Source organism: Streptomyces sp. WAC03905, from assembly GCF_057371075.1.
Genome location: NZ_JBXYDZ010000003.1, coordinates 1364695 through 1421471, shown reverse-complemented (window position 1 = coordinate 1421471; position 56777 = coordinate 1364695). Strand labels below are relative to the sequence as shown.

At 73.1% G+C, this 56777-nt stretch carries 49 protein-coding genes, 1 tRNA gene, 3 pseudogenes and 1 riboswitch (2 of these 54 only partly in view); of the genes and pseudogenes, 37 read left to right on the top strand and 16 right to left on the bottom strand.

Going from position 1 to position 56777, the window contains the following annotated elements:
- On the top strand, positions 1-514 hold the 3' portion of the coding sequence (locus AC2RP6_RS09110; protein WP_486445744.1) for an oxygenase MpaB family protein. Its footprint begins 383 nt before the window's first position; 514 of the gene's 897 nt are visible here — the last part of the coding sequence; its start codon lies beyond the left edge, outside the window; it ends in the stop codon at positions 512-514.
- A gap of 93 nt (positions 515-607) precedes the next feature.
- Here AC2RP6_RS09110 and AC2RP6_RS09105 read toward each other — a convergent pair whose 3' ends face one another.
- A complete protein-coding gene (locus AC2RP6_RS09105; RefSeq protein ID WP_486445743.1) occupies positions 608-2125 on the bottom strand; it encodes a M1 family metallopeptidase in 1518 nt (505 codons plus the stop codon).
- Between the two features lie 318 nt (positions 2126-2443).
- Here AC2RP6_RS09105 and AC2RP6_RS09100 point away from each other — a divergent pair, with 318 nt between their 5' ends.
- The 5 genes from AC2RP6_RS09100 (at position 2444) to AC2RP6_RS09080 (ending at position 8603) form a co-directional block, all read left to right on the top strand.
- Positions 2444-3307: an SCO6745 family protein gene (locus AC2RP6_RS09100; RefSeq protein WP_486445742.1), complete on the top strand. Its 864-nt coding sequence runs from the start codon at positions 2444-2446 to the stop codon at positions 3305-3307.
- 84 nt (positions 3308-3391) lie between these two features.
- Entirely contained in the window at positions 3392-5848 is a 2457-nt protein-coding gene (locus AC2RP6_RS09095; protein ID WP_486445741.1) for a Tex family protein, read from the top strand.
- A 301-nt stretch (positions 5849-6149) separates the two neighbouring features.
- The gene (locus tag AC2RP6_RS09090; protein WP_486445740.1) at positions 6150-6650 is read left to right on the top strand and encodes a hypothetical protein; all 501 of its coding nucleotides are present in this window, start codon (positions 6150-6152) and stop codon (positions 6648-6650) included.
- Positions 6640-7827, top strand: a complete 1188-nt coding sequence (locus AC2RP6_RS09085; RefSeq protein ID WP_486445739.1) for an MAB_1171c family putative transporter — start codon at positions 6640-6642, stop codon at positions 7825-7827. The genes AC2RP6_RS09090 and AC2RP6_RS09085 overlap by 11 nt, the downstream gene beginning before the upstream one ends.
- Positions 7824-8603, top strand: coding sequence for an SDR family NAD(P)-dependent oxidoreductase (locus tag AC2RP6_RS09080; RefSeq protein WP_486445738.1), 780 nt, complete (start codon positions 7824-7826; stop codon positions 8601-8603). Before AC2RP6_RS09085 ends, AC2RP6_RS09080 begins: the two co-directional genes overlap by 4 nt.
- Before the next feature lie 140 nt (positions 8604-8743).
- Here AC2RP6_RS09080 and AC2RP6_RS09075 read toward each other — a convergent pair whose 3' ends face one another.
- Positions 8744-10381, bottom strand: a complete 1638-nt coding sequence (locus AC2RP6_RS09075; RefSeq protein ID WP_486445737.1) for an ABC-F family ATP-binding cassette domain-containing protein — start codon at positions 10379-10381, stop codon at positions 8744-8746.
- Between the two features lie 155 nt (positions 10382-10536).
- Here AC2RP6_RS09075 and AC2RP6_RS09070 point away from each other — a divergent pair, with 155 nt between their 5' ends.
- Positions 10537-11166 carry a DJ-1/PfpI family protein gene (locus AC2RP6_RS09070; RefSeq protein WP_486445736.1) on the top strand — a complete coding sequence of 210 codons (630 nt, stop codon included), beginning with the start codon at positions 10537-10539 and terminating at the stop codon, positions 11164-11166.
- A 19-nt stretch (positions 11167-11185) separates the two neighbouring features.
- Positions 11186-11560 (top strand): annotated as a pseudogene (locus AC2RP6_RS09065) (IS5 family transposase); the annotation flags it as partial.
- 245 nt (positions 11561-11805) lie between these two features.
- Here AC2RP6_RS09065 and AC2RP6_RS09060 read toward each other — a convergent pair.
- Together AC2RP6_RS09060 and AC2RP6_RS09055 are read right to left on the bottom strand one after the other, a co-directional pair.
- Entirely contained in the window at positions 11806-12444 is a 639-nt protein-coding gene (locus tag AC2RP6_RS09060) for an SMI1/KNR4 family protein (RefSeq protein ID WP_486445735.1), read from the bottom strand.
- A gap of 170 nt (positions 12445-12614) precedes the next feature.
- Positions 12615-13379, bottom strand: a complete 765-nt coding sequence (locus AC2RP6_RS09055; protein WP_486445734.1) for an enoyl-CoA hydratase/isomerase family protein — start codon at positions 13377-13379, stop codon at positions 12615-12617.
- Between the two features lie 80 nt (positions 13380-13459).
- Between AC2RP6_RS09055 and AC2RP6_RS09050 the strand changes: the two are divergent.
- Positions 13460-13681: pseudogene (locus AC2RP6_RS09050) on the top strand (HdeD family acid-resistance protein); the annotation flags it as partial.
- Between the two features lie 130 nt (positions 13682-13811).
- Complete coding sequence (locus tag AC2RP6_RS09045; protein ID WP_486450267.1) at positions 13812-14306, top strand: ATP-binding protein; 495 nt, start codon at positions 13812-13814, stop codon at positions 14304-14306.
- A gap of 50 nt (positions 14307-14356) precedes the next feature.
- Here AC2RP6_RS09045 and idi read toward each other — a convergent pair whose 3' ends face one another.
- The 3 genes and pseudogenes from idi to AC2RP6_RS09030 all read right to left on the bottom strand — a co-directional run bounded on the left by idi (position 14357) and on the right by AC2RP6_RS09030 (position 16628).
- Positions 14357-14956, bottom strand: a complete 600-nt coding sequence (idi, locus tag AC2RP6_RS09040) for an isopentenyl-diphosphate Delta-isomerase (protein WP_486445733.1) — start codon at positions 14954-14956, stop codon at positions 14357-14359.
- Positions 14957-15214: 258 nt separating this feature from the next.
- Positions 15215-16051, bottom strand: a pseudogene (locus tag AC2RP6_RS09035) (SAM-dependent methyltransferase); the annotation flags it as partial.
- A gap of 439 nt (positions 16052-16490) precedes the next feature.
- A complete protein-coding gene (locus tag AC2RP6_RS09030; RefSeq protein WP_486445732.1) occupies positions 16491-16628 on the bottom strand; it encodes a hypothetical protein in 138 nt (45 codons plus the stop codon).
- Between AC2RP6_RS09030 and AC2RP6_RS09025 the strand changes: the two genes are divergently transcribed.
- The 15 genes from AC2RP6_RS09025 (at position 16605) to AC2RP6_RS08955 (ending at position 34202) form a co-directional block, all read left to right on the top strand.
- Positions 16605-18239 carry a DUF5941 domain-containing protein gene (locus tag AC2RP6_RS09025; protein ID WP_486445731.1) on the top strand — a complete coding sequence of 545 codons (1635 nt, stop codon included), beginning with the start codon at positions 16605-16607 and terminating at the stop codon, positions 18237-18239. The two genes, AC2RP6_RS09030 and AC2RP6_RS09025, sit on opposite strands and share 24 nt — an antisense overlap.
- Positions 18236-18988, top strand: a complete 753-nt coding sequence (locus AC2RP6_RS09020) for a phosphocholine cytidylyltransferase family protein (RefSeq protein ID WP_486445730.1) — start codon at positions 18236-18238, stop codon at positions 18986-18988. Before AC2RP6_RS09025 ends, AC2RP6_RS09020 begins: the two co-directional genes overlap by 4 nt.
- On the top strand, positions 18976-20037 hold the full coding sequence (locus tag AC2RP6_RS09015; RefSeq protein WP_486445729.1) for an iron-containing alcohol dehydrogenase family protein: 1062 nt from the start codon (positions 18976-18978) through the stop codon (positions 20035-20037). The genes AC2RP6_RS09020 and AC2RP6_RS09015 overlap by 13 nt, the downstream gene beginning before the upstream one ends.
- Positions 20015-20794 carry a CDP-alcohol phosphatidyltransferase family protein gene (locus AC2RP6_RS09010; RefSeq protein ID WP_486445728.1) on the top strand — a complete coding sequence of 260 codons (780 nt, stop codon included), beginning with the start codon at positions 20015-20017 and terminating at the stop codon, positions 20792-20794. Before AC2RP6_RS09015 ends, AC2RP6_RS09010 begins: the two co-directional genes overlap by 23 nt.
- A gap of 8 nt (positions 20795-20802) precedes the next feature.
- Positions 20803-21684 carry a glycosyltransferase family 2 protein gene (locus AC2RP6_RS09005; protein WP_486450266.1) on the top strand — a complete coding sequence of 294 codons (882 nt, stop codon included), beginning with the start codon at positions 20803-20805 and terminating at the stop codon, positions 21682-21684.
- A 94-nt stretch (positions 21685-21778) separates the two neighbouring features.
- On the top strand, positions 21779-22708 hold the full coding sequence (locus AC2RP6_RS09000) for an ABC transporter permease (protein WP_486445727.1): 930 nt from the start codon (positions 21779-21781) through the stop codon (positions 22706-22708).
- Positions 22701-23483: an ABC transporter ATP-binding protein gene (locus tag AC2RP6_RS08995; protein ID WP_486445726.1), complete on the top strand. Its 783-nt coding sequence runs from the start codon at positions 22701-22703 to the stop codon at positions 23481-23483. Before AC2RP6_RS09000 ends, AC2RP6_RS08995 begins: the two co-directional genes overlap by 8 nt.
- A gap of 444 nt (positions 23484-23927) precedes the next feature.
- Positions 23928-24812: a squalene synthase HpnC gene (hpnC, locus tag AC2RP6_RS08990; RefSeq protein ID WP_486445725.1), complete on the top strand. Its 885-nt coding sequence runs from the start codon at positions 23928-23930 to the stop codon at positions 24810-24812.
- Entirely contained in the window at positions 24809-25789 is a 981-nt protein-coding gene (gene hpnD, locus AC2RP6_RS08985) for a presqualene diphosphate synthase HpnD (RefSeq protein ID WP_486445724.1), read from the top strand. Before hpnC ends, hpnD begins: the two co-directional genes overlap by 4 nt.
- A 400-nt stretch (positions 25790-26189) precedes the next feature.
- Entirely contained in the window at positions 26190-27569 is a 1380-nt protein-coding gene (gene hpnE / locus AC2RP6_RS08980) for a hydroxysqualene dehydroxylase HpnE (protein WP_486445723.1), read from the top strand.
- Between the two features lie 71 nt (positions 27570-27640).
- A complete protein-coding gene (locus AC2RP6_RS08975) occupies positions 27641-28741 on the top strand; it encodes a polyprenyl synthetase family protein (RefSeq protein WP_470181256.1) in 1101 nt (366 codons plus the stop codon).
- Between the two features lie 118 nt (positions 28742-28859).
- Positions 28860-31085 (top strand): squalene--hopene cyclase, encoded by a 2226-nt coding sequence (shc, locus tag AC2RP6_RS08970; RefSeq protein WP_486445722.1) that lies wholly within the window; start codon positions 28860-28862, stop codon positions 31083-31085.
- Positions 31085-31762, top strand: coding sequence for a phosphorylase family protein (locus AC2RP6_RS08965; RefSeq protein ID WP_486445721.1), 678 nt, complete (start codon positions 31085-31087; stop codon positions 31760-31762). Before shc ends, AC2RP6_RS08965 begins: the two co-directional genes overlap by 1 nt.
- A gap of 5 nt (positions 31763-31767) precedes the next feature.
- On the top strand, positions 31768-32799 hold the full coding sequence (hpnH, locus tag AC2RP6_RS08960) for an adenosyl-hopene transferase HpnH (protein WP_486445720.1): 1032 nt from the start codon (positions 31768-31770) through the stop codon (positions 32797-32799).
- Positions 32796-34202 carry an aspartate aminotransferase family protein gene (locus AC2RP6_RS08955; RefSeq protein ID WP_486445719.1) on the top strand — a complete coding sequence of 469 codons (1407 nt, stop codon included), beginning with the start codon at positions 32796-32798 and terminating at the stop codon, positions 34200-34202. Before hpnH ends, AC2RP6_RS08955 begins: the two co-directional genes overlap by 4 nt.
- Before the next feature lie 28 nt (positions 34203-34230).
- On the opposite strand, the gene AC2RP6_RS08950 is transcribed toward AC2RP6_RS08955, so the two are convergent.
- Complete coding sequence (locus AC2RP6_RS08950; protein WP_486445718.1) at positions 34231-35022, bottom strand: tyrosine-protein phosphatase; 792 nt, start codon at positions 35020-35022, stop codon at positions 34231-34233.
- A 311-nt stretch (positions 35023-35333) separates the two neighbouring features.
- Positions 35334-35511, top strand: a riboswitch (cyclic di-AMP (ydaO/yuaA leader).
- A 4-nt stretch (positions 35512-35515) separates the two neighbouring features.
- Here AC2RP6_RS08950 and AC2RP6_RS08945 point away from each other — a divergent pair.
- The 9 genes from AC2RP6_RS08945 to AC2RP6_RS08905 all read left to right on the top strand — a co-directional run bounded on the left by AC2RP6_RS08945 (position 35516) and on the right by AC2RP6_RS08905 (position 43295).
- Entirely contained in the window at positions 35516-36496 is a 981-nt protein-coding gene (locus AC2RP6_RS08945; protein WP_486445717.1) for a M23 family metallopeptidase, read from the top strand.
- A gap of 163 nt (positions 36497-36659) precedes the next feature.
- Positions 36660-37445, top strand: coding sequence for an SGNH/GDSL hydrolase family protein (locus AC2RP6_RS08940; RefSeq protein WP_486445716.1), 786 nt, complete (start codon positions 36660-36662; stop codon positions 37443-37445).
- Positions 37446-37558: 113 nt separating this feature from the next.
- On the top strand, positions 37559-38800 hold the full coding sequence (locus AC2RP6_RS08935) for an MBL fold metallo-hydrolase (protein WP_486445715.1): 1242 nt from the start codon (positions 37559-37561) through the stop codon (positions 38798-38800).
- A 261-nt stretch (positions 38801-39061) separates the two neighbouring features.
- Positions 39062-40996 carry a sensor histidine kinase gene (locus tag AC2RP6_RS08930; protein ID WP_486445714.1) on the top strand — a complete coding sequence of 645 codons (1935 nt, stop codon included), beginning with the start codon at positions 39062-39064 and terminating at the stop codon, positions 40994-40996.
- 17 nt (positions 40997-41013) lie between these two features.
- Positions 41014-41448: a roadblock/LC7 domain-containing protein gene (locus tag AC2RP6_RS08925; RefSeq protein WP_486450265.1), complete on the top strand. Its 435-nt coding sequence runs from the start codon at positions 41014-41016 to the stop codon at positions 41446-41448.
- Positions 41445-41903, top strand: coding sequence for a DUF742 domain-containing protein (locus AC2RP6_RS08920; RefSeq protein ID WP_486445713.1), 459 nt, complete (start codon positions 41445-41447; stop codon positions 41901-41903). The genes AC2RP6_RS08925 and AC2RP6_RS08920 overlap by 4 nt, the downstream gene beginning before the upstream one ends.
- A complete protein-coding gene (locus AC2RP6_RS08915; protein ID WP_486445712.1) occupies positions 41881-42480 on the top strand; it encodes a GTP-binding protein in 600 nt (199 codons plus the stop codon). The genes AC2RP6_RS08920 and AC2RP6_RS08915 overlap by 23 nt, the downstream gene beginning before the upstream one ends.
- Positions 42480-43025, top strand: a complete 546-nt coding sequence (locus AC2RP6_RS08910) for a GAF domain-containing protein (protein ID WP_486445711.1) — start codon at positions 42480-42482, stop codon at positions 43023-43025. Before AC2RP6_RS08915 ends, AC2RP6_RS08910 begins: the two co-directional genes overlap by 1 nt.
- A 196-nt stretch (positions 43026-43221) precedes the next feature.
- Positions 43222-43295, top strand: a tRNA-Pro gene (locus AC2RP6_RS08905).
- 137 nt (positions 43296-43432) lie between these two features.
- Here AC2RP6_RS08905 and AC2RP6_RS08900 read toward each other — a convergent pair.
- From AC2RP6_RS08900 to AC2RP6_RS08885, 4 genes are all read right to left on the bottom strand, one after another.
- A complete protein-coding gene (locus tag AC2RP6_RS08900) occupies positions 43433-44782 on the bottom strand; it encodes a carotenoid oxygenase family protein (RefSeq protein ID WP_486445710.1) in 1350 nt (449 codons plus the stop codon).
- 179 nt (positions 44783-44961) lie between these two features.
- Positions 44962-46977 carry an ATP-binding protein gene (locus AC2RP6_RS08895; protein ID WP_486445709.1) on the bottom strand — a complete coding sequence of 672 codons (2016 nt, stop codon included), beginning with the start codon at positions 46975-46977 and terminating at the stop codon, positions 44962-44964.
- 118 nt (positions 46978-47095) lie between these two features.
- The gene (locus tag AC2RP6_RS08890; RefSeq protein WP_486445708.1) at positions 47096-47488 is read right to left on the bottom strand and encodes a nuclear transport factor 2 family protein; all 393 of its coding nucleotides are present in this window, start codon (positions 47486-47488) and stop codon (positions 47096-47098) included.
- 107 nt (positions 47489-47595) lie between these two features.
- Positions 47596-48810 carry a cytochrome P450, cyclodipeptide synthase-associated gene (locus AC2RP6_RS08885; RefSeq protein ID WP_486445707.1) on the bottom strand — a complete coding sequence of 405 codons (1215 nt, stop codon included), beginning with the start codon at positions 48808-48810 and terminating at the stop codon, positions 47596-47598.
- Between the two features lie 225 nt (positions 48811-49035).
- Here AC2RP6_RS08885 and AC2RP6_RS08880 point away from each other — a divergent pair, with 225 nt between their 5' ends.
- Positions 49036-49608, top strand: a complete 573-nt coding sequence (locus AC2RP6_RS08880) for a GNAT family N-acetyltransferase (RefSeq protein ID WP_486445706.1) — start codon at positions 49036-49038, stop codon at positions 49606-49608.
- A 54-nt stretch (positions 49609-49662) separates the two neighbouring features.
- Here the strand turns inward: AC2RP6_RS08880 and AC2RP6_RS08875 are convergent, their stop codons facing one another.
- Positions 49663-50523 carry an IclR family transcriptional regulator gene (locus AC2RP6_RS08875; RefSeq protein ID WP_486445705.1) on the bottom strand — a complete coding sequence of 287 codons (861 nt, stop codon included), beginning with the start codon at positions 50521-50523 and terminating at the stop codon, positions 49663-49665.
- A gap of 368 nt (positions 50524-50891) precedes the next feature.
- Between AC2RP6_RS08875 and AC2RP6_RS08870 the strand changes: the two genes are divergently transcribed.
- Positions 50892-52304 (top strand): phenylacetate--CoA ligase family protein, encoded by a 1413-nt coding sequence (locus tag AC2RP6_RS08870; RefSeq protein ID WP_486445704.1) that lies wholly within the window; start codon positions 50892-50894, stop codon positions 52302-52304.
- Entirely contained in the window at positions 52301-53212 is a 912-nt protein-coding gene (locus tag AC2RP6_RS08865) for a hypothetical protein (protein ID WP_486445703.1), read from the top strand. Before AC2RP6_RS08870 ends, AC2RP6_RS08865 begins: the two co-directional genes overlap by 4 nt.
- A 36-nt stretch (positions 53213-53248) precedes the next feature.
- Here the strand turns inward: AC2RP6_RS08865 and AC2RP6_RS08860 are convergent, their stop codons facing one another.
- The 3 genes in view from AC2RP6_RS08860 to AC2RP6_RS08850 are tightly spaced (at most 35 nt apart) and all read right to left on the bottom strand, a layout consistent with a single transcriptional unit that may run on beyond the window.
- A complete protein-coding gene (locus AC2RP6_RS08860) occupies positions 53249-54376 on the bottom strand; it encodes a substrate-binding domain-containing protein (RefSeq protein WP_486445702.1) in 1128 nt (375 codons plus the stop codon).
- Between the two features lie 35 nt (positions 54377-54411).
- On the bottom strand, positions 54412-55434 hold the full coding sequence (locus AC2RP6_RS08855; protein WP_486445701.1) for an ABC transporter permease: 1023 nt from the start codon (positions 55432-55434) through the stop codon (positions 54412-54414).
- A protein-coding gene (locus AC2RP6_RS08850; RefSeq protein ID WP_486445700.1) for a sugar ABC transporter ATP-binding protein crosses the window boundary here: on the bottom strand, positions 55431-56777 show its 3' portion. The gene runs 219 nt beyond the window's last position; 1347 of the gene's 1566 nt are visible here — the last part of the coding sequence; its start codon lies off the right edge, out of view; it ends in the stop codon at positions 55431-55433. The genes AC2RP6_RS08855 and AC2RP6_RS08850 overlap by 4 nt, the downstream gene beginning before the upstream one ends.

Sequence of the window (56777 nt, the reverse complement as noted above, 5' to 3'; positions counted from 1 at the left end):
CGGCTTCCCCGTCTACCTCTACGCCGGGCGCTACCTGCTGCGCCGCTTCACCCCCGCCCAGGAGCAGCAGCTCTACCGGGAGTGGCTCCAGGTCGGCCGGATCCTCGGCCTGCGCGACCGCGACATGCCGCAGACCATCGAGGAGTACTGGACCTACTGGGGCCGGATGCTGGCCGAGGAGATCGGGCCCACCGAGGTCGCCCGCGAGCTGGTCGCCACCGACGTGCCGCTGCCCCGGCCCGAGGGCGGCCCGCTCCTCGTGCGGCTGCTGCTGCGGGCGGCCTGGCCCGCCCTGCGGGCGGCCTTCCTGCGCCTGCGGGCCTTCGTCACCGCCGGGTACATGCCGCCCGAGGCGCGGGCCGCGATCGGACTGGAGTGGAGCCCGGCGCAGGAACGCCGGCTGCGGCGCTTCAGCACGGTCGTCCGCCTGGTCGTCCCCCTGCTGCCGGAGCGGCTGCGCTACCTGCCGATCGCCTACCGGGCGCGCGCCGCATGGCACGCGGGGCGCCGCTGACGACCCCCACGACGACCCCCACGACGGCCCCCGGCCCCCACGACGGCCCCCGACGAGGCCGGGGGCCGGGCACCGCTCCCGCGGCCGCGACCGTCAGTGGTCGTGCACGGTGTTCGTCTCCGCGATCTTCTTCCACGACTTCGGCTCCACCGCGGGCTTCGCCGGGGCGGACGGCTGCGCCGAGCGGGCCCGGGGCCCGGCCGCGGCCGGGTTCAGCGCCGACGCGTCGGGCTTGCCCGGGGTGTAGAGCCAGGTCTCGAACAGCTGGGCCAGCGGCTTGCGGGAGACCTTCTCCGCATACCGCACGAAGTCCCCGACCTCGGCGTTGCCGTAGGCCCGCTCGGTCGGCCAGCCCTTGAGGATCTGGAAGAACTTCTCGTCGCCGATCTCGTTCCGCAGCGCCTGCAGGGCGATCGCGCCGCGGTCGTAGACGGCCCCGTGGAACTGGTTCTCCGGACCGGGGTCACCCGGCTTGACCTGCCAGAAGGCGTCCTCGGCCGGGCGCAGGGAGTACGCCCAGTCGGCGAGCTCCCGGGCGGTGCCCTCGCCCTCCTTCTCCGACCACAGCCACTGGCTGTAGCGGGCGAAGCCCTCGTTGATCCAGATGTCCTTCCAGCCCTCCACGGACACGCTGTCGCCGTACCACTGGTGGGCCAGCTCGTGCACGACCACCGAGACGTTCGCGCCGTTCTGGAACTGCCGCGGACCGTAGAACGGCCGCGTCTGGGTCTCCAGTGCGTAGCCGGCGTTCACGTTCGGTACGTAGCCGCCCAGCGCGTTGAAGGGGTACGGTCCGAAGACGCCCTCCAGCCACTCCGTGACCTCGCCGGTCCGCTCCACGCTCGCGCGCGCCGCCCCCGCGTTGACGCCGAGGTCCTTGCTGTAGGCGTTGACGATCGGCAGCCCGCTCGCCGTCCTGTCCGTGGTGATGTCGAACTTCCCCACGGCGAGCGTGGCCAGGTAGGTCGCCTGCGGCTTGTCGGAGCGCCAGTTGTACCGGGTCCAGCCGAGCCGCGAGGTCTGCGACTGGAGCACGCCGTTGCTGATGGCCTGGGTGCCGTCCGGCACGTTGACCGAGACGTCGAAGGTGGCCTTGTCCAGCGGGTGGTCGTTGCTCGGGAACCACCACACCGCGGAGTCGGGCTCCTGCGCCGCCACGCCGCCGTCCGGGGTGCGCTGCCAGGCCGTCCAGCCGTCGACCTTCAGCTCGGACGGCTTGCCGGCGTAACGGACGACCACGGTCAGCGGGGTGTTGCGGGCCAGCGGCTTCGCGGGGGTCACCTCCAGCTCGTGGGCGCCGGAGGTGGCGAACTCAGCCTTGGCGCCGTTGACCCGGATCTCGCTGACCTGGAGGCCGAAGTCGAGGTTGAAGCGGGACAGGTCCTGCTTGGCGGTGGCGATCAGGGTCGCGGTGCCTTCGAGCAGGTCCGTCGTCGGCTGGTACTTCAGGCGCAGGTCGTAGTGCGACACGTCGTATCCGCCATTGCCGCTGGCCGGGTAGTAGGGATCGCCGATACCCGGGGCGCCCGGACCGGAACTCGCCGCCGACGCCGGGATCACCAGCAGGAGGGAAGCGGCGAGCACGCTCGGGACGATGACTTTGCGGTGCACGAATGACTCCAAGTGGTAGGGGAGACAGCTCGGTTCAAGGTCGTCGCTCGACCGTATTCACCCCTGGGCGCTCAGGTCATGTCCATGGCCCCCGCTGTCACACGATCGCCATTCGGCCGTCACGCGTCCGCCGCGGGAACGCTTCTGACGCCGTCCGTACGGTCCCCGCCGCCCCCCCCGAACCCACCCCGACCTGCGCCCCTCTCCCGCCGCCCCGCCCCCGCACCCCCCACCGCCCCGCCCGCCGGATCGGCCGGATCGGCACCGGCCCCGGAAGCGGTGCATCAGGCGTACCGGGTGGTCGGTATCGTGCCGGGCATGACACTTCACCCGCTCGCCGCGCGGCGCTGCTGGCACGCCGCCGTCAATCCGCTGCACGCCACCGTCTACTTCTCGCCGGAGATCGCCGAGGAGTTCGCCGCCCTCGGGATAACCGACCCCGTCGCGGTCAACCTGGCGCACCGCTCCGCCGCGATGGGCTCCGTCGGGGCCGGCGCGGTCACCGCCGCCTTCTACAACTACCGCCACGACCTCGTCGCCCGGCACCTGCCCGGCGTGTGGAGCACCGTCACCCCCGCCCAGGCCCTCGCCGCCCGGCTGCGCGCCGCGGACGCCGCACTCACCCGCCTCCTCGGCGCCGACACCGTGAAGTCCCCCGAGGTGGCCGAGGCCGCCGACCTGGCGATGCGCGCCACCGAGGGCTGCACCCGGCACGCCCGCACCCTGTACGCCGCCCACGCCGACCTCCCCGTACCGGACGAGCCGCACCTGCGGCTGTGGCACGCCACCACCCTCCTGCGCGAGCACCGCGGCGACGGCCACCTCGCGGCCCTGCTCATCGCGGGCCTGGACCCGGTAGAGGCACTGGTCAGCCACACCGCCACCGGCAAGGGCATGACCCCGAAGTGGCTCAAGGGGATGCGCGGCTGGACACAGGACGACCTCGACGCCGCGGCCGGCCGCCTGCGCGAGCGCGGCGTCCTCGACGCCGCCGGGGAGCTGACCGAGGACGGCGCGGCCCTGCGTGAACGGCTGGAGAGCGACACCGACCGCCTCGACGCCGCCCCCTACGAGCACCTCGGCGCGGACGGCCTGGCCCGCCTCACCGAGCTCGGCGGCGCCCTCGTCGTCAAGGCCGTGACCGCAGGAGCCTTCCCGCGGGACCTCATGGGCCGGGCCTGACGGGCAGGGCTCCCGCGGTCCGTCACGACCACCTGCCACAATTGGCAGCCTTCCAGTGCAAACGAAGGCAGGCGGGACCCGATCGTGACGATGTCCATCGAAGGCAGGATCGCCGAGGAGCTCGGCGTACGGGAGCGGCAGGTCAAGGCCGCCGTCGAGCTGCTCGACGGCGGCTCCACCGTGCCGTTCATCGCGCGCTACCGCAAGGAAGCGACCGAGATGCTCGACGACGCCCAGCTGCGAACCCTCGAGGAGCGGCTGAGGTATCTGCGCGAGCTGGAGGACCGGCGCGCGGCGATCCTGGACTCCGTACGGGAGCAGGGCAAGCTCGACGCCGAGCTGGAGGCCCGGATCAACGCGGCCGACACCAAGGCGCGCCTGGAGGACATCTACCTGCCCTTCAAGCCCAAGCGCCGCACCAAGGCGCAGATCGCCCGCGAGGCGGCCCTGGAACCCCTCGCGGACGGCCTGCTGGCCGACCCGTCGGTGGAACCGGCCGCCGCGGCCGCCGCGTTCGTCGACCCCGACAGGGGCGTCGCCGACCCGGCGGCCGCCCTGGAGGGTGCCCGCGCCATCCTCACCGAGCGCTTCGCCGAGGACGCCGACCTCATCGGCGAGTTCCGCGAGCGGATGTGGAGCCGCGGCCGGCTCGCCGCGAAGGTCCGCGAGGGCAAGGAGGAGGCCGGCGCCAAGTTCGCGGACTACTTCGACTTCGCCGAGCCGTTCACCGCGCTGCCCTCGCACCGCGTCCTCGCCATGCTGCGCGGCGAGAAGGAGGAGGTGCTCGACCTCAACCTGGAGCCCGATACCCCCGAGGACGCGGACACCCCCGGCCCCTCCGCGTACGAGCGCATGATCGCGCGCCGCTTCGGCGTCGCGGCCCCCTCGCAGCACAGCCGGCCCGGCGACAAGTGGCTCGCGGACACGGTCCGCTGGTGCTGGCGCACCAAGATCCAGGTGCACCTCGGCATCGACCTGCGGATGCGGCTGCGCCAGGCCGCCGAGGACGAGGCCGTGCGCGTCTTCGCGTCGAACCTGCGCGACCTGCTCCTCGCGGCGCCCGCCGGCACCCGGGCCACCCTCGGCCTCGACCCGGGCTTCCGCACCGGTGTGAAGGTCGCCGTCGTGGACGCCACCGGCAAGGTCGTGGCCACCGACGTGATCCACCCGCACGTGCCCGCCAACCGGTGGGACGAGTCCCTCGCCAAGCTGGCCCGGCTCGCGAAGGAACACGCGGTCGAGCTGGTCGCCATCGGCAACGGCACCGCGTCCCGCGAGACCGACAAGCTGGCCGGTGACCTGATCTCCCGCCACCCCGAACTCGGGCTCACCAAGGTGATGGTCTCGGAGGCGGGCGCCTCGGTGTACTCGGCCTCCGCCTTCGCCTCGCAGGAACTGCCCGGCATGGACGTGTCGCTGCGCGGTGCGGTCTCCATCGCCCGCCGCCTCCAGGACCCGCTGGCCGAACTGGTCAAGATCGACCCGAAGTCGATCGGCGTCGGCCAGTACCAGCACGACCTGTCCGAGGTGAAGCTGTCCCGCTCCCTCGACGCGGTGGTCGAGGACTGTGTGAACGGTGTCGGCGTCGACGTCAACACCGCCTCCGCGCCCCTGCTCTCGCGGGTTTCCGGGATCAGCGGGACCCTCGCCGAGAACATCGTCGCCCACCGCGACGCCAACGGCCCCTTCAGCAACCGCAAGGGCCTGAAGGACGTGGCCCGCCTCGGCCCCAAGGCCTACGAGCAGTGCGCCGGCTTCCTGCGCATCCGCGGCGGCGACGACCCGCTGGACGCCTCCGCCGTGCACCCCGAGGCGTACCCGGTGGTCCGGGCGATGGGGAAGACGGCGGGCGGGGAAGTGGCCGCGCTCATCGGCAACACGGGCGTGCTGCGCTCCCTGCGGCCCGAGCAGTTCGTCACCGAGGCCTTCGGCCTGCCCACGGTCACCGACATCCTGCGCGAGCTGGAGAAGCCGGGCCGCGACCCGCGTCCCGCCTTCAGGACGGCGACCTTCAAGGAGGGCGTCGAGAAGATCGGCGACCTGGCCCCCGGAATGATCCTGGAGGGCGTGGTCACCAACGTGGCCGCCTTCGGCGCCTTCATCGACATCGGCGTCCACCAGGACGGCCTGGCGCACGTCTCGGCGCTGTCGAAGACCTTCGTCAAGGACCCCCGCGACGTGGTCAAGCCGGGCGACATCGTCCGCGTCAAGGTCATGGACGTGGACATCCCGCGCAAGCGGATCTCGCTGACGCTGCGGCTGGAGGACGAGGCAGGGGCGGAACGCGGCGCCGGCGCCGCCCGGCAGCGCGACGAGCGGCGCGGCGGCGGCCGTCCCCCGCAGCAGCGCGGCGGAGCGGGCGGTCAGGGCGGCGGCCGGGGCCAGGGCGAACGGGGCCAGGGCGGTGGCCGCGGGCAGGGCCAGGGCGGCGGCCAGGGCCGACGGCAGGGCGGCGGCGCACCCGCCCCCGCGAACAGCGCGATGGCCGACGCCCTGCGCCGGGCGGGCCTCACCGCCCCCGAGGAGCGCCGGGGGCGGTGACCCGGGCGACACGGGCGGCCGGGCACCTCACCCCGCGGGGGGCGGCCCCCGGCCACCCGGCGCGTGAGGACCTTCGTACGTGATGGCCGAATAGGTTCCCCACCTGGGGACTTTCCTTGCCAATTCGCGTACAAGATCTGTAGGCATGGTGGAACGCCCGTTCGTCACCCGGCGGACGGGCTTCCGTGTTTCCTCCCTCAGGACTGCATTCCCCGAGGCCGCCTTGAAGGCACAGGACGTCATGCCCATGCCCACACACGCCTACCGACGCTGCCCCGGAAAGGGTCCGAAGAGGGATCACATGCCCCACCGGCAACTCAGCCTGCGTAAACGGTGCGAGAACATTCTCGGCCATCTGGATCTGACCCACCCGTTCTCCCTCGACGTCCTGTGCACACGGATCGCCGAACAGCGCGGCCGCCCCATCCGCCTCCACCCGCTCCCCAAGGAGGCGGCGGAATCCGGGGTCTGCGGCCTGTGGGTCGGCACGGCCAGCGTCGACTACGTCTTCTACGAGGCCCAGACCACCCCGCTGCACCGCGAGCACATCGTCCTCCACGAGCTCGGCCACATCCTCTTCGGACACCACTCGCTGGAGGGCGAGGACACCGACGGCAGCGCCCCCGTCGTCCTGGGACGCACCAACTACACCACCCGCCAGGAGCAGGAGGCGGAGATGCTCGCCAGCATGATCCGCATCCGCACCGCGAACGCCGGGCCGCGCACCCCCGCCCGGGAGCGGGGCACCCTGGCCCGGCTGGAGTCCGCCATGGGGTACGAGCGGGGCACCGATGGCGGCTGACCTCACCGACTTCGGCAACTGGCTCGCCGTCCCCGGCGTGGTGGCCCTCTGGGCCGCCGTCCTGCTGCGCGCCCCGGGCGCCCTGCGCTCGCCCCAGCAGCGCGGCCTGTGGCTGGCCGTCGCCACCGCCGCCGCCGCGATGACGCTGAACCTGCCGGACCTCGTCGCCTACGCGATGGACCGGGGTGCGGCCTACGCCCACACCATCGGCCTCGTCCGCAACCTCATCGGGGTGCTGTCCGCGGGCGCCGTGCTCTACTTCGTCGCCGCCGCCACCCGGGGCCGCCGCCTCCAGCTCGCCGCCTGCACCGCCACCGCGGCCTGGCTCGCCGTCCTCGTGGCCCTGGACGCCGCCGCCCCCGGACACGGCACGCACACCATGCCCCCGGTCGGCGACCCCGTGCCCTCCCTCGCGTACTGGCTCGTGCTGACAGCGGCCCACGTGATCGCCAACGCCCTCTGCGTGTCGCTGTGCTGGCGTTACAGCCGCCGCACCGCGAGCCGGGGCCTGGCCGCCGGCCTGCGCCTCTTCGGCCTCGGCACCGCGCTCGCCGGACTGTTCTGGCTCGCTTACCTGGCCAAGGCCCTGTTCGCCAGCACCTGGGCGATGCCCGCCCTGCCGCTGCTGATGAACCTCCACGGCCTGCTGCGCGCCGCCGCGATCCTCGTGCCCACCCTGTTCACGTTCCGCCGCACCTTCGCCGACGTCACCACCGCCTGGCGGCTGTGGCCGCTGTGGCGGGACCTGGTCGAGGCGGTCCCGCACGTCGCCCTCAACAAACCCAGGAGCTCCCGGGTGGCGGAACTGCTGTGGCCGCCGGTCCAGCGCGACCTGCTGGTCTACCGCAAGGTCATCGAGACGCGCGACGCCATCCTGATCCTGGGGGAGTACGCCCGCCCGGGCGCCCTGGAGCAGGCCCGCGGCCGCGTCGCCGGCGACGGCATCCCCGAGCAGCGGCGCACCGCGGCCGCGCTGGCCCGCGTACTGAAGGACGCCCGGCGGGCCAAGCTCGCCGGACTGCCCGGGCGGGCGGGCGAGGCGGCGGAACTGGAACTGCCCGCGGCCATCCAGAGTTCGAACGAAGGCGGGGACCTGGCGGACGAGGCCCGGTTCCTCGTCGACGTCGCCCAGGCCTACACCTCGCCGGCCACCACCGAGGAAGTGAACGCGTCGTGAGCACCGTACTGATCACCGGAGCCAGCGCCGGACTGGGCGCGGCCTTCGCGCGGGGATTCGCCGCCAAGGGCTGCGACCTGGTCCTCGTCGCCCGCGACAAGGACCGGCTCGACGCCGTCGCCGCCGCGCTGTCCCGCGAGTACGGCACCGCCTGCGAGGTACTGCCCGCCGATCTGCTGGACCCGGCGGACCTCGGTGCGGTCGCCGAACGGCTCGCCGACCGCACCCGGCCCGTGGACATCCTGGTCAACAACGCGGGGTTCGGGCTCTCCGCGCCCTTCCCGTACAACCCGGTCGAGGACGAGGAGCGGATGCTCGACCTCCTCGTCAAGGTCCCGCTGCGGCTCACCCACGCGGCGCTGCCCGGCCTGCGCGCGCGCCGCCGCGGGGCCGTCGTCAACGTCTCCTCGGTGGCCGGACTGCTGCCCACGGGTACCTACGGGGCCGCGAAGGCCTGGATCACCGCCTTCAGCGAGTCCCTCCGGGTGGACATGGAGCCGTACGGCGTCCGGGTCCTGGCCGTCGTCCCCGGTTTCACCCGCACCGAGTTCCAGGAACGCGCCGGGATGGACGTCAGCGCGCTGCGCGACGCGGTCTGGCTGGAGCCGGAGGCGGTGGTCGAGCAGGCGCTGAGGGACCTCGCCCTGCGCCGCCCGGTCAGCATCACCGGCCGCCGCTACCGGGCCTACGCCCTCGCCGCCCGCCATCTCCCGCGGGCTTTCGTCGCCCGGAAGATGGCCCGCAAGCGCCGGCCCCCGGCCGGTCAGGACGCGTGACGGCCCGGCCGACCAGGACGCGTGACGGCCACCGCCGGGGCGGCCCCACGAGGCCCCGCGGTCCGGCCCGCCGCCCCCGGCGCTGCTGACCGCCCAGGGCGCGGCGCGCGACCGCTGCGGCCGGAGGACCGCGGCCGCCGCTACAGCTCGGTGACCTTGCCGGCCGCGACTTCGAGACGGCGGGTCACGTGGACCGCGTCGAGCATCCGGCGGTCGTGCGTGACCAGCAGGAGGGTGCCCTCGTAGGACTCCAGCGCCGACTCCAGCTGCTCGATCGCCGGCAGGTCGAGGTGGTTGGTCGGCTCGTCCAGGACCAGCAGGTTCACCCCGCGGCCCTGGAGCAGCGCGAGGGCCGCGCGAGTGCGTTCGCCGGGGGAGAGGGTCGCCGCCGGGCGCAGGACGTGGGCCGCCTTCAGGCCGAACTTGGCCAGCAGGGTGCGCACTTCGGCCGGCTCGGTGTCCGGCACCGCCGCGCAGAACGCCTCCAGCAGCGGCTCGTCACCGAGGAACAGGCCGCGCGCCTGGTCGACCTCGCCGACCAGGACGCCGGAGCCGAGGGTGGCGGAGCCGGAGTCCGGGACCAGCCGGCCCAGGAGCACCGCCAGGAGGGTGGACTTCCCGGCGCCGTTGGCACCGGTGATCGCCACCCGGTCCGCCCAGTCGATCTGCAGGCTGGCCGGACCGAAGGCGAAGTCCCCGCGCGTGACGGCCGCTTCGCGCAGGGTGGCCACCACGGAGCCCGAGCGCGGGGCGGCCGCGATCTCCATCCGCAGCTCCCACTCCTTGCGGGGCTCCTCGACCACCTCCAGCCGCTCGATCGCGCGCTGCGTCTGGCGGGCCTTGGCGGCCTGCTTCTCGCTGGACTCGCCGCGCAGCGCCTTGCCGATCTTGTCGTTGTCGGTGGCCTTGCGGCGGGCGTTGCGCACGCCCTTGTCCATCCAGTTGCGCTGCATCTGGGCGCGCCCTTCGAGGGCGGCCTTCTTGTCCGCGTACTCCTCGAACTCCTCGCGCGCGTGGCTGCGGGCCCGTGCCCGCTCCTCCAGGTAGGAGTCGTACCCGCCGCCGTAGAGGTTGATCTGCTGCTGCGCCAGGTCGAGTTCGAGGACCTTGGTGACGGTCCGCGTCAGGAACTCGCGGTCGTGGCTGATCACGACGGTGCCGGCCCGCAGCCCCTTGACGAAGCGCTCCAGCCGTTCCAGCCCGTCCAGGTCCAGGTCGTTGGTGGGCTCGTCGAGCAGGAAGACGTCGTAGCGGGAGAGCAGCAGCGAGGCCAGGCCCGCGCGGGCCGCCTGGCCGCCGGAGAGCGCCGTCATCGGCAGGTCCAGTCCGACGGCGAGACCCAGCTCGTCGGCAACCTCCTGCGCCCGTTCGTCCAGGTCGGCGCCGCCGAGGTCCAGCCACCGGTCGAGCGCGGTCGCGTACGCGTCGTCCGCGCCCGGCGTGCCGTCCACCAGGCCCTGCGTCGCCGCGTCGAGCTCCGCCTGGGCGGTGGCCACGCCCGTACGCCGGGCCAGGAACTCCCGTACCGACTCCTCGGGCCGGCGCTCCGGCTCCTGCGGGAGGTGACCGACGGCGGCGGTGGGCGGCGAGAGCCGCAGCTCCCCGGTCTCGGGGGTGTCCAGGCCGGCGAGCAGGCGCAGCAGGGTCGACTTCCCGGCGCCGTTCACGCCGACGAGACCGATGACGTCACCGGGCGCGACGACGAGGTCGAGATCGGCGAACAGCGTGCGCTCGCCGTGCGCGGCGGTGAGCTTCTTGGCGACGAGGGTTGCAGTCATGATGGGGCCGATCCTATCGGCGCGGCGGTCCGGCCCCGGCCGCAGGACGGCCCCGTCTCACTCACCGGAGCGGTACGGGCACGGTACGTTGCGACAGGGTCGGCGCGGGGGTGCACGGGGCCGGTCCGCAGCCGTCCGACCGCTCCGGAGGAGCCATGCAGATCGCCGTACTGCTCTACGACCGCTTCACCGCCCTCGACGCCATCGGCCCGTTCGACACCCTCGGCCGGCTCGCCGACGCCGAGGTCGTCTTCGTGTCGGAGCGGCCGGGGCCGGTCCGCACGGACAACGGGGCCCTCGCGCTCGTCGCCGACCGGGGCCTCGACGAGGTCACCCGGCCCGACATCGTCCTCGTGCCCGGCGGCCCGCACCCCGAGCTGGAGATGGCCAACCCCGTGGTCATGGACTGGCTGCGCACGGTCGACGCCACCAGCACCTGGACCACCTCGGTGTGCACCGGCTCCCTCCTGCTGGCGTCGGCCGGGCTGCTGGAGGGGCGGCGGGCCACCAGCCACTGGCTGTACCTGGAGCGGTTGACCGAGCTCGGCGTCGAGCCCACCGGCGAGCGCGTGGTGTTCGACGGGAAGTACGTCACCGCCGCCGGGGTGTCCTCCGGGATCGACATGGGGCTGACCCTGCTCGGCCGTATCGCCGGGGACGACTTCGCCCGGGCCGTCCAGCTGATGACCGAGTACGACCCCCAGCCGCCCTACGACGCCGGTTCGCCCGACAAGGCCCCGGCCGACCTCGTCGCCCGGCTGCGCGGGAACGCGATGCCCGGCTAGGACTTGTCCGGCCGACCCTATGACTACTCCGCGGCGAGGTCGTTGCTGGGGTCATGGGCGGAGTGCTCTGACGGACGCCGAGTGGGAACGGCTGCGGCCGTTCCTACCTGTCAGCAACAGGCGTTGTGGCCGGTGGCGTGATCACCGGCAGGTGATCGACGGGATTCTGCACCGGGTGCGGACCGGCGTTCAGTGGCGTGACCTGCCCGAACGGTTCGGGCCGTGGAAGACCGTCCATGAACGCCACCGGCTGTGATCAGCCGATGGCACCTCGGAACGACTGCTCCAGCAGGTCGAAGCCGCAGCCGACGAGGCGGGCGAGATCGACTGGGACATCTCGGTCGACTCCTCCATCGTCCGCGCGCATCAGCATGGGCCGGCGCCCGCACCGATCCGCCGCCGGGTCCTGGGTCAAAGGGGCCGAACCGGCGGAACACCGGGACGAAACTCCGTGGCAAAACCTGGTTCCCCGCCTGACGGCCACCCGGCTTCGACGGGGGCCGCTACAAGAAACGCAACACCGTCGAATGAGCGATCAACCGCCCGAAGCAGCACCGAGCCGTCGCCGCTCGCCACGACAAGCGCGGCTACCTCGGCACCGCGACAGCAGCAACTCTCACCATCTGGCTACGGTCCTGATCAGGGCCAGTCCTCGGTGACGGGGTACATGTGGGCGTAGGGATCCGGCTCGCCTGTCAACGGATCCAGTCCGGCTCGGAGCCGTCGATGTTGCTCCCGCCAGCTGACGAATGTGTCTGTCTGCTTCCAGAGCGACGCATCGCCGAGTGGGCAGGCCTCGAACTGGCCCAGCATCATGCGGGTGATGAACTGGACCATGGTGCAGTTGAACAGGGCCCACCGGGACTCGCCCCACGCGTGGTGCCGGCGCCAGGCTATGACAGGCCACTTGTCCGGATCTGGGTCGTTCATGAGCCACGCCATCTCGTTGGCGTTCATTCCAGAACCCCAGGGCAGGACGGCATCGGCACCCAGCGTCACGTCCGGGACTCCTCCGTCTTCCTCCCAGAGCCCGCGCAGGCCGACCGTCATGCCTCCGATGTGGCACCCTTCCCACCCGCGCACCTCACTCGGCAGCGGGGGCAGAATGACGAGCTCTCCGATATCGCCCACGCCGTACGTGTCGAGCAGAGCCTTGTAGTCACTCGGCAGCCTGGCGCCCAGTGCAGCTTCGGCCGCAGCCCAGTCGATCTGCTCGCCGCCTGCAAAGTCTGCCGGCACGAGGTCGAGCAGTACCGCGACGTCGGGATTGGTACCCATGGTGAAGCCCCTTGAGGTCAGAGGTCAGCAACCATAGTTGTATGGGCTGACACCGTCGCCCTGTAGCCAGGTTCCCAGAGCAGCCAAGGTGTTCAACAGGGGAAGCCAGGACTGTGACCACCGAACACAGCTGGGAAAGACCTCAAAAAACGGAGGGGTGCCGTGCGCCGTCACGGCGTCCACGTGAAGCGCGGAGCCCGGCGGTCCAGGAACGCGGCGACCCCTTCGGCGGTGTCGTCGCTCCCGGCGGCCTGCGCCTCCCAGTGGCCGTCCCGGTCGGTGCGGCCGTCCGCGAACTCCTTGGCCGCGGCCTGGGTCAGCTGCGAGCGGGAGGCCAGCACCCGGGTGAACTCCGCCACGCGTTTGTCGAGCTGACCGGGCGGCAGCAGCTCGTTCAGGAACCCGGCGCGCAGGGCCTGCTCCGCCCCGATCAGCTCCGCCGAGAACAGGAGGTACTTGGCCCAGGACGGGCCCACCAGCGAGGCGAGCCTGCGCGTGGAGGACGCCGGGTAGACGATGCCCAGCTTCGCCGGGGTCACCCCGAAGGACGCCCCCTCCTCGGCGAAGCGCAGGTCGCAGGCGGCCGCCAGCTGGCTGCCGCCGCCCACGCAGAATCCGCGGATCGCCGCCAGCGTCGGCTTCGGGAAGGCGGCCAGGGCCTCCTCGGCGGCCACCGCCAGCGCCCGCGGGTCGTCGTCCCCGGTGAGGGAGGAGATGTCGGCGCCCGCGCAGAAAGTCGGCCCGGCCCCGGTCAGGACGAGCACCCGCACGGCCGGGTCGCCCGCCAGCCCGTCCAGCAGCCCGGGCAGCGCCCGCCACATCGCGGCGGTCATGGCGTTGCGCTTGGCGGGGTGCGAGACGACGACGGTGGCGACCCCGTCGGAGACCGAGTGCAGGAGGGTTGCGTCGCCGGCTGCGTCCTGGGCTGCGTCCATGCGCCGGATGCTATCCCGGGCGGTGAATCCTGAGATCAGGGGAGTTCGTCAGGGGTGCTTCGGGGTGTTGCTCGTGCCGGCCGGGCAGCAGTCCGTACGTGATCGGAACCTTCTTCTCGCTCGCCCTGCTGTTCGACGGCCTGGGCCTCATCGCCATGGGCATGGGCGCGCGGCGCACCCCGGGCTTGGTCAGGGAAGACGAGGCCCGGCCGGAGGCGGGGAGGGGATCGGCGGCCATGCGGGGAACGGGTGAGACGACCGGGAAGCGCCGCGTAGAAGATCAGGAACAGACGAACAACTGACGCCGTCATAACCCAGTGGTCAGAAAGTGTCCGATTGGCGCTGACTTCTGGTCAGCAGTCCGGCCCGGACCCGCCCCTTCCCCACTCTTGTCGCGTGGAGACGATCGAGCGTGAAGACGGGGGCCGGGAGATGGACGCCAGCGGGAGCGGCCCGCAAGCCGAGGAGGGGGCGCCGGGGGCCCCGGCCGACCCCCTCGCCTACGAGGGCGTGTGGAGGTTCACCGCTCCCGCCGTTGAAGAATCCGTTCCGCAGGCCCGCCGGGCCGTCCGGGACCTGCTCGGGCGCCAAGGGGTGCCGGCCCATCAGGACCTGGTGTACTCCCTGCTCCTGATCGTGTCCGAACTCGTGACGAACTCGGTCCGGCACGCGGCCCTGCTCTCGCCGGAGGTGGCGGTCGAAGTCGCGATCGGCCGCGAGTGGGTCCGGGTGGCCGTCGAGGACAACCACCCCTACCGCCCCAAGGCGCTGGAGGCCGACTTCGGCCAGACCGGCGGCCGCGGCCTGCTGCTCGTCCGCGAGATCACCCGGGAGGCCGGCGGGGTTTGCGACGTCGAGCACACCTCGACCGGCGGCAAGGTCATCTGGGCGGCCTTCCCGCTCGCCACCCCGCCGACCTCCCGCTGAGCGGCGGCCGACGCACGGCAGGAGCGGGCGGGACGCGGACGGCGTACGGGCTACCAGCCCGCCGAATCGCCGGTCAGCTCGCGGATCGCGGGCCGCGCGGCGTCCAGCACGGTCATGAACCAGGCCGAGAACGGCACTTCGGCGTGCCGCTTCGCCAGCTCCTCGGCGGTGACGAAGGCGGTGTCCTCGACCTCCTCCGGATCCGGCCGCACGACGGCCTGCGCAAGTCCCACGAACAGGTGATTGAACTCCTGCTCCACGAGCCCCGACGCGGGGTCCGGGTGGTTGTAGCGCACCGTTCCCGCCTGCGCGAGCAGCGACGGCGACAGCCCCAGCTCCTCGTGGGTCCGCCGGGCCGCCGCCGCGAACGGGGACTCCCCGGGGTACGGGTGGCCGCAACAGGTGTTCGACCAGACGCCCGGCGAGTGGTACTTCCCGAGGGCCCGCTGCTGGAGCAGCAGACGGCCCTGCTCGTCGAACAGGAACACGGAGAACGCCCGGTGCAGCTGCCCGGGCGCCTGATGGGCGGAGAGCTTCTCCGCCGTGCCGATGGTGTTGCCGGACTCGTCGACCAGTTCGAGCATGATCGGTTCTTGAGTACCGGTGCCGTGGGACGCGCTGTTCGCGGCGGTGGCTGGTGTGGTCGGCATACCCATCCTTCGCTTCGGACTTCGGCCTTCAGTCTGCCGTACAAAAGAGGCTTGTCCCCACTTCGGACATCCGCGCATGTCCGCCCCCCGCCGCGTGCTAGGACGCGGCGGGGGGCGGATCGGCCGGGCGCGCCGGTCACACGTGTCAGACGCCGAACGGCGCCGGATACGTGATCGTGGCCGCCGGGACCGGCGCGGCAGCGTCCGGCACCGGCGCCGTCACGGCCTCGTCCGGGACCTCGAAGGGTGCCCGGATCCCGCCGCCGTCTCCGGCCGGGCCGGCCGGGCGGCGTCGCCGGACCCGACCGGCCGCAGGACGTAGCCGGTGTACCCGTACTCGTGCCCGTGGCGGGCCCGTGCGTCGAGCTCCTCGCGGGTGGCGGCCAGGGCCCGCGCCATCGCGGGGGAGGAGTCGCCGGTACGGTCGCGGACCCGCTCGGCGAGCGGGCCGTAGTACTCGTCCCAGTCGGAACCGGGCAGCGGGTGCACGCCGAGCACCCGGTACCCGGCGGCCCGGGCCGCCGCGGTGTTGCGGGCGGTGGAGCGCAACGGGTAGTGCGGGTCCCAGAAGGCGCGCGCTCCGGCGGACGGCTCGGCGGTCGTCCACTCGCACTCGGTCAGCACGAGCGTGCCGCCCGGGGCGAGCAGCCGCTTCCACCGTGCGAGGGCGGTGTCGAAGCCGATGACGTAGGCGGAGCCCTCCGCCCACACGAGGTCGAAGGAACCGTCCCGCACCTCCTCGGTGGGAAGCGCGTTCATGTCCGCCTCGACGGCGCGGACCCGGTCGGCGAGCCCGCGGGCCGCGGCGGCCGCGCGCAGCTCGTCGAGGAAGGGGGCGTGCAGGTCGACGGCGGTCACCCGGGCGCCGCCCCGGGCGGAACCGCCCGCCTCGGCGGCCAGCAGCAGCGCGCTGCGGCCCGGACCGCAGCCCAGGTCGAGGACGCGCGGCCGCGCGGGCAGGGGGCCGCACAGGGACAGCAGGCGGCGGGTGCTCGCGTCGGAGCCCGGAGCCTGCCGGGGCAGTCCGTGGTGGAGGGTGAAGAACGCCTCGGTGGCGTCGTCGGTGGAGCCGGTGAAATCGGTGTCGTCGGTCAACGTGAACCCTAGGAAAAGGGGCTCCGGCCGATCTGGGATCCCCCCCCCGGCGCATCGGCGCACGGTGGGAACGGTGGATCAGGCCCGGCCGGTCGCCCGGGGAAGAGAGGGGATGCACCGGAGTTCGCAGCGCTCGGCCGCGACCACTGCGACGGTCATCGACCCACCTCTTTCCACTCGACACCTTCAGGGGCGTGTCCACCGTAACATCCACGCCGTTTGTGGTACCGCGCCGTGATCACCGATGATGATCGCGACCCGGCCCGGAGCCCGGACATTCGGCTGATCAGGGCGCAAACGGGTGATGAACCCCTGCTTCCATTCATCCGATAGCCTCTGCCGACGTGCCGCCGCCCCACGGGCGCGCCTGTTCGGAATCCGTTACAAGGAGTGAGTTCGTCTGCCGACCGTCATCCTCACCGGCCTGCCGGTCCCCGGATCACCGCTCGCGGACGAGCTCCGCTCCCTCGGTTTCGAGGTCCGCCCCGCCGCCGGTCCCCAGGACGCCGCCGCCGCACTGGCCGGCGTACCCGCCGACCAGCGGGTGGCCGTCGTGGACACCGCCTTCGTCGGACACGTCCACGCACTGCGGCTCGCGCTGACCGACCCCCGCTTCGACGCCTGCGCCGTCACCGGCGCGCTCTCCGTACAGGCGGGAGCCCGCGAGGCCCTCGACAAGGCCGTCGCCACCGAGGGCCCCCACGGCCGCGGCCCGTACGCCGACCGGCTCGCCGCCGCCGTCGAGGCCACCGGGACCACCGTCCAGCGCCCCGAGCTGGGCAGCCTCGTCGCCGCCGTCCCGGCCGGCGCGGACGAACGCGCCGCGGCCGTCGCCGCCGTCGCCGCCGTGGACGAGGAGGCCGTAAGGCTCCGCTCCGCCGTGAAGTCGCGCGACGGGTTCTTCACCACCTTCTGCATCAGCCCGTACTCGCGCTACATCGCGCGCTGGTGCGCGCGCCGCGGCCTGACCCCGAACCAGGTCACCACCGCCTCCCTGATCACCGCGCTCATCGCGGCCGGCTGCGCCGCCACGGGGGAGCGCTGGGGCTACGTCGCCGCCGGCGTGCTCCTCATCGTCTCCTTCGTCCTGGACTGCACCGACGGGCAGCTCGCCCGCTACTCCCTGCAGTACTCCACGATGGGCGCCTGGCTCGACGCCACCTTCGACCGGGCGAAGGAGTACTCCTTCTACGCGGGCCTCGCGCTCGGCGCCGCCCGGAACGGGGACGACGTCTGGGGCCTCGCCCTCGGCGCGATGATCCTGATGACGTGCCGGCACGTCGTGGACTTCTCCTTCAACGAGGCCAACCACGACGCCACCGCCAACACCAGCCCGACCGCCGCCCTCTCGGACCGCCTGGACAGCGTCGGCTGGACGGTCTGGGTCCGGCGGATGATCATCCTGCCGATCGGCGAGCGCTGGGCGATGATCGCGGTCCTGACCGCCCTCACCACCCCCCGCATCGTCTTCTACGCCCTGATCGTCGGCTGCGCCTTCGGAGCGCTCTACACCACCGCCGGCCGCGTCCTGCGCTCCCTGACCCGCAAGGCCCGGCGGACCGACCGCGCCGCCCAGGCCCTCGCCGACCTCACCGACTCCGGTCCGCTCGCCGAGCTCCAGGCCCGGCTGCTGCGCGGCCGGGCCGGTTCCTTCGGCTCCGTGTACGTCGCCGCCCTGGGCACCGTACTGATGGCCGGCGCCGCGCTGTACCTGCCCTTCGGCGACCCGCGGCTGAACGCGGTCGCCGTGATCTACGCCATGACCGCCGGCCTCGCCGTCGCCGCCCCGCTCAAGGGGGCGCTCGACTGGCTGATCCCGCCGCTGTTCCGCGCGGCCGAGTACGTGACGGTCCTGGCGCTCGCCGTCAAGGCGGACGTCCCCGGGGCCCTCCCGGCGGCATTCGGCCTGATCGCGGCGGTCGCCTACCATCACTACGACACGGTGTACCGCATCCGCGGCGGCACCGGCGCTCCCCCGCACTGGCTGGTGCGGACGATCGGCGGCCACGAGGGCCGGGTCCTGCTGACCACCGTCCTCGCCGCCGTCCTCGTGGACCGCGCATCGGACTTCCCCGTCGCGCTCACGGCCCTGGCCGTGTTCGTGGCACTCGTGGTGCTCGTGGAGAGCATCCGCTTCTGGGTCTCCTCCGGGGCACCCGCCGTACACGACGAAGGAGAACCAGCATGATCGGCCTTGTCCTCGCTGCCGGTGCGGGACGCCGCCTGCGTCCCTACACCGACACCCTGCCCAAGGCCCTCGTGCCCGTCGGCCCCGAGGGCGACGAGGAGAGCCTGACGGTCCTCGACCTGACCCTCGGCAACTTCGCCGCGGTCGGTCTCACCGAGGTCGCCATCGTCGTCGGCTACCGCAAGGAGGCCGTGTACGCCCGCCAGGCCGCCCTGGAGGCCAAGTACGGCCTGAAGATCACGCTGATCGACAACGACAAGGCCGAGGAGTGGAACAACGCCTACTCCCTGTGGTGCGCGCGTGAGGTCCTGGGGCGCGGTGTGATCCTCGCCAACGGCGACACCGTCCACCCGGTCTCCGTCGAGGAGACCCTCCTCGCCGCCCGCGGCAACGGCCAGAAGATCATCCTCGCCCTCGACACGGTCAAGAGCCTCGCCGACGAGGAGATGAAGGTCGTCACCGCCGAGGGCCAGGGCGTCCGGAAGATCACCAAGCTGATGGACCCCGCCGACGCCACCGGCGAGTACATCGGCGTCACGCTCATCGAGGCCGAGGCCGCCGAGGCCCTCGCCGAGGCGCTGAAGACCACCTTCGAGCGCGACCCGGACCTGTACTACGAGGACGGCTACCAGCAGCTCGTCAACGACGGCTTCACCGTCGACGTGGCCCCCATCGGCGACGTCAAGTGGGTCGAGATCGACAACCACGACGACCTCGCCAAGGGCCGGACGATCGCATGCCAGTACTGACGAGGCTCATCCCCTCGCCCGTCGTCGTCGACATCGGTCGCGGGGCGATGGACGACCTGGCCGGCCTCCTGGCCGACCAGCGGATCTCCGCCTCCGGCAAGCTGGCCATCGCGATCAGCGGGGGCTCCGGCGTGGCGCTGCGCGCCAAGCTGGAGCCCGTGCTGCCGCACGCCGACTGGTACGCCGTCGTCGACGGCACCATCGACTCCGCGGTCAAGCTCGCCGACGACATAAAGGGCCGCCGCTACGACGCCGTCGTCGGCCTGGGCGGCGGCAAGATCATCGACGTGGCCAAGTACGCCGCGGCGCGGGTCGGGCTGCCCATGGTGGCCGTCGCCACCAACCTCTCGCACGACGGCATCTGCTCGCCGGTGTCCATCCTCGACAACGACAACGGCCGCGGCTCCTACGGCGTCCCCACCCCGATCGCCATGGTGATCGACCTCGACGTGATCAAGGAAGCCCCGGTGCGGTTCATCCGCGCCGGCATCGGCGACGCGATCTCCAACATCTCGGCGATCGCCGACTGGGAGCTCTCGCACCGGACCACCGGCGAGCCCGTCGACGGCCTGGCCGCCGCCATGGCCCGTACCGCGGGCGAGTCCGTGCTGCGCCACCCCGGCGGCTGCGGCGACGACGAGTTCCTCACCGTGCTCTCCGAGGCGCTCGTGCTCTCCGGCATCGCCATGTCGATCAGCGGCGACTCCCGCCCGTCGTCCGGCGCCTGCCACGAGATCAGCCACGCCTTCGACCTGCTGTACCCGGGGCGTTCGGCGCTCCACGGCGAGCAGGTCGGCATCGGCGCGGCCTTCGCGATGCACCTGCGCGGGGCCGCGGACACGGCCGGCCACTTCGTCGAGGTGCTGCGCCGGCACGGCCTGCCGGTGGCGCCCGAGGAGATCGGCTTCAGCATCGACGAGTTCGTCGCGGCCGTCGAGTACGCCCCCCAGACCCGCCCGGGACGCTTCACCGTCCTGGAGCACCTCAACCTGTCCGCCGCCGAGATCAGGGACGCTTACGCCGACTATGCCAAGACCATCCGTAGCTGAACTGAGGCCCGTCGTCCATCCCGCGGGCGTGAAGGACCGGGTCAGCGGCGAGCACTGGGGCGGGCGCCTCTACATGCGCGAGATCTCCCTGCGCATCACCCGCTTCCTGGTCACCACCAAGGTCACGCCCAACCAGCTGACCTACCTGATGACCCTCGCCGGCGTCCTCGCCCTCCCGGCCCTGCTCGTGCCGGGCATCTGGGGCGCCGTCCTCGGCGTGGTCGCGGTCCAGGCGTACCTGCTGCTCGACTGCGTCGACGGCGAGGTCGCCCGCTGGAAGAAGCAGTACTCGCTCTCCGGGGTCTACCTGGACCGGGTCGGCGCCTACCTGTGCGACGCGGCCGTCCTGGTCGGCTTCGGCCTGCGCGCCGCCGACCTGTGGGGCACCGGCGGCGCCGACTGGCTGTGGGCCTTCCTGGGCACCCTCGCGGGGCTCGGCGCCATCCTGATCAAGGCGGAGACCGACCTGGTCGGCGTGGCCCGCCACCAGGCCGGCAAGCCCGTGGTCCAGGACGCCGCGGCCGAGCCGCGCGCCAAGGGCATGGCCCTCGCCCGCCGGGCCGCCGCCGCGCTCAAGTTCCACCGGCTGATCCTCGGCATCGAGGCCTCGCTGCTCGTCCTGGTGCTGGCCGTCCTCGACCAGATGCGCGGCGACCTGTACTGGTCCCGGGTCGGCGTCGCGGTCCTCGCGGGCATCGCGATGCTCCAGACCGTGCTGCACCTGGTGTCGATCCTCGCGTCCAGCAGGCTCAAGTGACCGCCCCGATGCGGCTGGGCGCCGTGATCATCACCATGGGCAACCGGCCCGAGGAGCTCAAGGCGCTCCTCGACTCGGTGGCCCGCCAGGAGGGCGACCCGATCGAGGTCGTCGTCGTGGGCCAGGGCGTGAAGGTCGCCGAGGTGGCGGACCTGCCTCCGGGCGTCCGCTCCGTCGACCTGCCCGAGAACCTGGGCATCCCGGGCGGCCGCAACGTCGGCATCGAGGCCTTCGGCCCGGGTGGCCGCGACGTGGACGTGCTCCTCTTCCTCGACGACGACGGCCTGCTGGAGCGCACCGACACCGCCCGGCTGTGCCGCGAGGCCTTCGCCGAGGACCCCGCGCTGGGAATCATCAGCTTCCGCATCGCCGACCCGGAGACCGGGCGGACGCAGCGCCGCCACGTGCCGCGGCTGCGGGCCTCGGACCCGATGCGGTCCTCGCGCGTGACCACCTTCCTGGGCGGCGCCAACGCCGTCCGTACGACGGTGTTCCAGCAGGTCGGAGACCTGCCGGGGGAGTTCTTCTACGCTCATGAGGAGACCGATCTGGCCTGGCGCGCGCTCGACGCGGGGTGGCTGATCGACTACCGGGCGGACATGGTGCTGCTCCATCCGACGACTGCCCCCTCCCGGCACGCGGTCTACCACCGTATGGTGGCCCGTAACCGGGTGTGGCTCGCCCGCCGCAACCTGCCCGCCCCGCTGGTCCCGGTCTACCTGGGCGTCTGGCTCCTGTTGACGCTCGTACGGAAGCCCTCGGGACCCGCGCTCAAGGCGTGGTTCGGCGGATTCCGGGAGGGATGGACCACTCCCTGCGGACCCCGCCGCCCGATGAGATGGCGTACGGTCTGGCGGTTGACCCGCCTGGGCCGACCTCCTGTCATCTGACCTGCACGCGTCTGGGAACATGGCGCGATCACGGGCCTCGAGCCACCAGCCTGATGCCCACCTGGCCGCATCTTGAAGACGAAAGTTTCAACTTGTGAGTGACACAACCCACGACGGCGCCCTCGCCACGAGCAGGCCGCCGTCCGCAGACGCGGGGCTCAGCGCCGCGGAGCTCGCCAGGAAGTACGGCCTTTCGGTCAGCGGCGCCCGGCCCGGTCTGGGCGAGTACGTGCGGCAGCTCTGGGGCCGGCGCCACTTCATCATGGCCTTCTCCCGGGCCAAGCTGGTCGCGCAGTACAGCCAGGCGAAGCTCGGCCAGGTCTGGCAGGTGGCGACCCCGCTGCTGAACGCGCTCGTCTACTGGCTGATCTTCGGCCTGATCCTCGGCGCGGGCCGGGAGATGCCGAAGGACGTCTACGTCCCGTTCCTCGTGATGGGCATCTTCGTCTTCACCTTCACGCAGAGCTCGGTCATGGCGGGCGTCCGGGCGATCTCGGGCAACCTCGGGCTGGTGCGGGCGCTGCACTTCCCGCGCGCCTCGCTGCCGGTGTCCTTCTCGCTGCAGCAGCTCCAGCAGCTGCTGTACTCGATGATCGTCGTCTTCGTGATCGCCGTCTCCTTCGGGAACTACCCGCAGCTCTCCTGGCTGCTGGTCATCCCGACGCTGGCGCTGCAGTTCGTCTTCAACACCGGTCTGGCCATGATCTTCGCGCGGATGGGGTCGAAGACCCCCGACCTGGCGCAGCTGATGCCGTTCGTCATGCGTACGTGGATGTACGCCTCCGGCGTCATGTTCCCCATCGGGATCTACCTGGAGGACCACCCGCAGTGGATCAGCGACGTCCTGCTGTGGAACCCGGTGGCGATCTACATGGACCTCATCCGGTTCGCGCTGATCGACGACTACGGCTCCAGCAACCTGCCCCCGCACGTGTGGCTCTTCGCCGTGGGCTGGGCCGTGCTGGTCGGTCTCGGCGGCTTCGTGTACTTCTGGAAGTCTGAGGAGCGTTACGGCCGTGGCTGACAACACCCAGGGGCGCGTCCCCACCGTCATCGCGGACGGCGTCCACATCGTCTACCGCGTCAACACCGGCAGCAGCGGCAAGGGCGCGGCCACCGCCGCGCTCAGCAAGATAGTGCGCCGGAAGAAGGGCGACGCGCCGGGCGTCCGGCGGGTCCACGCCGTCCGCGGCGTCTCCTTCACCGCCTACCGCGGCGAGGCCATCGGCCTCATCGGCTCCAACGGCTCCGGCAAGTCGACCCTGCTGCGCGCCATCGCCGGCCTGCTGCCCTGCGAGGAGGGCCGGGTCTACACCGACGGCCAGCCCTCGCTGCTGGGCGTGAACGCCGCGCTGATGAACGACCTCACCGGTGAGCGCAACATCGTCCTCGGCGGTCTCGCCATGGGCATGAGCCGCGAGCAGATCAAGCAGCGTTACCAGAGCATCGTCGACTTCTCGGGCATCAACGAGAAGGGCGATTTCGTCTCGCTGCCGATGCGCACCTACTCCTCCGGCATGGCGGCGCGACTGCGCTTCTCCATCGCGGCGGCCAAGGACCACGACGTCCTGATGATCGACGAGGCGCTGGCCACCGGTGACCGCGCCTTCCAGGTGCGTTCGGAGAACCGCATCAAGGAACTCCGCGAGAAGGCCGGCACGGTCTTCCTGGTCAGCCACAACAACAAGTCGATCCGGGACACCTGTGACCGGGTGCTGTGGCTGGAGAAGGGCGAGCTGCTGATGGACGGGCCCACGGAGGAAGTCGTCTCGGCCTACGAGAAGGCCACCAACGGCTGACCTCCGGGTCGCGCGGCGCTCCTGCCCGGCACCTCTCCGCTCCACCGAAGGCCCCTGCCGCGCAGTGCGGCAGGGGCCTCAATGCTGTGTCCGCATTACGTCGCGCGTTACCTCGCATGCGCGTTCTCGTATTGCCCCACGACATTCGGTGGCGCAGCGAATACCCGAGCGGCCTCCGCGACGTTCTACAGCGTAAGCTGATGCGGTCCTGAATCGCGGCAAGAGGGGACGATTCCCCGCAGGTGAACGGCCCTGGGGCGGCCCCGGTAAAACCCCGGCGGCGTGTCCGAAATAGGATGTATTGGGTCGGCAGTGTAGAACGGGAGATGTGACGGCAATGGCTACGGGAATTCTCCGGCCCCCAGGGACGGCGGCCGTCCCCGCCCCGGGCGGCGGGCGGTGAACCCGGGGCACGGCACCCGACCCCTGTCCGACACGGTCCACGTGAGCGCCACCCTCGACAAGGCGACGGCGGAGAACTTCCCCGTCGCCCCCGCCTTCCTGCCCCGCGCCTGGCGCGACGGGCTGATGGCCGTCTACGGCTACGCCCGCCTCGTCGACGACATCGGCGACGGCGACCTCGCCCCCGGCGGACGCGACGCCGTGCTCCTCGGCCTCGATCCGGCCGCGGCGGACGACCGGCTCGCCATGCTCGACGCCTTCGAGACCGACCTCCTGCGCGTGTTCGGCTCCGCGGACGGCCCCCCGCGCCACCCGCTGCTGCTCGGACTCCGGCCGGTGGTGCGCGCCCACGGCCTGACCCCCGAACCCTTCCTCGGACTCATCGAGGCCAACCGCCAGGACCAGCGGGTCACGCGCTACGAGACCTACGGGGACCTCGCCGCCTACTGCGAGCTGTCCGCGAACCCGGTCGGCCGCCTCGTGCTGTCCCTCACGGGCACCAGCACGCCCGAACGCGTCCGCCTCTCCGACGCCGTCTGCACGGCCCTCCAGATCGTCGAGCACGTCCAGGACGTGGCCGAGGACCTGGGCCGCGACCGGATCTACCTGCCCGCCGAGGACATGCGGCGCTTCCACGTGTCCGAGGCCGACCTGGCGGCCCCCTCCGCCGGCGCCTCCGTACGCGCCCTGGTCGCCTTCGAGGCCGGGCGCGCCGCCGCCCTGCTGGACGACGGTCTCCCGCTCGTCGGCAGCGTGCACGGCAGGCTCCGGCTGCTGCTCGCGGGCTTCGTGGGAGGCGGCCGAGCGGCCCTGCGGGCCGTCACCGCCGCCGGCTTCGACGTACTCCCCGGCCCGCCCAAACCGACCAAGAGCGGCCTGCTCCGTGAGGTTGCCGCCGTCCTGCGCACAGCGCCGAGAAAGAGGTGAGCCCGACCGTGGAGGGCCCCACACACGCGTCCGCACAGACCGCGGTGTCCGCACCGGTCTCGGCGGCCTACAGCTACTGCGAGGCCGTCACCGGTTCACAGGCGCGCAACTTCGCGTACGGAATCCGGCTGCTGCCCACCGACAAGCGCCACGCGATGTCCGCGCTCTACGCCTTCTCGCGGCGGGTCGACGACATCGGCGACGGCACGCTGCCCACCGAGGCGAAGTTCTCCCGCCTGGAGGAGACCCGCGCCGTCCTCGGGCGGATCCGGGCCGGTGAGGTCGACGAGGACGACACCGACCCCGTCGCCGTCGCCCTCGCGCACGCCGCCCGCCGCTTCCCCATCCCGCTCGGCGGCCTCGACGAGCTCATCGACGGCGTCCTGATGGACGTCCGCGGCGAGACCTACGAGACCTGGGACGACCTCAAGACCTACTGCCGCTGCGTGGCCGGAGCCATCGGACGGCTCTCCCTCGGCGTCTTCGGCACCGTGAACGCCCCCGGCCCGGGCGCGCCCGAGGCCGCGTGTGCCGCGGAGTACGCCGACACCCTCGGCCTGGCGCTGCAGCTCACCAACATCCTGCGCGACGTCCGCGAGGACGCCGCCAACGGACGCACCTACCTGCCCGCCGAGGACCTCGCCAAGTTCGGCTGCTCGGAAGGCTTCCGCGCCGGCCGGCTCTCCGCCGGAGCGGACTTCGCCGGACTGGTCCACCACGAGGTCCGGCGTGCCCGCTCCCTCTTCGCCGAGGGCTACCGGCTGCTGCCGATGCTCGACCGGCGCAGCGGCGCCTGCGTGGCCGCCATGGCCGGCATCTACCGCCGCCTCCTCGACCGCATCGAGCGCGAGCCCGAGGCCGTCCTGCGCGGCCGCGTCTCGCTGCCGCCGCACGAGAAGGCGTACGTCGCCGTACGCGGCCTGTCCGGCCTCGACGCCCGCACCGTCACCCGCCAGGCCGTCCGGAGGCGGATGTGACGACCCGGACGAAGGCCGCGCCGCGTGCCGCCACCGGCCGCCGACGCACCGAGGCCCTGCCCGCCCCGTCCCCGGCCGGTCCGGGTGGTGCGCGAGGCCGGTCGGCCGGCCCGCGCGGCGCACGCACGGATGCGTGCGGGGCCCTGCGCGTGACCGCCGCCCCCTCCGGCGCTCCGGGCACGCCCCCGAGCGCCCACCCGGCGTGCGCCGGAGCCGCCCGGCGTACGGGCCCGGCGCGCCGCGCCGACCGCGCGCCGGTCCGGGCAACCACGCCGACGGCGGCCGCGTCTCTGCCCGCGGACCGCGACCGGGCCGGGCGGGGCACCACGACCGGGCCGTGCCCGGACGATCGGAACCCGCAGACCGGCCCGGAGGGCCACCGCACCACGGGGGAGGGCGCATGAGCGGTACCGACCAGCACGCCGTCGTCGTGGGCGGCGGACTCGCCGGCGTCACGACCGCCCTCGAACTCGCCGACGCCGGGCTGCGCGTCACCCTGCTCGAAGGCCGCCCCCGCCTCGGCGGGCTCGCGTTCTCCTTCAAGCGCGGCGACCTCGTCGTCGACAACGGCCAGCACGTCTACCTGCGCTGCTGCACGGCCTACCGGTGGTTCCTCGACCGCGTCGACGGCGCCGCCCTCGCCCCGCTCCAGGACCGGCTCGACGTACCCGTCCTCGACGTCGCCCACCCCGGCGGGCCGCGCCTGGGACGGCTGCGCCGCGGTGGCCTGCCCGTGCCCCTGCACCTCGCCGGAGCACTGGCCCGCTACCCCCACATGTCCCTCGCCGAACGCGCGAGCGTGGGCCGCGCCGCCCTGGCGCTGCGCCGCCTCGACCCCGCCGACCCGGCCCTGGACGGCCTGGACTTCGCCACCTGGCTCGGCCGCTACGGCCAGTCCGCCCGAACCATCGAGGCCCTGTGGGACCTCGTCGGCGTCGCCACCCTCAACGCCACCGCCGCGCACTCCTCGCTGGGCCTGGCCGCCATGGTCTTCAAGACCGGCCTGCTCTCCGAGAAGAGCGCCGCCGACATCGGCTGGGCCCGCGTCCCCCTCGGCGAGCTGCACGACACCCTCGCCCGCAAGCAGCTCGACGCCGCCGGGGTGCGGACCGAACTGCGCACCCGCGTCACCGCCGTCACCCGCACCCCCGAGGGGGCCTGGCGCGTCGACACCGAGCAGGAGTCCTTCGAGGCGGGCACCGTCGTGCTCGCCGTACCGCAGCGCGAGGCGCACGGACTGCTGCCCGCCGGCGCCCTCCCCGACCCCGACAAGCTCCTCGACATCGGCACCGCCCCGATCCTGAACGTCCACGTCGTCTACGACCGCAAGGTGCTCAGGCAGCCCTTCTTCGCAGCCCTCGGCTCCCCGGTGCAGTGGGTCTTCGACCGCACCGACTCCTCCGGACTACCCGACGGCGGCCAGTACCTGGCGCTGTCCCAGTCCGCCGCCCAGGACGACATCGACGAACCCGTCTCGGTGCTGCGCGCCAAGTACCTGCCCGAACTGGAACGGCTGCTCCCCGCCGCGCGCGGCGCCAAGGTACGGGACTTCTTCGTCACCCGGGAGCGCACGGCGACCTTCGCACCCACGCCCGGCGTCGGACGGCTGCGCCCCGGCGCACGGACCGACACGCCGGGGCTCTATCTGGCCGGTGCGTGGACTGCCACCGGTTGGCCCGCGACCATGGAGGGCGCCGTCCGGAGCGGGCTGAGCGCGGCGCAGGCCGCACTCACCGCGCTCGGCCGCCACCGCGAACACCCTCTGCAGGAGGCGGCATGACGACCACCACCGGCACGGCCGGCACCACCAGCACCACGAGCACAGCACGTACAGGAACAAGAGGAGAGCCAGTGAACCCGGGGAATCCGGCTGTCGAGAACACGGATGCCAGTGTGGGCGCAGCCGGAAGGGGCGTGGAGAAGGCGGACACGGTCGCCCTCCTGGAACGCGGCCGGACGCTGTCGACCCCCGCGCTCCGCGACGCAGTGGACCGGCTCGCCGCGCCCATGGACACCGTCGCCGCCTACCACTTCGGCTGGATCGACGCCCACGGCCACCCGGCCGACGGCGACGGCGGCAAGGCCGTGCGCCCCGCCCTCGCCCTGCTCTCCGCCGAGGCCGCGGGCGCCGCACCCGAGGTCGGCATCCCCGGTGCCGTCGCCGTCGAACTCGTGCACAACTTCTCGCTGCTCCACGACGACCTGATGGACGGTGACGAGCAGCGCCGCCACCGCGACACCGTCTGGAAGGTGCACGGCCCCGCCCTCGCCATCCTCGTCGGCGACGCCCTCTTCGCCCTCGCCAACGAGATCCTGCTGGAACTGGGCACCGTCGAGGCGGGCCGCGCGACCCGACGCCTGACCACCGCCAGCCGCAAGCTCATCGACGGCCAGGCACAGGACATCTCCTACGAGCACCGCGAGCGCGTCAGCGTCGAGGAGTGCCTGGAGATGGAGGGCAACAAGACCGGCGCCCTCCTCGCCTGCGCGGTCTCCATCGGCGCGGTGCTCGGCGGCGCGGACGACCGCACCGCCGACAAGCTGGAGGAGTACGGCTACCACCTCGGCCTCGCCTTCCAGGCCGTCGACGACCTCCTCGGCATCTGGGGCGACCCGGAGTCCACCGGCAAGCAGACCTGGAGCGACCTGCGCCAGCGCAAGAAGTCCCTGCCGGTCGTCGCCGCCCTCGCCGCGGGCGGCCCGGCCTCCGAGCGGCTCGCCGAGCTGCTCGCCGCCGACGCCAAGAGCAGCGACTTCGAGAACTTCTCCGAGGAGGAGTTCGCCGCCCGCGCGGCGCTCATCGAGGAGGCCGGCGGCCGTCAGTGGACCGCTGACGAGGCGCGCCGCCAGCACGCCGTCGCCATCCGTGCCCTGGACGACGTCGACATGCCCCAGCGGGTGCGCGAACAGCTCGTGGACCTCGCCGACTTCGTCGTCGTACGCAAGAGGTGACCGCCACCCGACAGCGGATATGAATCGCGAGTCGCCGGCCGGCGCCCCCGCCTGAACGTGGGGGCCCGGCCGACGGCAGACCCCAGCACAGCACAGGACACTGTTCTAAGGGGAAGCCATGACAGCGACGACCGACGGCAGCGCGGAGAGCGCCGGCGCCGGCAGCGAATCAACGCCGGGCGCCCCGCCGCCCGGCTCCGCCGGGGCGGCCGCCCCGCGGACCGAGTACGGGCTCGCGGGCCCGCCCGACCCGGCCGGCCGGCCCGGCGCCCGCCCCGCCACCGCGCCCTCACCGCCGGTCGCGGTCACCGACCGGGTCGCCGCCCCGCCCGACCCCGGCCGGCGGACCGGCCCGCCGGCCGCCTACCGGCCACCGGGCAAGCCCGGAGCGGGCCGGACGGCGACGGCCGCGGACCTGCCCCGGCCGCCGGACGGCAGCCCGCGCGAGGTGTACGAGGCCACCGCGCGCGCCACCCTGCACCTCCTGGACCGCCAGGACCCGGCGGGCTGGTGGAAGGGCGACCTGGAGACCAACGTCACCATGGACGCCGAGGACCTCCTGCTGCGGCAGTTCCTCGGCATCCGGGACGAGGCCACCACCTACGCCGCAGCCCTGTTCATCCGCGGCGAGCAGCGCGAGGACGGCACCTGGGCCACCTTCCACGGCGGACCGCCCGAACTCTCCGCCACCATCGAGGCCTACGTCGCGCTGCGCCTCGCCGGGGACCCGCCCGACGCCCCGCACATGAGCCGCGCCTCGGCCTGGATCCGGGCGCGCGGCGGGCTCGCCGCCGCCCGCGTCTTCACCCGGATCTGGCTCGCCCTCTTCGGCTGGTGGAGCTGGGACCATCTGCCCGAACTCCCGCCCGAGCTGGTGTTCCTGCCGCCCTGGGTCCCCCTGAACATCTACGACTTCGGCTGCTGGGCCCGCCAGACGATCGTCCCGCTCACCGTCGTCTCCGCGCTGCGCCCGGTCCGCCCCGCCCCCTTCGCCCTCGACGAGCTCCACACCGACGCGCGCACCCCTTACCCCGCCACCCGCATGGCACCGCTGACCACGTGGGACGGCGCCTTCCAGCGGATGGACCGGGCCCTGCACGTCTACCGGCGGTTCGCGCCGCGCCGGCTGCGCAAGGCGGCCATGGACACCGCCGCCCGCTGGATCGTCGAACGCCAGGAGAACGACGGCTGCTGGGGCGGGATCCAGCCGCCCGCCGTGTACTCCGTGATCGCGCTGCACCTGCTCGGCTACGACCTCGGCCACCCGGTGATGCGCGCGGGACTGGAGTCCCTCGACCGCTTCGCGGTGCGGCGCGAGGACGGCGCCCGGATGATCGAGGCCTGCCAGTCCCCGGTGTGGGACACCTGCCTCGCCGCGATCGCCCTCGTCGACGCGGGCCTGCGCCCCGACCATCCGGCCCTGGTCAAGGCAGCCGACTGGATGCTCGGCGAGGAGATCACCCGCACCGGCGACTGGGCGGTGCGCCGTCCCGGACTCGCCCCGGGCGGCTGGGCGTTCGAGTTCCACAACGACACCTACCCCGACATCGACGACACCGCCGAGGTCGTCCTCGCCCTGCGCCGGATCAACCACCCGGACCCGGTCCGGCTCGACGCGGCCATCGCCCGCGGCGTGTCCTGGAACCTCGGCATGCAGTCCAAGGACGGCGCGTGGGGCGCCTTCGACGCCGACAACACCAGCCCCTTCCCCAACCGGCTGCCCTTCTGCGACTTCGGGGAGGTCATCGACCCGCCGTCGGCCGACGTCACCGCCCACGTGGTGGAGATGCTCGCCTTCGAGGGCCGGGCGGGCGACGCCCGGACCCGGCGCGGCATCGCCTGGCTGCTCGACGCACAGGAACCGGACGGCAGCTGGTTCGGCCGCTGGGGCACCAACTACGTCTACGGCACCGGGTCCGTGGTGCCCGCGCTCACCGCCGCCGGCATCGCCCCCGGGCACCCCGCGGTACGGCGCGCCGTGCGCTGGCTGGAATCCGTACAGAACGAGGACGGCGGCTGGGGGGAGGACCAGCGCTCCTACAAGGACCGGTCGTGGGCCGGGAAGGGCGCCTCCACCGCCTCGCAGACCGCCTGGGCGCTCATGGCCCTGCTGGCGGCCGGCGAACGGGACGGCAGGGCTGTCGAACGGGGCATCGCCCACCTTGTCGCCACCCAGCACGAGGACGGTTCCTGGGACGAGCCGTACTTCACCGGGACCGGCTTCCCCTGGGACTTCTCCATCAACTACCACCTGTACCGGCAGGTCTTCCCGCTGACCGCGCTCGGCCGCTACCTGTACGGAGAGCCGTCCGCTCCGGCCCGCACGGCCCCCGGGGGGCCCTGATGCCCGCCGCCGGAGAGGACCGGGCCGCGCAGGCCGGAGCCCTGCTGGTCGCGTGCGCGCTGCGCATCGAGCAGGTGGCCCTGCGCAGCGCCGGCCGCGGCCCGGTACCGCCGGCCGACGGGTCCGCGGCGGGGTCGCCCACCCTGCTGCGTACCGGGATGGGCCCGCGCGCGGCCGAACGCGCCGTCCGCCGGGCCCTGGACCGGCCCGGCATGGACCGGGCGGCCGTCCTCGCCACCGGGTTCTGCGCCGGGCTCGTCCCCGGCATGAGCCCCGGCGACCTCGTCGTCGCGCAGGAGACCCGCGACCCGCGGGGGACCGTCCCCTGCACCGGGACCGCGCTGCTCGCCGAGGCGCTCGCCCGGGCCGTTCCCGGCCGGACCGTGCACACCGGCCCGCTGACCGGCTCCGACCACGTCGTCCGCGGCCAGGAGCGCGCACAGCTGCGCGCCACGGGCGCCGTCGCGGTCGACATGGAGTCCGCGGCGACCCTCTGGGCCGCGGTCCGGTCCGCCGAGCGCCCTGTTGCGGCCGTCCGGGTGATCGTGGACGCTCCGGACCATGAGCTCGTCCGAATCGGCACGGTGCGCGGGGGAATATCGGCCTTCCGTGTCCTGCGTGCCGTACTGCCCGCGTTTTACGAATGGCACCGTTCTTCGCTGCTCCCCAGGAGGTGAGCCAGATGGCCATGCCGCTGCGCCAGACCATCAGGGTCGGGACCTATCTGCTCGAACAGAAGCTCCGCAAGCGTGAGAAGTTCCCGCTGATCGTCGAGCTGGAGCCCCTCTACGCGTGCAACCTGGCCTGTGAGGGGTGCGGGAAGATCCAGCACCCGGCCGGGGTGCTCAAGCAGCGCATGCCGGTGGCCCAGGCGGTCGGCGCCGTGCTGGAATCCGGTGCGCCCATGGTGTCCATCGCGGGCGGCGAGCCCTTGATGCACCCGCAGATCCACGAGATCGTGCGGCAATTGGTGGCCCGGCGGAAGTACGTCTTCCTCTGCACCAACGCCATGCTGCTGCGCAAGAAGATCGAGAAGTTCACCCCCTCCCCGTACTTCGCCTTCGCGGTGCACATCGACGGGCTGCGCGAACGCCACGACGAATCGGTGGCGAAGGAGGGCGTCTTCGACGAGGCGGTCGAAGCCATCAAGGAGGCGAAGCGGCGCGGATTCCGGGTCACCACGAACTCCACCTTCTTCAACACCGACACCCCGCAGACCATCATCGAGGTGCTCAACTTCCTCAACGACGACCTCCAGGTCGACGAAATGATGATCTCGCCCGCCTATGCCTACGAAAAGGCACCGGACCAGGAGCACTTCCTGGGCGTCGACCAGACCCGCGATCTCTTCAGGAAGGCCTTCGCGGGCGGAAACCGGCGGCGCTGGAGGCTCAACCACTCCCCGCTCTTCCTGGACTTCCTGGAAGGGAAGGCCGATTTCCCCTGCACGGCCTGGGCCATTCCGAATTACTCCCTCTTCGGCTGGCAGCGCCCCTGCTACCTGATGAGCGACGGCTACGTGCCCACGTACCGGGAACTCGTAGAGGGCACCGACTGGAACAAGTACGGCCGCGGAAAGGACCCGCGCTGCGCGAACTGCATGGCGCACTGCGGCTACGAGCCGACCGCCGTCCTCGCCACCATGGGATCCCTCAAGGAATCCCTGCGGGCCGCCCGGGAGACGGTCGGAGGCAACCGGGACAGGTCGGCATGAGTCCGGCGGACCAGGGGCGGGGCGCCGGGTTCGACCTCGGCGCCCTGCTCGCCGCGCGCGGGGCGGAGCGCTACGAGCTGCATGCCCGCCACCTCAACCACCAACTGCCCCGGATGCTGCACACCATCGGCTTCGACAAGGTCTACGAGCGGGCCGAGGGGGCCCACTTCTGGGACGCCGACGGCAACGACTACCTCGACATGCTGGCCGGATTCGGGGTGATGGGCCTGGGCCGCCACCACCCGGTCGTCCGCAAGGCCCTGCACGACGTCCTGGACGCCCAGCTGGCCGACCTCACCCGCTTCGACTGCCAGCCGCTGCCCGGACTGCTGGCGGAGAAGCTCCTTTCGTACAGCCCGCACCTGGACCGGGTCTTCTTCGGCAACAGCGGCACCGAGGCGGTCGAGACCGCGCTGAAGTTCGCCCGTTACGCCACCGGGCGGCCCAGGATCCTCTACTGCGACCACGCCTTCCACGGGCTGACGACCGGCTCGCTCTCGGTCAACGGCGAGGGCGGGTTCCGGGACGGCTTCGGCCCCCTGCTGCCCGACACCGAGATCGCGCTGGGCGACCTGGCCGCCTTGGAGCGGGAGCTGAAGCGCGGCGACGTGGCGGCCCTCGTCGTCGAGCCGATCCAGGGCAAGGGGGTCCTCGCCGCCCCGCCCGGCTTCCTGCTCGCCGCTCAGGAGCTGCTGCACCGGCACAAGGCGCTGCTGATCGCGGACGAGGTGCAGACCGGACTGGGACGCACCGGCGACTTCTACGCGTACCAGCACGAGCCCGGCGTCGAGCCCGACCTGGTGTGCGTCGCCAAGGCGCTGTCGGGCGGCTACGTGCCGGTCGGCGCGACCCTGGGCAAGGACTGGATCTTCAAGAAGGTCTACTCGTCGATGGACCGGGTGCTCGTGCACTCGGCGAGCTTCGGGTCCAACGCGCAGGCGATGGCGGCCGGGCTCGCGGTGCTCTCCGTCATGGAGGACGAGGCGCTCGTCGCCCGAGCGCGGGCCACGGGCGACCTGCTGCGCGGACGGCTCGCCGCCCTGGTGGACGACTACGAGTTGCTCCACGAGGTGCGCGGGCGCGGGCTGATGATCGGCATCGAGTTCGGCCGCCCGTCCTCGCTGGGCCTGCGCAGCCGCTGGACGATGCTCCAGGCGGCCCGCAAGGGCCTCTTCGCGCAGATGGTCGTGGTGCCGCTGCTGCAGAAGCACCGCATCCTCACCCAGGTCTCCGGGGACCACCTGGAGGTGATCAAGCTGATTCCGCCGCTGGTGCTGGACGAGCGGGACGTCGACCGGTTCGTCGGTGCCTTCCGCGAGGTCATGGACGAGGCGCACGGGGGCTCGGGCCTGATGTGGGACTTCGGCAGGACGCTGGTGAAGCAGGCCGTCGCGGCGCGCTGACGGCCTGCGCCGCCCGCTGGCGGCGCGATCAGACCAGCAGCCGGTCGCGGAGCCGGTCGAGGGTCTCGGGGGTCAGCCCGAGGCCCTCCGCCAGGTAGCGGTCCACCCCGCCCCAGCCCTCGTCGATGGTGTCGAAGGCGGCGACCAGGTACTCGGCGCGGGCGTCGAAGAGCGGCGCGAGCAGCTCCATCACCTCGGGCGAGCGGGCCTCAGGGGACGCGGAGCTGCGGCGCACCCGGTAGCGGCGGTGGGGGGCGTTGGACTCCAGGTAGTCCGCCACGATCGCCTCGCGCTCGACGCCGACCGCGAGGAGGGTGACGGCGACGGACAGGCCCGCCCGGTCCTTGCCGGCCGCGCAGTGCAGGAGCGCGGGGACGCTGTCCTCGGCGATGGCGCGGACGACCCGGCCGTGCTCGGCCGTGCGCTCGCGGATGATCCGGCGGTAGGAGTCCGACATCCGGGCCGCCGCCCTGCCGTCGCCCAGGATCACGCGGAGCCGGTCCAGGTCGCCGTCACGGACCAGCCGCCAGAACTCCCGGCCGTCCGCCGGGTCCGAGAGCGGGATGTTGACGTTCCGTACGCCGGGCAGTTCGACGTCCGGGCCCTCCAGGGCGTGATCGGCGCCGTTGCGGAAGTCGAAGATGGTGTGGAGTCCGAGCGAGCCCAGGAACTCTGCATCGGTTTCGGTGGCATGTGCGAGATGTCCGCTTCGGAAGAGTCGTCCCGTCCCGACCGTTCGTCCATCAGAAGTCGGCAATCCGCCCACATCACGGAAATTGCGCACCCCGGTCAGCTCCGGCTCCTGTATCTGCTGGGTCAAGAGAACCCCTCCGCCTCTCGCGTGGCCACTGTCCGAATTGAGCTACTTGGCGCCAACTTGCCATCACCGGAGGCGAGATCGGGCACGTCCCCGTGAGCCAGATCATACGGTGACCGTGAGTGCCTGATCGCCCGGACCGAATGGCCCGGTGGGGACGGCTGTTGACGGAGCGGAATGGACGGAGGGTGACCGGAATTCCGGCGGCCCCTCATGCCTGTTAATCCGTCAGGGAATTCGCGGCTTGTTCGGCGTGCCCGCAAGGGATTACCTTCGCGATCGATCCGGGTGGACCGCCGAATCCTGCCGCCGCCCGGAAACCGCAACCGAACCATTTCGCGCGGCAGGAGCGGGGGAACCAGGTAGGCCGCCGTTCCGGAGATCTTTTCTCCGGAACGGCTCGGGGTGAAGCCGTTCATGTCCCGTACATGTACGGCCGGACATCTCCAGTCCGAACCCGACAGCTCACCTCGCAGGCGCCGGAGAGGAATCCGCCATGCCTGCAAAGGGTAAGCACCGCCGTCCCAAGTCCCTTTCCCTTCCCCGCGGATTCGCGGCCGCAGGCACCGGCGGAGCGGCCCTCGCCCTGCCGCTGCTCGGTGCCGCCGGCGCCCACGCGGCCGGCGCCCCGGCAGCGGCCCCCGCCGTCGCACCCGCGGTCGCCGCGCAGGCCCCCGCCGCACTCCGGGCCGCGCCCGCCGCTCCCGCGACCGCCGTGCAGGCCGCGCCGACCGTCTACACGGTCGTCCCCGGCGACTGCCTGTCCGAGATCGCCGCGGAGCGCAACCTCCCCGGCGGCTGGCAGCGGCTGTACGCCGAGAACCGCGAGGCGGTCGGCGCCGACCCGTCGCTGATCCACCCCGGCCTGAAGCTGACCCTCGGCGGCCGCGGCGAGGCCTCCCCGGCCGACGCCGTCCCCGCCCCGCGCACCGCCCCCGAGGCCGCCCCGCAGGCCGCCCCGAAGACGGCCCCGAAGGCGCAGAAGCCGGCCGGCCGGGCCGCCGCCCCGCAGGCGCCGCGGGAATCCGCCCCCCAGGCCCCGGCCGAGGCCCCCGCCGCGCGACCCGCCGGCTCCGGCTTCGTGGCCCCGGTCGGCGGCGGCATCTCCACCCAGTACAAGGTCGCCGGCGCCATGTGGTCCTCCGGCTACCACACCGGCGTCGACTTCATCGCCGCCATGGGCACCACCGTCAAGGCCGTCGGCGCGGGCACCGTCGTCTCCGCCGGCTGGAGCGGCGCGTACGGCAACGAGGTCGTCATCCGCCACGCGGACGGCAAGTACTCCCAGTACGCCCACCTCTCCCAGCTGTCCGTCTCCTCCGGGCAGAGCGTCACGGCCGGCCAGAGCATCGGCCTCTCCGGCTCCACGGGCAATTCGACCGGCCCGCACCTGCACTTCGAGATCCGCACGAGCCCCTCCTACGGCTCGGACATGGACCCGATCGCCTACCTCCGCTCGAAGGGCGCCAGCCTCTGACGGCACCGGCCGACGGAGCACCGACACGCGTGGGGCCGGGACCCGAGGGGGGTCCCGGCCCCACGTGTACTTATTCCTTATGCCCGGCGTGGTACAGATCACGGCCCGTCAACCCCTCATTACGTTGGCGTAGGTTGCTCGCGGGAGTGAAGGATGGGTTCTCGTGGCAGCGACGACGACGAAACTCAAGACCATCGGCTCGTACGCGGCGATCGGGGACAGCTTCACAGAGGGCGTGGGGGACCCGGGGCCGGGTGATTCTTTTCTCGGCTGGGCGGACCGGCTCGCCGTGCTCCTGGCCGATCAGCGCGACGAGCACGACTTCCGGTACGCGAACCTCGCGGTACGCGGGAAGCTCCTCGACCAGATCGTGGCGGACCAGGTACCGAGGGCCAAGGCCCTCGCCCCGGACCTGGTCACCTTCTGCGCGGGCGGCAACGACATCATCCGGCCCGGCAGCGACCCCGACGACGTGGCGGAACGGTTCGAGGCGGCCGTGGCCGACCTCACCGGGGCCGTCGGCCAGGTCATGATCACCACCGGCTTCGACACCCGGGGGGTGCCCGTACTCAAGCACCTGCGCGGCAAGGTCGCCACGTACAGCGCGCACGTGCGCGCCATCGCCGACCGCTACGACTGCCCGGTCCTCGACCTCTGGTCGCTGAGGTCCGTGCAGGACCGCCGCGCCTGGGACGCCGACCGGCTGCACCTGTCTCCCGAAGGTCACACCCGCGTCGCCCTGCGCGCCGCGCAGGTGCTCGGCCTGGAGGTCCCCGCCGACCCCGACCAGCCGTGGCCGCTGTTGCGCCCGCGCGGCTCGGTGGACGTGACCCGCGACAACATCCAGTGGGCCCGCGAGTACCTGGTGCCGTGGATCGGCCGCCGACTGCGCGGCGAGTCCTCCGGCGATCACGTCGAGGCGAAGCGGCCGGACCTCCTGCCGCTGTAGGGGGCCGGGCGCACGAGGGGGCGGAGCGGCAGGCGGAATCCTTCGGGGCCGGTGTGCGTTGGGATGGTCGTAGTGAGACGACCGCACCGACCCCACCCCTCCCTGGAGGCGCTTTGACCGGCTCCCGTCCCCTCCGCCCGCGGCTGCGCGCCCTGCGGCCCGAAGCCTTCGGCGCGGACCCGTCCGGCGCCCGGCTGGAGCGGATCCGCCGCTCGCCGAACTTCGCCGACGGCGTCTTCCAGAACCCGGTCGGGGCCCGGAACAGGCCCTCGGGGTCGATGGCGGAGTTCGCGAAGATCTACTTCCACCGCGAGCAGCGGATCCGGCGCAGCCCCGGGGCTGCGATTCCGGTCCACCCGACGACCCTCGCCGACCTGGCGAAGCCGCCGGTCAGCGGACTGCGCCTGACGTGGATGGGGCACTCCAGCGTGCTCGCGGAGATCGACGGGCACCGGGTGTTGTTCGATCCGGTGTGGGGTGAGCGCTGCTCCCCCTTCCCCTTCGCCGGTCCCAAGCGGCTGCACCCGGTGCCGGTACCGCTGGCCGCGCTGGGCGACGTCGACGTCGTGGTCGTCTCCCACGACCACTACGACCACCTTGACCTGCCGACGATCAAGGCGCTGGCCGGTACGGACACGGTCTTCGCGGTCCCGCTCGGAGTCGGTGCGCACCTGGAGCGCTGGGGCGTGCCGGCGGACCGGCTGCGCGAGCTCGACTGGAACGAGACCACGAAGATCGGCGGGCTGTCCCTCACCGCGACCCCCGCCCGGCACTTCTGCGGCCGAGGCCTGCGCAACCAGCAGCACACCCTGTGGGCCTCGTGGGTGGTCGCGGGCGACGAGCACCGGATCTACCACAGCGGGGACACCGGCTACTTCCCCGGTTTCGCGGAGATCGGTGCCGCGCACGGCCCCTTCGACGCCACCATGATCCAGATCGGGGCGTATTCGGAGTACTGGCCCGACATCCACATGACCCCCGAGGAGGGCATGCGCGCCCACCTCGACCTCCAGGGCGGCGTCGCGCACGGCACGATGCTTCCGATCCACTGGGGCACCTTCAATCTGGCCCCGCACCCGTGGGACGAACCCGGAGAGGGCACCCTGGCCGCCGCCGAGGGCGCCGGAGCGGCCGTGGCGCTGCCGATTCCCGGCCAGCCGTTCGAGCCCGGAGCCGCGGACGCGCCCGGCGGACCGTGGTGGCGCCCGTTCGTGGCCGGAGCGACGGCGGCCGGAGCCGTGGACGGGCCCGCCGCCGTGCCCGCGCACGAGGCCGGCGGCGCCGCGGCGACGGCGGCCCGCGTGGCGTCGTCCGCCGCCGGCGGGCAGGAGAGGCCGGAGTCCGTCGGGTCTTAGCGGGACGGCTCGCGTCGGCCCCCCGGTGCACCGGGACGGCCGACGCCGTCCGGCCGCGGGGGCGGCGCCCGGCGGGTACCCGCGGGCGGACCGGCGCATTCGGGCTGCTGTGCGAGCGCTCCGTCGGGAGCGGGAAGCACCCCCGCGAAGTTCGCCAACTGGCGGTCCGGGGCGGGATGGTGGGGTCTAGCGTGGGTATTCGGTGATCAACACCGGACCCCGGCGACGCTGGGGGCCGGGCCCCACGTACCGAGGACGCCGATGTCCGGACCCCGCGCCGCCCGCCACGCCCCGTCGAGACACGCCGTCACCGGTCCCGCCCGGCAGATACGCCCCCAGTTGGTACGAGCCGCCCTCCTGCCCACGCTCGCCGCCGCCCTGAGCGGCGCCGCCGCGGTGATCTTCACTCTCCAGCTCGGCGGTGGGGCCGGTGACCGCGACGCCCGGCTCTGGCCGGTCCTCACCGGCTGCGCCCTGCTCGTGCTCGGGGCGCTGGCCGCTGCCCTGCTCGGCGCCCAACGCGCCGCCAAGGCCGTACGGGACCGATGCGAGGCACTGCGCCGCTCCAGCGTGCGCGGCCGCCAGGAGCTGCGGACGGCCGCCGAACGGCTGGAACGGGGCGAGACCCCGCCGCGGCCGGTCCGCGGCAGCCCGAACGCGCCGCTACCCGGCGGCGACCCGGCCGGAGTCGACGAGTTCTGGCTGCTCTCCCAGGAGCTGCGCGGTGCCCGCGAACAGGCCCACACGGCCCTCGTCCGGCTCGCCGGACCGGTCACCCCGTCCGACAGCGAGCGCAAGGTCGAGGTCTTCGTCAACCTCGCGCGCCGGCTCCAGTCCCTCGTCCACCGCGAGATCTCGCTGCTGGACGACCTGGAGGACACGGTCGAGGACCCCGACCTGCTCAGGGACCTCTTCCACGTCGACCACCTCGCCACGCGGATCCGCCGCCACGCCGAGAACCTCGCGGTGCTGGGCGGTGCGGCGTCGCGCCGCCAGTGGACGCGCCCGATCGACCTGAGCGAAGTGCTCCGTTCCTCGGTCGCGGAGGTCGAGCAGTACACCCGGGTCAAGGTCGTACCGCCGGCGGGCGGCAGCGTACGCGGACACGCGGTCGCGGACGTCGTGCACCTGCTGGCCGAACTCGTCGAGAACGCCACGGTGTTCTCCCCTCCCGACACCGACGTCGTGCTGCGCGCGGAGCGGGTCACCGCCGGGATCGCGGTCGAGGTCGAGGACCGCGGACTGGGCATGCCCGCCGAGGAGCAGCACCGGATGAACGCCTTGCTCGCGGACCCCGACCAGATCAGCGTCCGGAGCCTGCTCGCGGACGGGCGGATCGGCCTGTACGTCGTCTCGGCGCTGGCCCGCCGGCACGGGATCGCGGTCGAGCTCAAGTCGAACATCTACGGGGGTGTCCTGGCGGTCCTGGTGCTGCCGCAGGACCTGCTGGGCGGGGAGGCGGCCGAGGGCTCACGGGTGACGCCGCCGCTGGAGCCGGCCCGGATGCCGATGCCGATGCCGCGCAGGTCGCAGGCCGCACCCACCATCCCGGCCCCCCGGCCGGAGCCGGCCCGGCCGCCCTCCGACCGCACCTCGGAGGCATGGCCCGGCGGCCCCCCTCCCGTGGCGCATCCCGGCCCGGACGCGGTGGCCGAGCCGTGGCCCGTACCCGGCGGCCCACCGCCGGACGAGCGCGCACCGGGCCGTGCGTCCGGGTGCGACCCGGCCGAGCAGGTCCGGGCCGGCGAACCGTCGGCCGGGTGGGCGGGCGTGGCCCAGGCTGCGCCTTCTGCGGGGTGGCCGGCCGAGCGGGGGCCGGACACGGCCGCGGCGTCGTGGACGGTGGTCGGTGGCGAGGCGTCGGGCGTGCCCGGGCCGGAGGCCGCGTTCGGTGCGGGACCGCAGGTCGCGGCTCCGCCCGCAGCCGAGGCCCCGGCCGGGCACGGGGACGCGGCGTGGGACGCACCAGGGGCGGACACCAGCGCGGACGGCAGGGCGGATTCCGGGGCGGGGCCGGGCGAGCGGCCCCTGTTGCCGCGGCGCCGGGCCCAGTCGCACCTCGCGCCCCAGTTGCGCGAGGCACCCGCACCGCGGCCCCCGGCCCACGCGGACACCGAGCAGCCCGTACACGACCCCGGCCTCATGGCCGCCTTCCAACGGGGCTTCGGCCTCGCGCAGTCGGAGAACCAGGTATGACGAAGGAGCGCACCACCATGGGCGGCGAAGTGGCGACGAAGACCGGCGGCCGGCTCTCGGACCTCGACTGGCTGCTCAGCGGCCTGGTCCAACGCGTCCCGTACACCCGCAGCGCCGTACTGCTCACCGCCGACGGGCTCGTGAGCTGCGCGCACGGCCTGGACCCCGACAGCGCCGACCACCTGGCGGCCCTCGCCTCCGGCCTGTACTCCCTCGGCCGCAGCGCCGGCGCCCGCTTCGGCGACGGCGCCGAGGTGCGGCAGGTGGTCGTCGAGCTCGACACCGCCCTCGTCTTCGTCTCCGCCGCCGGATCCGGCACCTGCCTGGCCGTCCTCGCCGACCGCGAGGCCGACGCCGGCGTCCTCGGCTACGAGATGGCGATGCTGGTCAAGAGCGTCCGGCCGTACCTTTCGGCCGCACCCCGGCGGTCCGCCGCGAACGTGGAGCGATGAGGGCCCGGGGCAGGGGGGCGCACGGGACACACGGGGCATACGGGACGCAGGGCACGCACGGGGCGTACGGAAAGGGGCGGGACACGCCGTGGCGCGACGGATCGGCGGGGCGGGTCATCCGCCCGTACACGGCCAGCGGCGGCCGGACCAGACCGGGCATCGCGCTCGACCTGCTGTCGCGGATGACCGCGACCGGGGTGCGCCCGCGCGTCCCGCTCGGGGCCGAGCACACCTTCGCGCTGCGGTTGTGCGCCGGAGCCGCCGCTGTCACCGTCGCCGAGGTGGCGGGGCAGTTGCGGCTCCCCGCCGCGGTGGTGAAGGTGCTGCTGTCCGACCTCGTGGAGTACGGAGCCGTCGTGGCGCAGGCCCCGAGGTTCCCGGGCGGAGGGTCGTTCGCCGCCGATGACCAGTCCCTCCTCCTGGCGGTGCTCGATGGCCTCCGCAGACGACTGTGACGCCCCGGTCACCCTGAAGATCCTGGTCGCGGGCGGTTTCGGGGCGGGCAAGACCACCTTCGTGGGCGCGGTGAGCGAGATCGAACCGCTGAGCACGGAGGAACTGCTCAGCGACCTCGGCGCGGGCGCCGACCCGCTGCACGGCGTCGAGGCCAAGACCACCACGACCGTGGCGCTCGACTTCGGGCGGATCACCCTGGACGACCGCCACGTCCTCTACCTCTTCGGCACGCCCGGCCAGCACCGCTTCTGGTTCCTGTGGGAGGAGCTGTGCCGGGGCGCGCTGGGGGCGGTGGTGCTCGCGGACACCCGCCGCCTCGCGGACTGCTTCCCGGCCGTGGACTTCTTCGAGCGGCGCGGGATCGGCTTCATCGTCGCCGTCAACGAGTTCGACGGCTGCCACCGCTACACGCCCGACGAGGTCCGGGACGCGGTGGGGCTGGGGCCCGAGGTGCCCGTCGTACGGTGCGACGCGCGTCTGACCGGCTCCGGGACCGTGACGCTGGTCGCCCTGGTCCGTCACCTGCTGTGCCTTTCGTCGTCGGCGTCATCCGCAATCGAGGTGGGGGAAACCTGATGCTCTACTACGAATCGACCGGACACCTGCTGCTCACGCCCGTGGACCGGGAGGCTCCCGCGCGGGCCGTCCGGCTGCGCGAACTGGGCCTGGGGGAGCGGGTGGACACCGAACTCGACGCCTTCGCGCGTCGCGTCGCGGAAACCCTCGCCGCTCCCCACGCGGGGGTGAACTTCGTCGGCGAGGAGCGGCAGTTCTTCGCCGGCCTGCACCACGCGGCCGACGCCCCGGAGAGCGGTTACCCGGCGCGGGTCCTGGCCCGCGACCACGGCTACTGCCCGCACGTGGTGGTGCGCCGGCGCGCGCTGGTGCTGGAGGACGTATGCGATTTCGCCCGGTTCGCCGGGAACGCGGTGGTGGACGGGAGCGGGATCCGTTCCTACCTGGGGGCGCCGCTCACCGACCGGCGCGGGATCGTGCTCGGCACGGTGTGCGCGGTGGACGTGGTGCCGCGGCGGTGGGGGACGGAAGGACTCGCCACCGCGAAGGAGCTGGCGGCGGAGCTGGTGGACCTGCTGCACGAGCGGGAGGACCGGCGCGCGTGAGCGCGGCTGTCGCAGCGATCGACTCGTGGCGCCGGGCAGACCCGGAACGCCTGGTCGCGGCCCATCCGGAGCTGACCGGCGGCACCGCCTGACCCGGCCGTGACGCGATGACGGAAAGGCGCGCGCGACCACCCACGGAAATGCGGTATCGTTCTCATGCGCGTTCGGCCAGGGGAAACCCCAGGTCAGCGGGTATCGGGACGTGGCGCAGCTTGGTAGCGCACTTGACTGGGGGTCAAGGGGTCGCAGGTTCAAATCCTGTCGTCCCGACTCTGCTCTTCGCAGGTCGGAGGCCGTTCTCTCACACGAGAGGACGGCCTTTCGTGCGTTCGGGCTCCGTGCTCCGGTTGCTGCGCCGAGGGGCCGTCCAGCGCGCGGCGGACGGCCCCCGAGTGGTGCGGGCGGGGTCAGGCGGGGTTGGGGATCCAGGACCCGTGGAGGCCGGCGGCGACGCGGTGGGGGAGGTGCACGGTGGCGATGCGGTCGAGGCCGGCGGCGTCGAGGACGAGGAGCTGCGAGGTGTCCTGCTTGAGGTCGGAGACGACGGTGAGGAGGTAGCCGTCGTCCTCGTTGGTGGCGCCGGCCGCGGGGACGTAGACGGCTTCGCTGGGCAGGCGGGCGTCGCCGACCTGGTGGATGCGGCGGGCGCCGGTGGTGCGGTCGTACTTGACCAGGCCGTAGCCGCCGAGGCCGTTCTCGTCGGGGAAGGCGATGGCGTACTGGTAGCGGTTCTCGCTGCCCAGGTACTCCTCGTTCAGGGTCGGGAACTCCACGGGCAGGTCGTCGATGATGTGTTCGTCGACGGTGCCGGCGGTGAGGTCGATGGTCCAGCGGCGGGTGTAGGAGCGGGCGACGGGTTCGCTGCCGCGGCCGGGGGCGCCGATCCACCAGTTCCAGGACAGGCGGAAGCCCTCGCGGTCCACGGTCGGGCCTTCGAGGACGATGCGGCCCCGGCCGTCCTCGTAGGCGTTGGAGACGTGGAGCATGTTGCCCGGTTCGATGGAGAACCAGCGGACGTGGTGGTGCCCGTCGGCCCCGCGGGGCATGACGCCGATGCGGGAGGGCTGCTCGTCGCTCCAGCCGTAGGGGATGCCGGAGTGGTCGGTGGGGTCGAAGGTGACGTTGCCCTCGACGAAGACGACGTGGCCGCGGGTGAGGGCGAAGTCGTGCTTGAGGGCGGCGCTCGCACCGGGGACCTCGGCGCTGTGGACGAGGGCGCCCTTGGCGTCGGCGACGTGGTAGGTCAGGAACGGGGGGACGGGCGAGGAGCCGAAGAAGTGGAGCTCGCCGGTGACGGGGTCCTCCTTGGGGTGGGCGGTCATCGCGGTGCGGAGCTTGCCGTCGAAGTCGTAGGCGCCGATGGTGTCGAGGTCGCCGTCGAGCTCGAAGGGCAGGTTGGCCTCGCACAATGCCAGCAGCCGGCCGCCGTGCTCGATGATGTGGGTGCCCGCCGCACTGGCCGTCAGGTCCGGTCCCCGGTCGGTCATGTAGGGGGCCCCGTCCAGGGCGGGGGTGCGGACCCAGCGGTTGCGGTACCACTCGGCGCGCCCGTTCCGGAGGCGGATGCCGTGGACCATGCCGCTGCCCTTGAACCAGTGGGTGGGGGTGATCCCGGGCTTGGGGTTGTGCCCGTTGCGGATGAGGCGGCCGGTCAGTTCGGGCGGGAGGGTGCCTTCGACGGCCAGGCCGGTGGCGGTGACCTCCTCCACCACGGGAGTGAAATGGCCGGTCAGGTAAGGCGGGTTCACAGTGGTCATGACGCGATCTCTTTCGTGAGGGGGTGAGCGGGGCAGCAGCCGGCCGGTCCCTCCGGCTGCGTGCTGTGCCCGTGGCGCCCAGACTCGCGTCGCCCGGTGTCCACTATCCAGGCCCGCCGGCGGGGAGGGGTGTCCACTGCTGTCCGCACCTGTCCACCCCCGCCCCGCCGGCCGGCACCCTAGCCGGAGGCCCCCTGGCGCGGGCCGGCCAGCTCCCGCTGCCACAGGGACCCGGCGAGGAGGTCCAGGCCCTGGCGCAGATGACGGCGGTAGGTGCCGTACGGGAGGCCGAGGCGGCGGGCGGCGCCCTCCTGCGTCGGCACACCGGAGAGGTACCCCGCGGTCAGGGCGTCGCGGGCGCGCACCCCGCGCGGGTCACCGGCGAGGGCGTCGACGCTCTCGCGCAGCAGCGTGCGCAACTCCTCGACGGGATCGCCGAGGTCGGCCGCCAGACGCGTACGCAGCAGGGCGCAGGCGGCGAAGGCGTTCGCGTCGCGCCAGTGCGCCAGCGCCTCGCGCACCGCCTGGTCGAAGGCCGTCCGCGAGAGGGCCGACGGCGCCGACGGGACCTGCACGTCGGGGTTCGATATGAAGCGGTGGAGCCAGGCCTCCACCGGGACCTCGCGCCAGTCGACGCCGAACAGCCCGTAGGTGTGCTCGCCGACCCTGGGGCGCTCCCCGGTGTCGTGCAGCGTGCCCCTGACGCGTTCGGCCCACGCCTCGGCGTCCTGGAAGACGGCGAAACCGTAGGCGCGGCCGCGGGCGCGGGCCGCCTCCGCCTGGGCCCGGGAGCTGCTCAGGTCGATGACGCGCGAGGGGACCTGGTAGCGCTCGGGGTACACCGAGAACCGGCTGATCCCGATGTGTTCGCCGGGACTCACCGGTGCGGTGGCCTCCGTGTACCGCCACGCGGCGGCGACGACGGGATCGGCGGCGAGGTCCTCGGGGTCGGGGGGTGCGGGCAGGACGAGCCGGGCCGTGAAGGCGACGATGCGGCCCGTGCTCACGCGACGGTAGACGCTGAAGGCCTGCGGTTGGCGCCGAGCCCAGTGGCGGACCAGCTCGGCCGAGGCGGGCCCCTCGGTCTCCTCCGCCATCCGCAGCACGACGTCCATGTCCTCGGGGTGCAGAGGACGGTCGTGCAGCTCGTCGTCACGCGACCAGGTGCGCAGCCTGGCCAGGGTCTCGCCCTCCCGGAAGAGGTAGAAGAGTTCGTCGGTGACGGTCCACACCCGCTCCTCGGGCGCCTCGCGCAGGATGCGCAGGTATTCGTCCGCGAGGCGTCGGCGGATCGAGTCGAACGCGTTGGGGGCGCGCCAGCGCAGGTCGGCGGCCAAGGTCTCGCGCGCCGCGTCGTGCGGGTGGAGTCCGCGGTCCGTGGACTCCATGAAGGGCAGGTCCCGCAGCCAGGAGAACAGCTGGTGGGCGTCCTCATCGGGCAGCACGCAGGACAGCAGTTCCTCGGACGTCGAGTGGGCCTGCGCCGCCACCTCCAGGGCCCGGCGGTGGGCCGCCGTGGGGACCTCGCCGATCAGCCCCGCCAGCAGGGTGCGCAGGACGTCCGCGGACGGGGCCCAGATCTCCTCCCTGGCGCAGCCCGCCGATCCGGCCGCGGCGGCCAGGGACAGCGCCAGCGGGTTGCCTCCGGCGAACCGGAGTACGCGCTCGCGCAGTTCGGGGCGGATCTCCGCCGCGACCAGCAGGCTCAGGGCCTGTTCGGCGGAGAACGGCTCCAGTTCGGTCACGTGCAGCAGCCGGGACCAGGCCGGGTCGGCGGTCCACTGCGGCTGCGGGGCGCGCCGTCCGGCCAGGACGACGAGGGTGTCGTCCGCCGCACGGGGCAGGAAGTGGTGCCACAGCCAGCTCTCCAGCCACTGGCAGTGGTCGAAGGAGTCCACGAACAGGACCGTGCCCGGAACGTCGAGGAACGGGCCGGCCGCGTGCTCGAAATCGGCCGGGTCGCGGCTGACGAACCTGCCGTCGAGCTCGACGAGCAGCCGGCCCGAGTCCCGGGCGTGGTCGGCCAGACGGCGCAGCAGCGTCGACTTCCCGATGCCGCCCGGCCCGCACACGTAGAACGCGAAGGGGGCCTGCGGCTCACCGGTCAACGCCGCGCCGAAGAGCCCGAGTTGTTCCTCGCGGCCGATGAAGGCCTGGACCCGGGCCCTGCTGAGTCTTTCTCCTACGGACACCATGATCTTTTGCATCCTCCTTGCGACAGCACCGGCCCTCCGTGCCCGCGGGCGCGGAGAGCGCTCTCTCCTGGGTCGGTCGTCCTCGTCGGAGCCCCTGCCGGAGCCCCGGTTCGCCGCGTCACCTGACGCTGCCGAGGTTCCCGTCGTCGGGGTGGCCGGTGACCAGGAGGGTGGTCTCCTCCACGGACTGGAAGCGGCCGTCGGGAGCCATCCGGGCGAAGAGGTAGACCTCGGTGCTGGAGGTGCGGCCGTTGAACCGGGTGAGGGTGACGGTGTGCCGGTCGGCGTAGCGCGGTCCGTCACGCAGCTCGTCGTGGACCTCGATGCGTCCCTCGCGGACCAGGGTGCGCAGTCGCGTCATGTGCTGCACGAAGTCGGTCCGGTCGCTCCAGACGCCGTCGGTGCGCTGGCGGTAGTCGGGGGTGAAATGCCGGTCGACGGCCTCGTTGAGGTCGAGGCCGGGGGTGAACAGCAGGTCGGTGATGGCTCGGGTGATGTCGGTCGATGTCATCGTCGTCTTCGCCTATGGGGGGTGGGGGGTGGTCCGTGACCGGCTGTGCGCAGCCGGGGAGTACGGGCACGGCACGTTCCGGCCGGTGCCGCCCTGCAAGAGGGGCGTCAGCCGCGGCAGGTTCCACTGTCGGGCACGGGAGTGAAGTCCAGTGAGAGGGCGACCGGGCCCCGCGTGTACAGGCCGCTCTCCCGGTAGTGGAACCCGGGGCTGTAGCGGACCTCGTCCAGCAGGGGCAGGAGCATCGCGGCGACGGTCTCGATCTCGGCGCGGGCGAAGGCCGCGCCGACGCACTGGTGGAGTCCGCTCCCGAAGGCCAGGTGCTGGGCGGCCGCGGTGAACGAGCGGGCCGTGCCCAGGTCCGCACGGTGGAGGTCGAAGGTGTCCGGGTCCGTGAACGCCTCCGGGTCGCGGTTGGCCGCACCGATCATGCAGAAGACGGTGGCTCCGGCCGGGACGGTGGTGCCCGCGAACACGGCGTCCGCCTCCGCCTGGCGCGGGATGAGCTGCACGGGCGGGGTGAGACGCAGGGTTTCGGCGATCGCCGCACCCAGCAGGTCCGGGTCCCGGCGGACCTCGGCGAGCTGCTCGGGGTGCTCTATCAGGTGCCGGAAGAGCAGCGCGAGGGTCTTGTCCGCGGGCTCGGCGGCGGCGATCAGCACGTTGAGGATCAGGGCGACGACATCGCCGTCGCTCATGGTGACACCGTCGAACTCCGCGGTGCACAGGTCCGATATCAGGTCCTCGCCGGGGTGGCGGCGCCGCTGCTCGATCACGGGGAGGAGGTAGGCCTCCAACTGCTCGGCGCAGTCCAGGCAGTGGCGGCGGCGCTCGGGGGTGAGGGCCAGGCTGGTGACGAACTCGGCCACGCCCGCGTGCCACTCGGCCACCCGCTGCCAGTCGGCCCGGTCCAGGCCGAGGACGTCGAGGGCCACGTGGACGGCGAACGGCTTGCCGAAGTCGTTGACCAGGTCCATCCGGCCGCGGGGGAGGAAGGGGGCCAGGAGCTCGGCGGCATTGGCGCGGATGGCGTGCACCTGGGCTTCGAGCGCGGCCCCGGTGAAGCCCCGCACGACGATCCTGCGCTTGGCGGTGTGCTCCGCGCCGGTCATCTGGGCGAGGACCCGCCCGCGCATCACCGGCTCGGCGCGCACCTGGAACATCTCGGTGGTGAAGGCCTCGTGGTCCGTCAGCACCCGTTTCACGTCCTCGTGGCGGGAGACGAACCAGCTGTCGATCGCCGGCTCGTGGTGGACCGGGGTCCGCTCCCTCAGCCGGGCGTAGAACCGGTGCGGTGCGGCGGCGAATTCATCGGACAGCACGCTGAAACGGGGAGTTGCCAGGGGCATGTTCGGCGACCTCTCGAAGGTGACGCATCGTGCGGGCGGGGGAACGGGCGGGTCCGGCCGGCCCGGAATCCGAGGGATAGTACCGGCGCCGAACGAACAATCGGTCGTACCCGCCGGTCGGTGACCTGCCGCCGGACGGTCGGTGACCCGTCTCCGGAGGGGCCAGTGACCGGCCGTCACTCGTGGCACTGTTGCCCCATGACCATCGAAGTCCGCCCCGCGTCGGTCATCGAGGACGTACGCACCCTGCTCGGACCGAAGTCCCCCGGGGCCAACGTCTGCTGGTGCCTCAGCTACCGGATCCCGGCGCGGCTCAACAACGAACTGCGCGGCCCGGCCCGGGGCGAGTACGTCGCCGGACTGTGCCGCAGCGGCACCCCTCCCGGCGTCCTCGCCCACGAGGACGGCGAGCCGGTCGGCTGGGCCGCCGTGGCCCCGCGCGCGGACACCTCGTTCGCCCGCAGCCGCACGATCCCGCACGTCGACGACCTGCCGGTGTGGTCGCTGTGGTGCATCCGGGTCCGCCCCGGCCACCGCAAGAAGGGCCTCTCGCACGCCCTCATCGCCGGCGCGGTCGAGTTCGCCCGCGCCCACGGCGCACCGGCCGTCGAGGCGTACCCCCTCGACAACGGCGAGGCCCGGGTCGACCTGACGATGGCGTACGCCGGTCTGCGGAAGAACTTCGAACGGGCCGGCTTCGTGCACGCCGCCGACACCACCTCGGTGCTGGCCGGCCACCCCCGGGTCGTGATGCGCCTCGACCTGCGCTGATGTCCCCGTCGCGCCGTCGGGTGGGGGCGACCGCCGCCGCCCCCACCCCGCCCGTCAGTGCCGCCGGGCCGGTGCCAGCACGGCGTGCGGCCCCCGGCCGGCCCCACCCGCGGCCGCACCCGCGGCCGGGCCCGGGGCGGGCTCCCACTCGCGGCGCGGCCGCGCCGTCGGGGCGGGCAGCCTGGACAGGTTGGCGCTGACCATCGAGGCCGTACGGACCACGGCCTCGCCCAGCGGGGCGATCTGCCTGCTGTCCAGCGCGGTCGCCGCCAGCGCCGCCACCACGTGCCCGGCGTCCGAGAACACCGGCGCTGCCACGCACGACAACGCGCTCACGCACTGCCCGTACTGGAAGGCCGTGCCCTGCTCCCGGGCCCGGGCCGCCTCCCGCGACCACGCGGCCCGCGACCATCCCGCCGGCGGGTCCGCCGCCGGGCCGGACGACGCCGTCAGGATCAGCTCGGCCGCACTCCCGGGCGGCAGGACCGCCCCCGGATGCAAGGCGAGGACGTCGTCCACCTCACTGCGCGTGCTCCCCACCACGATCGCGTGCCCCGCCTCGGGAACGGACAGGCTGACGGTCAACCTGCCGCTCAGTGAGGCGAGTTCACGCAGGGGGCGCGCCGAGGCGGCCCGCAACGCCCGCGCCGGGTGCCAGGCCTGCCCCAGCCGGAACGTCCTCGGCCCCAGCCGGTAGCGCCCCGAACAGCTCTGCACCGCGCCGAGCGCCACCAGTTGCCCGAGCAGCCGGTGCGCCGTCGCCTTGGGCAGTTCGGCGTCCGCCGCCAGCCTGGTCAGGCCCACTTCGTCGCCGTGCGCGAGCACCTCCATGAGCGCGAACGCGCCCTCCAGTACACCCCGCCCCTCAGTGCCGGATCTGGCCATGAGCGGTTCCCCCTTCCGTACGGAAGCCATCGGTCGGATGGTGTCCGTAACTCCCCGTTCGTCCCGGCCCATCAGCAAGAACGGTGGTGCCGCCCTCCGCTTCCGCCGGTCCGTTGAACGGACCAGATCATTGCCGGTGCATCTCGATCGCGCCAGGGTGTTGTCACCCAGGGACGCACGGACCGGGCCCTCACCGGGCACGGAACGCCCGTCCGCCAGGAGCGACACAAGGAGGTTCCGATGAGCGCGATCAAGACCAGCGCCAAGCAGTTCAAGTACGTCATGGGTGCCATGACGGCCGTCTTCTTCGGTTCTTGCTCTGCCAGCTGACGCAGATTCGGGGGGTGGGGGCGGCGCGCCGCCCCCACCCCTTTTCTTCACGTTCCAAGGAGGCACGAGTGCTGGAGACCGGTGTCCGGCAGGTCCGGGTGGCGATGGCCATGGTGTTCGGCCGGAAGCTGAACGTACGGGCCGTGGAGCGGCTGGTTGCCGACGCCCTCGCCACGCTCGAGGAGTTCGGCTCGCTCGGCGACGACGTCGACGAACTCGCCGACGGGCCGTTCGCCGACCCGGACGAGCGGCGGGACCTGCAGAACCGGGCGCTCCAGCGGACCGTGCGCCGCCTCGCCCGGCGTTCGCCCTTCTACCGCGAGCGCCTCGCCGGCATCGACCTCGACGGACTGACCACCGAGACGCTCACCCGGATCCCGGTCACCCGCAAGGCCGACCTGATCGAGCGCCCCGCCGACTTCCTGTGCAGCACCCCCTACCTGGCCACCCAGACGACCGGCACCACCGGCCGCCCCGTCCGGATGTGGCTGTCCCGCTACGAGATGGAACTCTGGCCGGCGCTGATCGCGCTGTCCGTCGTCCTGCGCGGCGACATCCGCCCCGGCGACCGGATGCAGATCAACCTCAGCTCCCGGGCGACGGCCGCCGTGCAGGAGGACGTGGAGGTCTGCCGGCTCGTGAACGCCTCCTGCCACGTCGTCGGACAGGTCCCGCCCGAGGAGTCCGTCGAGCACCTGCTCGGCGGCAACGGCACCCGCCCCACCCTGCTCACCGGCAACCCCAGCTACCTCGCCCGGATGCTCACGGCGGCACGCCGACGCGGCTACGGACCGGACGACTTCGGTCTCCGGTCGATCTACGCCGGCGGCGAGATCGTGTCACCGGCCTTCGTCCGGGCGCTGCGCGAGACCTTCGGCGCCGAGACCATCGGCGACAACTTCGGCATGACCGAACTGCTGCCCGTCGGCGGCCGCACCTGCAGCCACCACCACCTCCACATCGACCCCAACATGGGGTACACCGAGGTGCTGGACCTCGACACGGGCGAGCCCGTCGCCCCGGGGCAGCTCGGGGAACTGACCGTCACGCCGTACTACCCCTACCGGGAGTGCATGCCGGTGCTGCGGTACAACACCGGCGACGTCGTCCGCACCCTGGAGGGCGAACCGGACTGCGAACTCGCCGCCGTGCCCGCCGTCTCGCAGATCCTCGGCAAGGCCGGCACCCTGCTGCGCACCGCCGACGCGGTCGTGACGCCCCGCGACGTCGTCGAGGCCCTGGACGGCACCCCGGGCATGCCGTGGCCGCTGCGCCACCGGGCGCAGGTCGGGGCCGACGGCCGGCTCCACGTGGAGGTCGCCTCGCGGACCGCGACCGCCGCCGAGGTGACCGGGCGGCTGCTCGCGCGGGACATCGACGCGCGCGTCACCGTCCTGCCGCTGGACGACGAGGAGGCCGCGCGCCGCTTCCCCCTGCGCTGTGACCTGTTGGAGCACACCTTCACCCGGAGCCACGCATGACGGTCTTCTTCCAGCTCGCGGTCACCGCCGCCCTGGCCCTCGCGGTCGTCGTCGGCACCATCGCCTACTTCCGTGCCGTCCGCACGGCGAGGCCGCCCGTCGGCGTCTTCAACGGCCGGGACATCTTCATGATGATGGGCTTCGTCCTGGCCCTGCCGTACGTCTACCTCGCCCTGCCGGGCGCCGTCCTCCCCGTCGTGCTCGCCCTGGTCTTCGCGGGCGGACTGTCCGTCGGCTACCAGCCGGTCATCGGCAACGGCAGGCTGCGCTGGGCGCTGATCACCGCGCTGATCGCGAGCGTCCTCGTCACGCACCTGGCCTTCGGCGAGACGGCGCCGCCGTACTGGGTGGCGAACAGCTGCGTCGTCGGCCTGGTCGTCGTCTCCGCCACGAACCTCAACGTCCAGGGCGGCATGCGGCTGAAGAACGTGGCGTGGTTCCTGCTCGCCCTCGCCGCCTACGACGCCTTCTTCGCGTGGGTCGTCCCGCTGACCCAGGAGCTGGCCGACGCCGTCCAGGGCTATCCGTACGCGCCGGCCGCGGGCCTGCGCATCGGGCAGGACCTCGGCGCCGTCGTCGGCATGGGCGACCTGCTGGCCTACGCCCTCTTCACGACCACCGCCTACAAGGCGTACGGCCGGACCGGGCTGCGGACCGGGATCGCCCTGGTCGTGCTCTTCGGGGCGGTGGCGCCGGTGGCCGCCCTGCACCTGATCTCCGCGGCCACCGGCGATGCCCCCGGCATCATCCCGGCCCAGGTCTTCTTCGGGCCGGCGGCCTTCGTGGCGTACCAGGTCCTGCGCCGCCGGGGGCCGGAGCGCCGGATGGCCGACATCGTCTTCCGCCGGGACCGCGCGGACGTGCCGCGGCCGGCTCCCCTACGCGCCGGGGCCCGGCCGGCGGCCTGAGCGGGCACGGCCGGGGGCGGCGCGGGCGCCGGCAGGTCACCCGCGCCAGATCTTCTCGTACGCCTCCTGGTACCCGACGGGGTCCCAGGAGGTCGCCCCGCCGCTGTTGTCGGCCGTGACCACGTGGACGGGGGCGACGTATCCGCTGGCGGGCCGGCCGGCGAAGGCGCGGTTGAACTCGTCGACGATCTGCCAGCCCTGCTGCGCGAGCGGCTCCGGCACGGTGGCGGCCTGGTACTGCCTGCTGTTGACGCGCTGGAAGGCGGACGGATCGCCGTCGCCCGCGCCGATGTTGGACGGCGGCCCGCCGCCGGGCCTGCCGGCCGCCCGCAGGGCCGGGGCGGCGTCGGCGAAGTAGAGGTCGTTGATGGCGACCGTGTGGGTCCACTTCTTCCCGAAGCGGGACAGGAGGGAGGAGACCTCCTGCGGGGTGCGCCGGCTCGCGTCCGGGATGGGGACGTTCTCGTACGCCAGGAGCCGTACGCCGGGGCAGTCGGCGAGACGCCGCTCGATCAGGTCGGCCTTCGTCCGCGCGAAGGGGATGGAGTCGTCGGTGAAGAGGACGACGCCCGCCCGGCCGTCGGACCGGGCGATGACCCAGTCGGCGCTGATCCTCGCCACGTCCTGGACCTTCGTGGTGATGTTGGTGAAGAGCGGAGGGTCGGTGCTCGGCCCGGGGGTGTCGACCGCGTGCCAGCCGATGAGCGGGATGTCCGCCGCCCGGGCCCGGGCGACCTGCTGCGAGGTCAGCCGCGGGTCGAATCCGCCGATGACGATGCCCGAGGGCTTCAGGGTGACGGCCTGGCTCAGTGCCGCCTGGATCCCGGCCGGGCTGCCCTCCCCGTCGATCACCCGGACCTGCCAGCCGATGGCCTTCGCGGCCTGCTGGAGACCGCGGGCGACTCCCGCGACCCCCGGATTGGTCATGGTCTGCGCGACGTAGACGATGCTCTTGCCGGGGGCCGCCGCGGGCCCCGTCGTGGGGCCGGTCCACGAGATGTCGGTGCTCTCGGCCTCGTCGACGGCGGCCTGCGCGGCCTGCAGGACGGCCGGGCAGCCGGCCGCCGCGGTGCCGGTCGTGCCCGCCGGGCCGCCCCCGCATCCGGCGACGGCCGCCGTGAACAGGGCCGCGGCCGCGAGAAGGGTCGTGCGGTGGGGGTACACGGTGCTCCTGACGCTCTGTGCGCTGCGAGGTGGTCTCAGGGGGCGTCCGGCCGGTGGTGCCGGGTGCGCGCGGCCGCGCCCGTCGTGGTGGCGCCGGCGCGCAGCCGGCGGCGGGCGGAGTAGCCGGCCAGGCCGACCGCGATCAGCAGGGTCGCGCCGTTGAACAGCGGGGTCGCCCAGAACTGCGCGCCGAGCTGCCCGATCCCGGCCAGTCCCACGGCGAGGACGGCCACGGCGACGAGGGTGCCCAGGGCGTTGGCGCGGCCCGGTTTGATCGCGGTGGAGCCGAGCAGGGCACCGACGAACGCGGGCAGCAGGTAGTCCAGGCCCACGCTCGGGTTGCCGATCTGCTGCTGCGCCGCCAGCAGGACGCCGGCGAAGCCCACGATCAGGCCCGACGCGGCGAAGGCGACGACGGAGTAGCGGTGGGTGGGGATGCCGAGGATCGCGGCGGCCCGCGGGTTGGAGCCGATGACGTACAGGTACCGGCCCGGCGGCAGCCGTTCCAGCAGCACCCACAGGGCGGCGGCGACGGCGAGCACGTAGAAGGCGGGGACGGGCAGGCCGAGGACCGTCGAGTCGTACAGGCCGGTGAAGGCGGCCGGGAGACCCTCGGGGCCGGGGACGATCCGGCTGCCGTCGGTGATCCAGCCGGTCGCCGCGTACATCATGCTGCCGGTGCCGAGCGTGGCGATGAGGGAGTCGATGCGCGCGAACTCGACGATGATGCCGTTCACGACGCCGGCCAGGGCCCCGCCGACGACGACCGTGAGGCAGGCCGGCTGCCAGGGCCAGTGCTCGTCGACGATGAGGTGCATCACCATGACGTGGGCCAGCCCCAGGCCGTAGCCGATGGACAGGTCGAACCGGCCGGCCGCGACGGGGACGGTCACGCCGAGCGCGAGGAGGGCGGGGATCGATTGGTTGGACAGGATCGAGGAGACGTTGTCCCTCGTCGGGAAGGTGTCCGGCAGGACGAGGGAGAACACCAGGAAGAGCAGGACGGTCAGGGTCAGCAGGCCGTAGGTGCCGACGAAGTGGGCGCGCCGGCGGATCACCGGCCCGTCCCGTCTCCGGTGATCGCGGGCAGGGCGGAGGCGGTGCGCGTCAGCTCGGTGACGTTCAGCGTCCCGCCCGCCAGCTCGGCCACCACGGCGCCGCGGCCGAAGACCAGCGCGCGGTGGCAGAGGTCGGCGACCTCCTCGAAGTCGGTGGAGACGAGCAGGACGGCCAGGCCCGCGGCCACGGCTTCGTCGAGGATGCGGTGGATCGCCGCCTTGGCCCCGACGTCCACGCTGGCGGTCGGCTCCTCCAGGACCAGCAGCCGCAGGTTCCCGCGCAGCCACCGCCCGACGACCACCTTCTGCTGGTTGCCGCCGGAGAGGGTGGCGATGGGCACCTCGCTGTCGCGGGGCCGCACCGAGAACCGGTCGATCAGGGCGCGCGCCTCGGCGCGTTCGCGCCGTGGACCGCTCCAGCGCCAGTCGGGCACACCGGTTGCCCGCGGGTTGGCGAGGAAGTTCTCCCGCACCGTCAGATCGGCGGCGCAGCCCTCCTCCTGACGGTTGCCGGCGACGAATCCGACACCGGCCCGCAGGGCCCCGGCGACCGTGCGCGGCCGGTACGGGCGGCCGTCCAGCAGGACCCGGCCGCCGCGCAACGGCAGCGCGCCGGCGAGGGCGCGGCCCAGGTGCGCGTGGCCGGCGCCGGTCAGGCCCACCATGCCGAGGACCTCGCCCTCGCGCACCTCCAGGGTGACGGGCCCGGTGCGGCCGGTCGACACGCCGTCGAGGCTCAGGACGGCGGGCCGGGGCTCCGCGGCCGCGGATCCCGGCGCGGGGCCGGGCGTCCGGCGGGCCGGTTCGTGGCCGACGATGTCGCGCACCAGGCGGGCGGGGGAGTACGGGGCCAGCGGCCCGTGGCTGACGAGGCGGCCGTCGCGCAGGACGGCGAAGGTGTCGGCCACCTCGTAGACCTCGTCGAGCCGGTGGCTGACGTACAGGATGCCGTGCCCCCGGTCGCGCAGGGCGTGCAGGACGTCGAAGAGCCGGGCGCAGTCGGCGGCGGGCAGGGTGGCGGTCGGCTCGTCGAGGACGATGAGGCGGGCGCTGCGCGCCAGCGCGCGGGCGATGGCGACCAGGGACCGTTCGGCGGGGGCGAGGTCGGCGACGCGCGCGTCGGCGTCGAGGTGCCCGGCGACGGTGCGCAGGGCCTCGTCGCAGCGTTCCCGGGTCCGCCGCCAGGAGATCAGGCCGCGGCGCAGGGGGTAGCCGGCACCCAGGGCGATGTTCTCGGCGACGGTCATCCACTCGACGAGACCGAGGTCCTGGTGGATGAAGGACATCTCGCGGAAGGCCGCCTCGCAGGGGTGCGGGTGGCCGGCCACCGTCACCTCGCCCGC

What these genes read in the sequence shown, in the direction of transcription:
- AC2RP6_RS08900 (WP_486445710.1), bottom strand. Translation starts at nt 44,782, where the DNA reads ATGACCACTGTGAACCCGCCTTACCTGACCGGCCATTTCACTCCCGTG.
- AC2RP6_RS09015 (WP_486445729.1), top strand. Translation starts at nt 18,976, where the DNA reads ATGCCAGTACTGACGAGGCTCATCCCCTCGCCCGTCGTCGTCGACATC.
- AC2RP6_RS08945 (WP_486445717.1), top strand. Translation starts at nt 35,516, where the DNA reads ATGCCTGCAAAGGGTAAGCACCGCCGTCCCAAGTCCCTTTCCCTTCCC.
- AC2RP6_RS08920 (WP_486445713.1), top strand. Translation starts at nt 41,445, where the DNA reads ATGAGGGCCCGGGGCAGGGGGGCGCACGGGACACACGGGGCATACGGG.
- AC2RP6_RS09070 (WP_486445736.1), top strand. Translation starts at nt 10,537, where the DNA reads ATGCAGATCGCCGTACTGCTCTACGACCGCTTCACCGCCCTCGACGCC.
- AC2RP6_RS09045 (WP_486450267.1), top strand. Translation starts at nt 13,812, where the DNA reads ATGGACGCCAGCGGGAGCGGCCCGCAAGCCGAGGAGGGGGCGCCGGGG.
- idi (WP_486445733.1), bottom strand. Translation starts at nt 14,956, where the DNA reads ATGCCGACCACACCAGCCACCGCCGCGAACAGCGCGTCCCACGGCACC.
- AC2RP6_RS09010 (WP_486445728.1), top strand. Translation starts at nt 20,015, where the DNA reads ATGCCAAGACCATCCGTAGCTGAACTGAGGCCCGTCGTCCATCCCGCG.
- AC2RP6_RS08875 (WP_486445705.1), bottom strand. Translation starts at nt 50,523, where the DNA reads ATGGCTTCCGTACGGAAGGGGGAACCGCTCATGGCCAGATCCGGCACT.
- AC2RP6_RS09005 (WP_486450266.1), top strand. Translation starts at nt 20,803, where the DNA reads ATGCGGCTGGGCGCCGTGATCATCACCATGGGCAACCGGCCCGAGGAG.
- AC2RP6_RS08955 (WP_486445719.1), top strand. Translation starts at nt 32,796, where the DNA reads ATGAGTCCGGCGGACCAGGGGCGGGGCGCCGGGTTCGACCTCGGCGCC.
- shc (WP_486445722.1), top strand. Translation starts at nt 28,860, where the DNA reads ATGACAGCGACGACCGACGGCAGCGCGGAGAGCGCCGGCGCCGGCAGC.
- AC2RP6_RS08865 (WP_486445703.1), top strand. Translation starts at nt 52,301, where the DNA reads ATGACGGTCTTCTTCCAGCTCGCGGTCACCGCCGCCCTGGCCCTCGCG.
- AC2RP6_RS09085 (WP_486445739.1), top strand. Translation starts at nt 6,640, where the DNA reads ATGGCGGCTGACCTCACCGACTTCGGCAACTGGCTCGCCGTCCCCGGC.
- AC2RP6_RS08925 (WP_486450265.1), top strand. Translation starts at nt 41,014, where the DNA reads ATGGGCGGCGAAGTGGCGACGAAGACCGGCGGCCGGCTCTCGGACCTC.
- AC2RP6_RS09020 (WP_486445730.1), top strand. Translation starts at nt 18,236, where the DNA reads ATGATCGGCCTTGTCCTCGCTGCCGGTGCGGGACGCCGCCTGCGTCCC.
- AC2RP6_RS09055 (WP_486445734.1), bottom strand. Translation starts at nt 13,379, where the DNA reads ATGGACGCAGCCCAGGACGCAGCCGGCGACGCAACCCTCCTGCACTCG.
- hpnH (WP_486445720.1), top strand. Translation starts at nt 31,768, where the DNA reads ATGGCCATGCCGCTGCGCCAGACCATCAGGGTCGGGACCTATCTGCTC.
- AC2RP6_RS08915 (WP_486445712.1), top strand. Translation starts at nt 41,881, where the DNA reads ATGGCCTCCGCAGACGACTGTGACGCCCCGGTCACCCTGAAGATCCTG.
- AC2RP6_RS08930 (WP_486445714.1), top strand. Translation starts at nt 39,062, where the DNA reads ATGTCCGGACCCCGCGCCGCCCGCCACGCCCCGTCGAGACACGCCGTC.
- AC2RP6_RS09060 (WP_486445735.1), bottom strand. Translation starts at nt 12,444, where the DNA reads ATGGGTACCAATCCCGACGTCGCGGTACTGCTCGACCTCGTGCCGGCA.
- hpnE (WP_486445723.1), top strand. Translation starts at nt 26,190, where the DNA reads ATGAGCGGTACCGACCAGCACGCCGTCGTCGTGGGCGGCGGACTCGCC.
- AC2RP6_RS09100 (WP_486445742.1), top strand. Translation starts at nt 2,444, where the DNA reads ATGACACTTCACCCGCTCGCCGCGCGGCGCTGCTGGCACGCCGCCGTC.
- AC2RP6_RS09090 (WP_486445740.1), top strand. Translation starts at nt 6,150, where the DNA reads ATGCCCCACCGGCAACTCAGCCTGCGTAAACGGTGCGAGAACATTCTC.
- AC2RP6_RS08890 (WP_486445708.1), bottom strand. Translation starts at nt 47,488, where the DNA reads ATGACATCGACCGACATCACCCGAGCCATCACCGACCTGCTGTTCACC.
- AC2RP6_RS08880 (WP_486445706.1), top strand. Translation starts at nt 49,036, where the DNA reads ATGACCATCGAAGTCCGCCCCGCGTCGGTCATCGAGGACGTACGCACC.
- AC2RP6_RS08895 (WP_486445709.1), bottom strand. Translation starts at nt 46,977, where the DNA reads ATGGTGTCCGTAGGAGAAAGACTCAGCAGGGCCCGGGTCCAGGCCTTC.
- AC2RP6_RS09075 (WP_486445737.1), bottom strand. Translation starts at nt 10,381, where the DNA reads ATGACTGCAACCCTCGTCGCCAAGAAGCTCACCGCCGCGCACGGCGAG.
- AC2RP6_RS08910 (WP_486445711.1), top strand. Translation starts at nt 42,480, where the DNA reads ATGCTCTACTACGAATCGACCGGACACCTGCTGCTCACGCCCGTGGAC.
- AC2RP6_RS08965 (WP_486445721.1), top strand. Translation starts at nt 31,085, where the DNA reads ATGCCCGCCGCCGGAGAGGACCGGGCCGCGCAGGCCGGAGCCCTGCTG.